The 54,922-nt window shown below is 64.5% G+C and carries 58 protein-coding genes (1 of these 58 only partly in view); 25 read left to right on the top strand and 33 right to left on the bottom strand.

Translation table 11 applies throughout. From position 1 onward, the window contains the following. The 4 genes in view from PVU19_RS03515 to PVU19_RS03500 are tightly spaced (at most 6 nt apart) and all read left to right on the top strand, a layout consistent with a single transcriptional unit that may run on beyond the window. Window positions 1-833, top strand: the 3' portion of a protein-coding gene (locus PVU19_RS03515) for an HpcH/HpaI aldolase/citrate lyase family protein (protein ID WP_050663150.1). The gene continues 28 nt to the left of window position 1, outside the view; only the last 833 of its 861 coding nucleotides appear in the window; its start codon lies beyond the left edge, outside the window; its stop codon occupies window positions 831-833. Window positions 834-839: 6 nt separating this feature from the next. After that, a complete protein-coding gene (locus PVU19_RS03510) occupies window positions 840-1,385 on the top strand; it encodes an NnrU family protein (RefSeq protein WP_050663149.1) in 546 nt (181 codons plus the stop codon). Between the two features lie 4 nt (window positions 1,386-1,389). Further along, on the top strand, window positions 1,390-1,593 hold the full coding sequence (locus PVU19_RS03505; protein WP_050663148.1) for a DUF1737 domain-containing protein: 204 nt from the start codon (window positions 1,390-1,392) through the stop codon (window positions 1,591-1,593). Between the two features lie 2 nt (window positions 1,594-1,595). After that, window positions 1,596-2,624 (top strand): MaoC family dehydratase, encoded by a 1,029-nt coding sequence (locus PVU19_RS03500; protein ID WP_050663147.1) that lies wholly within the window; start codon window positions 1,596-1,598, stop codon window positions 2,622-2,624. Window positions 2,625-2,691: 67 nt separating this feature from the next. On the opposite strand, the gene PVU19_RS03495 is transcribed toward PVU19_RS03500, so the two are convergent. From PVU19_RS03495 to PVU19_RS03485, 3 genes are read right to left on the bottom strand one after another with little or no spacing between them, the layout of a single operon-like run. Then, window positions 2,692-3,432 carry a lysophospholipid acyltransferase family protein gene (locus PVU19_RS03495; RefSeq protein ID WP_152911648.1) on the bottom strand — a complete coding sequence of 247 codons (741 nt, stop codon included), beginning with the start codon at window positions 3,430-3,432 and terminating at the stop codon, window positions 2,692-2,694. Continuing rightward, entirely contained in the window at window positions 3,429-4,334 is a 906-nt protein-coding gene (locus tag PVU19_RS03490) for a cell division protein FtsX (RefSeq protein ID WP_050663145.1), read from the bottom strand. The genes PVU19_RS03495 and PVU19_RS03490 overlap by 4 nt, the downstream gene beginning before the upstream one ends. Next, entirely contained in the window at window positions 4,331-5,008 is a 678-nt protein-coding gene (locus PVU19_RS03485) for a cell division ATP-binding protein FtsE (protein WP_050663184.1), read from the bottom strand. The genes PVU19_RS03490 and PVU19_RS03485 overlap by 4 nt, the downstream gene beginning before the upstream one ends. A 172-nt stretch (window positions 5,009-5,180) precedes the next feature. On the opposite strand from PVU19_RS03485, the gene PVU19_RS03480 reads away from it, so the two are divergent. Together PVU19_RS03480 and PVU19_RS03475 are read left to right on the top strand one after the other, a co-directional pair. After that, window positions 5,181-6,119 (top strand): zinc-ribbon domain-containing protein, encoded by a 939-nt coding sequence (locus PVU19_RS03480; RefSeq protein WP_082237686.1) that lies wholly within the window; start codon window positions 5,181-5,183, stop codon window positions 6,117-6,119. Window positions 6,120-6,586: 467 nt separating this feature from the next. After that, the gene (locus tag PVU19_RS03475; RefSeq protein WP_160316367.1) at window positions 6,587-7,525 is read left to right on the top strand and encodes an ABC transporter substrate-binding protein; all 939 of its coding nucleotides are present in this window, start codon (window positions 6,587-6,589) and stop codon (window positions 7,523-7,525) included. A 346-nt stretch (window positions 7,526-7,871) separates the two neighbouring features. Here PVU19_RS03475 and PVU19_RS03470 read toward each other — a convergent pair whose 3' ends face one another. From PVU19_RS03470 to argH, 5 genes are read right to left on the bottom strand one after another with little or no spacing between them, the layout of a single operon-like run. After that, a complete protein-coding gene (locus PVU19_RS03470) occupies window positions 7,872-10,490 on the bottom strand; it encodes a TIGR02302 family protein (RefSeq protein ID WP_050663685.1) in 2,619 nt (872 codons plus the stop codon). 37 nt (window positions 10,491-10,527) lie between these two features. Further along, entirely contained in the window at window positions 10,528-11,793 is a 1,266-nt protein-coding gene (lysA, locus tag PVU19_RS03465) for a diaminopimelate decarboxylase (RefSeq protein WP_050663686.1), read from the bottom strand. 49 nt (window positions 11,794-11,842) lie between these two features. Further along, complete coding sequence (locus tag PVU19_RS03460; protein ID WP_050663687.1) at window positions 11,843-12,151, bottom strand: DUF2834 domain-containing protein; 309 nt, start codon at window positions 12,149-12,151, stop codon at window positions 11,843-11,845. Further along, entirely contained in the window at window positions 12,148-12,330 is a 183-nt protein-coding gene (locus PVU19_RS03455; RefSeq protein WP_050663688.1) for a hypothetical protein, read from the bottom strand. The genes PVU19_RS03460 and PVU19_RS03455 overlap by 4 nt, the downstream gene beginning before the upstream one ends. Next, complete coding sequence (gene argH, locus PVU19_RS03450; RefSeq protein WP_050663689.1) at window positions 12,327-13,718, bottom strand: argininosuccinate lyase; 1,392 nt, start codon at window positions 13,716-13,718, stop codon at window positions 12,327-12,329. Before argH ends, PVU19_RS03455 begins: the two co-directional genes overlap by 4 nt. Window positions 13,719-13,742: 24 nt before the next feature. Between argH and PVU19_RS03445 the strand changes: the two genes are divergently transcribed. Further along, entirely contained in the window at window positions 13,743-14,309 is a 567-nt protein-coding gene (locus PVU19_RS03445) for a TlpA family protein disulfide reductase (protein WP_050663690.1), read from the top strand. Window positions 14,310-14,619: 310 nt separating this feature from the next. Here the strand turns inward: PVU19_RS03445 and PVU19_RS03440 are convergent, their stop codons facing one another. Then, window positions 14,620-15,381, bottom strand: a complete 762-nt coding sequence (locus PVU19_RS03440) for a hypothetical protein (RefSeq protein WP_200901873.1) — start codon at window positions 15,379-15,381, stop codon at window positions 14,620-14,622. Then, window positions 15,378-15,962, bottom strand: a complete 585-nt coding sequence (locus PVU19_RS03435) for a hypothetical protein (protein ID WP_050663691.1) — start codon at window positions 15,960-15,962, stop codon at window positions 15,378-15,380. Before PVU19_RS03435 ends, PVU19_RS03440 begins: the two co-directional genes overlap by 4 nt. 204 nt (window positions 15,963-16,166) lie before the next feature. Between PVU19_RS03435 and ttcA the strand changes: the two genes are divergently transcribed. From ttcA to yihA, 5 genes are all read left to right on the top strand, one after another. Then, the gene (gene ttcA, locus PVU19_RS03430) at window positions 16,167-17,036 is read left to right on the top strand and encodes a tRNA 2-thiocytidine(32) synthetase TtcA (protein ID WP_050663692.1); all 870 of its coding nucleotides are present in this window, start codon (window positions 16,167-16,169) and stop codon (window positions 17,034-17,036) included. Window positions 17,037-17,073: 37 nt separating this feature from the next. Continuing rightward, window positions 17,074-17,706: a nucleotidyl cyclase domain-containing protein gene (locus PVU19_RS03425; protein WP_050663693.1), complete on the top strand. Its 633-nt coding sequence runs from the start codon at window positions 17,074-17,076 to the stop codon at window positions 17,704-17,706. Window positions 17,707-17,844: 138 nt separating this feature from the next. Continuing rightward, window positions 17,845-19,677 carry a membrane protein insertase YidC gene (gene yidC, locus PVU19_RS03420; protein ID WP_050663694.1) on the top strand — a complete coding sequence of 611 codons (1,833 nt, stop codon included), beginning with the start codon at window positions 17,845-17,847 and terminating at the stop codon, window positions 19,675-19,677. Continuing rightward, on the top strand, window positions 19,677-20,420 hold the full coding sequence (locus PVU19_RS03415; protein WP_050663695.1) for an MOSC domain-containing protein: 744 nt from the start codon (window positions 19,677-19,679) through the stop codon (window positions 20,418-20,420). The genes yidC and PVU19_RS03415 overlap by 1 nt, the downstream gene beginning before the upstream one ends. Beyond that, the gene (gene yihA, locus PVU19_RS03410; protein ID WP_050663696.1) at window positions 20,420-21,070 is read left to right on the top strand and encodes a ribosome biogenesis GTP-binding protein YihA/YsxC; all 651 of its coding nucleotides are present in this window, start codon (window positions 20,420-20,422) and stop codon (window positions 21,068-21,070) included. The genes PVU19_RS03415 and yihA overlap by 1 nt, the downstream gene beginning before the upstream one ends. 24 nt (window positions 21,071-21,094) lie before the next feature. On the opposite strand, the gene PVU19_RS03405 is transcribed toward yihA, so the two are convergent. Continuing rightward, window positions 21,095-21,826, bottom strand: a complete 732-nt coding sequence (locus PVU19_RS03405) for an SDR family NAD(P)-dependent oxidoreductase (RefSeq protein WP_050663697.1) — start codon at window positions 21,824-21,826, stop codon at window positions 21,095-21,097. Between the two features lie 120 nt (window positions 21,827-21,946). Between PVU19_RS03405 and argB the strand changes: the two genes are divergently transcribed. From argB to PVU19_RS03385, 4 genes are read left to right on the top strand one after another with little or no spacing between them, the layout of a single operon-like run. Beyond that, a complete protein-coding gene (gene argB, locus PVU19_RS03400; RefSeq protein WP_050663698.1) occupies window positions 21,947-22,810 on the top strand; it encodes an acetylglutamate kinase in 864 nt (287 codons plus the stop codon). A 54-nt stretch (window positions 22,811-22,864) separates the two neighbouring features. Further along, entirely contained in the window at window positions 22,865-23,503 is a 639-nt protein-coding gene (locus tag PVU19_RS03395; protein WP_050663699.1) for a hypothetical protein, read from the top strand. Then, on the top strand, window positions 23,500-23,988 hold the full coding sequence (locus PVU19_RS03390) for a SixA phosphatase family protein (protein ID WP_050663700.1): 489 nt from the start codon (window positions 23,500-23,502) through the stop codon (window positions 23,986-23,988). The genes PVU19_RS03395 and PVU19_RS03390 overlap by 4 nt, the downstream gene beginning before the upstream one ends. 5 nt (window positions 23,989-23,993) lie before the next feature. Beyond that, entirely contained in the window at window positions 23,994-25,109 is a 1,116-nt protein-coding gene (locus PVU19_RS03385; RefSeq protein ID WP_050663701.1) for an acetoin utilization protein AcuC, read from the top strand. Window positions 25,110-25,208: 99 nt separating this feature from the next. Here PVU19_RS03385 and PVU19_RS03380 read toward each other — a convergent pair whose 3' ends face one another. From PVU19_RS03380 to PVU19_RS03315, 14 genes are all read right to left on the bottom strand, one after another. Then, window positions 25,209-25,976: an amino acid ABC transporter ATP-binding protein gene (locus PVU19_RS03380; RefSeq protein ID WP_050663702.1), complete on the bottom strand. Its 768-nt coding sequence runs from the start codon at window positions 25,974-25,976 to the stop codon at window positions 25,209-25,211. Between the two features lie 14 nt (window positions 25,977-25,990). After that, the gene (locus tag PVU19_RS03375; RefSeq protein WP_050663703.1) at window positions 25,991-27,280 is read right to left on the bottom strand and encodes an amino acid ABC transporter permease; all 1,290 of its coding nucleotides are present in this window, start codon (window positions 27,278-27,280) and stop codon (window positions 25,991-25,993) included. Between the two features lie 3 nt (window positions 27,281-27,283). Beyond that, the gene (locus PVU19_RS03370; RefSeq protein WP_050663704.1) at window positions 27,284-28,498 is read right to left on the bottom strand and encodes an amino acid ABC transporter permease; all 1,215 of its coding nucleotides are present in this window, start codon (window positions 28,496-28,498) and stop codon (window positions 27,284-27,286) included. A gap of 119 nt (window positions 28,499-28,617) precedes the next feature. After that, window positions 28,618-29,637 (bottom strand): amino acid ABC transporter substrate-binding protein, encoded by a 1,020-nt coding sequence (locus PVU19_RS03365; protein ID WP_050663705.1) that lies wholly within the window; start codon window positions 29,635-29,637, stop codon window positions 28,618-28,620. Window positions 29,638-29,844: 207 nt separating this feature from the next. Then, window positions 29,845-30,555, bottom strand: coding sequence for an ATP12 family chaperone protein (locus PVU19_RS03360; RefSeq protein WP_050663706.1), 711 nt, complete (start codon window positions 30,553-30,555; stop codon window positions 29,845-29,847). Then, window positions 30,552-31,235, bottom strand: coding sequence for an HAD-IA family hydrolase (locus tag PVU19_RS03355; protein ID WP_050663707.1), 684 nt, complete (start codon window positions 31,233-31,235; stop codon window positions 30,552-30,554). Before PVU19_RS03355 ends, PVU19_RS03360 begins: the two co-directional genes overlap by 4 nt. Continuing rightward, window positions 31,232-32,275 carry an RluA family pseudouridine synthase gene (locus PVU19_RS03350; RefSeq protein WP_050663708.1) on the bottom strand — a complete coding sequence of 348 codons (1,044 nt, stop codon included), beginning with the start codon at window positions 32,273-32,275 and terminating at the stop codon, window positions 31,232-31,234. The genes PVU19_RS03355 and PVU19_RS03350 overlap by 4 nt, the downstream gene beginning before the upstream one ends. After that, the gene (crcB, locus tag PVU19_RS03345) at window positions 32,272-32,649 is read right to left on the bottom strand and encodes a fluoride efflux transporter CrcB (RefSeq protein WP_050663709.1); all 378 of its coding nucleotides are present in this window, start codon (window positions 32,647-32,649) and stop codon (window positions 32,272-32,274) included. The genes PVU19_RS03350 and crcB overlap by 4 nt, the downstream gene beginning before the upstream one ends. 58 nt (window positions 32,650-32,707) lie before the next feature. Then, a complete protein-coding gene (locus PVU19_RS03340) occupies window positions 32,708-32,905 on the bottom strand; it encodes a DUF2065 family protein (protein WP_050663710.1) in 198 nt (65 codons plus the stop codon). After that, window positions 32,902-33,780, bottom strand: a complete 879-nt coding sequence (gene hflC / locus PVU19_RS03335; RefSeq protein WP_050663711.1) for a protease modulator HflC — start codon at window positions 33,778-33,780, stop codon at window positions 32,902-32,904. The genes PVU19_RS03340 and hflC overlap by 4 nt, the downstream gene beginning before the upstream one ends. 4 nt (window positions 33,781-33,784) lie before the next feature. After that, complete coding sequence (gene hflK / locus PVU19_RS03330) at window positions 33,785-34,939, bottom strand: FtsH protease activity modulator HflK (protein ID WP_050663712.1); 1,155 nt, start codon at window positions 34,937-34,939, stop codon at window positions 33,785-33,787. A gap of 78 nt (window positions 34,940-35,017) precedes the next feature. Continuing rightward, complete coding sequence (gene gor, locus PVU19_RS03325; protein ID WP_274789885.1) at window positions 35,018-36,364, bottom strand: glutathione-disulfide reductase; 1,347 nt, start codon at window positions 36,362-36,364, stop codon at window positions 35,018-35,020. Between the two features lie 13 nt (window positions 36,365-36,377). Beyond that, window positions 36,378-37,166: a ribose-5-phosphate isomerase RpiA gene (rpiA, locus tag PVU19_RS03320; protein WP_274789884.1), complete on the bottom strand. Its 789-nt coding sequence runs from the start codon at window positions 37,164-37,166 to the stop codon at window positions 36,378-36,380. 85 nt (window positions 37,167-37,251) lie between these two features. Continuing rightward, on the bottom strand, window positions 37,252-37,677 hold the full coding sequence (locus PVU19_RS03315) for a tellurite resistance TerB family protein (RefSeq protein WP_274789883.1): 426 nt from the start codon (window positions 37,675-37,677) through the stop codon (window positions 37,252-37,254). A 118-nt stretch (window positions 37,678-37,795) separates the two neighbouring features. On the opposite strand from PVU19_RS03315, the gene PVU19_RS03310 reads away from it, so the two are divergent. Continuing rightward, a complete protein-coding gene (locus PVU19_RS03310) occupies window positions 37,796-39,370 on the top strand; it encodes a lysine--tRNA ligase (protein WP_274789882.1) in 1,575 nt (524 codons plus the stop codon). Between the two features lie 63 nt (window positions 39,371-39,433). Next, window positions 39,434-39,832: a c-type cytochrome gene (locus PVU19_RS03305; RefSeq protein WP_050662331.1), complete on the top strand. Its 399-nt coding sequence runs from the start codon at window positions 39,434-39,436 to the stop codon at window positions 39,830-39,832. A 12-nt stretch (window positions 39,833-39,844) separates the two neighbouring features. Here PVU19_RS03305 and PVU19_RS03300 read toward each other — a convergent pair whose 3' ends face one another. The 6 genes from PVU19_RS03300 to PVU19_RS03275 all read right to left on the bottom strand — a co-directional run bounded on the left by PVU19_RS03300 (window position 39,845) and on the right by PVU19_RS03275 (window position 44,822). Continuing rightward, window positions 39,845-40,171, bottom strand: a complete 327-nt coding sequence (locus PVU19_RS03300; protein WP_050662332.1) for a DUF3775 domain-containing protein — start codon at window positions 40,169-40,171, stop codon at window positions 39,845-39,847. Between the two features lie 66 nt (window positions 40,172-40,237). Further along, window positions 40,238-40,972: an SDR family NAD(P)-dependent oxidoreductase gene (locus PVU19_RS03295; protein ID WP_050662333.1), complete on the bottom strand. Its 735-nt coding sequence runs from the start codon at window positions 40,970-40,972 to the stop codon at window positions 40,238-40,240. Further along, entirely contained in the window at window positions 40,969-41,529 is a 561-nt protein-coding gene (locus PVU19_RS03290) for a DUF3833 domain-containing protein (RefSeq protein ID WP_050662334.1), read from the bottom strand. Before PVU19_RS03290 ends, PVU19_RS03295 begins: the two co-directional genes overlap by 4 nt. 4 nt (window positions 41,530-41,533) lie before the next feature. Further along, on the bottom strand, window positions 41,534-42,775 hold the full coding sequence (locus PVU19_RS03285) for an MFS transporter (RefSeq protein WP_235575760.1): 1,242 nt from the start codon (window positions 42,773-42,775) through the stop codon (window positions 41,534-41,536). Continuing rightward, window positions 42,772-43,527, bottom strand: coding sequence for a DUF1365 domain-containing protein (locus tag PVU19_RS03280; protein ID WP_050662335.1), 756 nt, complete (start codon window positions 43,525-43,527; stop codon window positions 42,772-42,774). Before PVU19_RS03280 ends, PVU19_RS03285 begins: the two co-directional genes overlap by 4 nt. Next, the gene (locus tag PVU19_RS03275) at window positions 43,524-44,822 is read right to left on the bottom strand and encodes an NAD(P)/FAD-dependent oxidoreductase (RefSeq protein ID WP_050662336.1); all 1,299 of its coding nucleotides are present in this window, start codon (window positions 44,820-44,822) and stop codon (window positions 43,524-43,526) included. The genes PVU19_RS03280 and PVU19_RS03275 overlap by 4 nt, the downstream gene beginning before the upstream one ends. A 119-nt stretch (window positions 44,823-44,941) precedes the next feature. Here PVU19_RS03275 and PVU19_RS03270 point away from each other — a divergent pair, with 119 nt between their 5' ends. Both PVU19_RS03270 and PVU19_RS03265 read left to right on the top strand, forming a co-directional pair. After that, window positions 44,942-45,610: a sigma-70 family RNA polymerase sigma factor gene (locus PVU19_RS03270; RefSeq protein WP_082237518.1), complete on the top strand. Its 669-nt coding sequence runs from the start codon at window positions 44,942-44,944 to the stop codon at window positions 45,608-45,610. Between the two features lie 10 nt (window positions 45,611-45,620). Then, the gene (locus tag PVU19_RS03265) at window positions 45,621-46,274 is read left to right on the top strand and encodes a ChrR family anti-sigma-E factor (RefSeq protein ID WP_050662337.1); all 654 of its coding nucleotides are present in this window, start codon (window positions 45,621-45,623) and stop codon (window positions 46,272-46,274) included. Window positions 46,275-46,459: 185 nt separating this feature from the next. Here PVU19_RS03265 and PVU19_RS03260 read toward each other — a convergent pair whose 3' ends face one another. Then, window positions 46,460-48,616, bottom strand: coding sequence for a hypothetical protein (locus PVU19_RS03260; protein WP_235575762.1), 2,157 nt, complete (start codon window positions 48,614-48,616; stop codon window positions 46,460-46,462). Window positions 48,617-48,765: 149 nt separating this feature from the next. Here PVU19_RS03260 and PVU19_RS03255 point away from each other — a divergent pair, with 149 nt between their 5' ends. Both PVU19_RS03255 and PVU19_RS03250 read left to right on the top strand, forming a co-directional pair. Further along, entirely contained in the window at window positions 48,766-49,452 is a 687-nt protein-coding gene (locus tag PVU19_RS03255; protein WP_050662338.1) for a thiamine diphosphokinase, read from the top strand. Continuing rightward, the gene (locus tag PVU19_RS03250) at window positions 49,449-51,083 is read left to right on the top strand and encodes an MFS transporter (protein ID WP_050662339.1); all 1,635 of its coding nucleotides are present in this window, start codon (window positions 49,449-49,451) and stop codon (window positions 51,081-51,083) included. Before PVU19_RS03255 ends, PVU19_RS03250 begins: the two co-directional genes overlap by 4 nt. 8 nt (window positions 51,084-51,091) lie before the next feature. Here the strand turns inward: PVU19_RS03250 and PVU19_RS03245 are convergent, their stop codons facing one another. Beyond that, window positions 51,092-53,044 (bottom strand): lytic transglycosylase domain-containing protein, encoded by a 1,953-nt coding sequence (locus tag PVU19_RS03245; RefSeq protein WP_050662340.1) that lies wholly within the window; start codon window positions 53,042-53,044, stop codon window positions 51,092-51,094. A gap of 152 nt (window positions 53,045-53,196) precedes the next feature. Here PVU19_RS03245 and dapA point away from each other — a divergent pair, with 152 nt between their 5' ends. The 3 genes from dapA (at window position 53,197) to PVU19_RS03230 (ending at window position 54,873) form a co-directional block, all read left to right on the top strand. Continuing rightward, complete coding sequence (gene dapA, locus PVU19_RS03240; RefSeq protein WP_050662341.1) at window positions 53,197-54,072, top strand: 4-hydroxy-tetrahydrodipicolinate synthase; 876 nt, start codon at window positions 53,197-53,199, stop codon at window positions 54,070-54,072. Between the two features lie 157 nt (window positions 54,073-54,229). Next, window positions 54,230-54,652, top strand: coding sequence for a large conductance mechanosensitive channel protein MscL (gene mscL, locus PVU19_RS03235; RefSeq protein WP_050662342.1), 423 nt, complete (start codon window positions 54,230-54,232; stop codon window positions 54,650-54,652). 83 nt (window positions 54,653-54,735) lie between these two features. Continuing rightward, on the top strand, window positions 54,736-54,873 hold the full coding sequence (locus tag PVU19_RS03230) for a hypothetical protein (protein WP_160316357.1): 138 nt from the start codon (window positions 54,736-54,738) through the stop codon (window positions 54,871-54,873). The last annotated feature ends 49 nt before the right edge of the window (window positions 54,874-54,922 follow it).

The raw sequence follows: 54,922 nt of genomic DNA, 5'->3' as shown, positions 1-54,922 counted from the left end.
CGGTGCTCTATATCCCCGGCTCCAAGGAGCGGGCGCTGGAGAAGGCGCGCGAGTTGCCGACCGACGCGATCATCTTTGATCTGGAGGATGCCGTCGCCCCCGATGCCAAGGCGGAGGCGCGCGCCACGCTGGTCGAGGCGTTGCGGCAGGGCGGCTATGGCAAGCGGGCCAAGATCGTGCGGATCAACGCGCTGACCACGGAATGGGGGCTGGAGGATGCCCGCGCGCTGCGCGATGCGGGCGCCGATGCGATCCTGCTGCCCAAGGTCAACAACCCCTCGGATATCGACAACCTTTCCGAGGTGATCGGTGCCAATCTGCCGGTCTGGACGATGATGGAAACGCCCGCCTGCGTGTTCAACGCGCGCGATATCGCCGCGCATCGTCAGGTGACCGGGCTGGTCGCGGGCACCAATGACCTGACCAAGGATCTGGGCTGTCGGGTGCGGGCCGACCGCCTGCCGCTGATGACGGCGCTGCAACGCATCGTGATGGCGGCGCGCGCGGCGCGGATCGTGGCGGTGGATGGCGTCTACAACCGGTTCCGCGATGGTGACGGGCTCAAGGCGGAATGCGAACAGGGGCGTGATCTGGGATTTGACGGCAAGACGCTGATTCACCCCGCGCAAATCGAGATCGCCAACACCGCATTCGCCCCCAACAATTCCGAGTTAGAGCTAGCCGAACGCCAGATAGCCGCCTATGAAGAAAGCCGGGCCTCGGGGCAGGGCATCGCGGTGGTCGACGGGCAGATCGTGGAGAATCTGCATGTCGTCGCGGCACAGCGCATCCTTGCCCGCGCGCAGGCGATACGAGACATGGCAGCGGAGTAGCAACCAATGACGTACCTCATCCTCGGTCTGATCCTCTGGGTCGCGGCGCATCTCTTCAAACGGGTGGCCCCCGACCTGCGCGCCCGGATGGGCAATGCTGGCAAGGGGCTGGCGGCGGTGGGCATTCTGGCCGGTCTGGTGCTGATGATCTATGGCTACCGGCAGGCGGAGGTCTTCAATGTCTGGTTCCCGCCCGCATGGACAGTGCATCTCAACAACCTGATGATGCTGGCCGCCGTGTTCGTTTACGGCATGAGTGCCACCAAGGGGCGGCTGCGCGGCGCGATGCGGCATCCGCAGCTGACCGCCGTCAAGATCTGGGCGGTGGCGCATTTGCTGGTCAATGGCGATCTGGCGTCATTGGTGCTGTTCGGCGGGCTGCTGGCCTGGGCGGTGCTGGAAGTGGTGGTGATCAACCTCTCGGAGGAATGGGACCGCCCGCAGCCGGGCGAGGCCAAGAAGGACGTGATCCTCGTTGTCATCACGGTGGTGATGTTCCTTGTCATCACCCTCATCCACAACTGGCTGGGTGTCTGGCCGTTCCCGGGGTAAACCTATGAAACTTTATCGTTTTCTCTCTGCCGACGACACGTCGGAGTTTTGCCACAAGGTGACGGCGGCGCTGAACGCGGGCTGGGAGCTATATGGCGATCCGACCTATGCCTTTGACGGGGCCAATGGCGTGATGCGCTGCGGGCAGGCCGTGGTGAAGGAGAAGGCGGGCGACTATGCGCCCGGGATGAAGCTGGGAGAGCAGTGACGATGAAGACCAATCCGGGGCGGTTTTTCGAGGATTACGAGGTCGGGCAGGTGATCCGCCACGCGGTGCCGCGCAGCGTGTCGGGGGGTGAACGCGCGCTTTATCATGCGCTTTATCCGGCGCGGCACGCGCTCTATTCCTCGAACGAGTTCGCCCGCGCGAGCGGGTTGCCCGACAGCCCGATCGACGACATGGCGGCGTTTCACATCGTGTTCGGCAAGTCGGTGCCGGATATCTCGCTCAATGCCGTGGCCAATCTGGGTTATGCCGAGGCGCGCTGGCTGCGCCCGGTCTATCCCGGCGACACGCTGCGCAGCGAATCCGAGGTGATCGGGCTCAAGCAGAACTCGTCCGGCAAGACCGGGGTGGTCTATGTGCGCACCACGGGGTTCAACCAGCATGACCTGCCGGTGATGGAATTCGTGCGCTGGATGATGGTGCGCAAGAACAATCTCGATGCGCCCGCACCCGAGGCGGTGGTGCCGCAGACGGCGGCGGTGGTGGACCCGAGCGATCTGGTCATCCCCGCAGGGCTCGATTTCAGCCATTACGATTTCGGACTGGCCGGCGAGCCGCACCGGGTGGGCGATTACGAGGTGGGCGAGCGGATCGACCATGTCGACGGCGTGACCATCGAGGAAGCCGAGCACATGATGGCGACGCGGCTGTGGCAGAACACCTCGAAGACGCATTTCGACGCGACGCCGCGCGCCGATGGCAAGCGGCTGATCTATGGCGGGCACGTGATCTCGATGGCGCGGGCGCTGTCGTTCAACGGACTGGCCAATGCGCAGATGATTGGGGCGATCAATGCCGGGTCTCACGCTAACCCCTGTTTCGCGGGCGACACCGTGCGCGCATGGTCAGAGGTGTTGGACCGCGCCGAGGTGGATGCGCCGGGCGTCGGCGCGCTGCGCCTGCGACTGGTGGCGACCAAGGGCGGCGAGGCGTTCACGCTCAAGGGCGAGGACGGCAAGTATCTGCCGCATGTGCTGCTCGATCTGGATTACTGGGTGCTGATGCCGGTGTGAGGCGGGTTTCGGCCTGGAGCGGGCATTGATTGAAGCACCTGCGCGGAACAAGGCCGAAGGCCGCCGCTCAGGCCGCCTTTTCCGGGTCGAACCCGGCCTCGCGCATGAGCCGGTTGGAGGCGGTCTCGATCTCGTCTTCGAGCCGTTCCATGAACGCCTCCTTGCCCAGACCGGCTTCGATGCGCGGCAGGAATTCCACCACCGCGAGGCCCGGCTTGCGCAAGATGCCCTTGCGCGGCCAGAACACGCCGACATTGGTGGCCACCGGCACGCAATCCTGACCCAATTCGTGATAGAGCACGCCCGAGCCCACCTTGTAGGGGGCCTTGACCCCCGGCGCGATGCGGGTGCCCTGCGGGTAGATGATCAACTGCCCGGGCTCCAGCCGCCCCTTGCCGACATCGGCGACCATCTGCTTGATGGCGGCGCTGCGCTTGCCCCGGTCCACCGGCACGCAGCCGATGCGCAGCGCGTATTGCCCGATCACCGGGGCATACATCAATTCGCGCTTCATGATGAACTTGCCCGCCGGGACCGACCCGTAGATCAGGATGATGTCGAGGAAACTCTGGTGTTTGGCGACGATCAGCACCTCGTCCTCGGGCGGCGTGCCGCGCACCTCGGTGCGCAGGCCTACCATCCAGCGCGCCGCCCAGCGCACCACGCGGCACCAGGCATGGCAGGCGGCCAGCGCGCCCTTGCGGCTGAGCAGCGCCCAGGGCAGGTAGAGCAGCCCCAGAACCGGCATCATCGCGTAGATGAACACCACGAAAACCAGCGACCGCAGCCATTGAACCGCCTGCATCACGGCATCTCCTCCAGCGTCTTGCGCGCCGCAGCACGGGTCGCGAAGAACGCGACCAGAGCGGCCAGAACCGGCACCAACGGCGGCCAGAGCCAGTGCCAGCCCTGAAATCCGAGCCCGGTCAGAAAGCCGCCCGCCGCATCGGCGCTTGGCAGGGCGAGAATGGCGAGACAGCCCAGCGCCATGCCGATGGCCGCCCCACCGAGGGCCCGGAGCGTGAAGCGCCGCACGAAAGCCCGCGCGATATAGCTGTCACGCGCGCCCACAAGGCGCAGCACCTGTATGACCTGCGCATTGGCGGCAAGGGCGGCGTTGGCCGCCAGCGTGATCATCGCCGCCGTCGCGCCGCCGATCAGCAGCAGCGACAGCCAGCCCAGAAGGCGCAGACGGTCAGCGGCGCGCACCAGCGGCGCGCGCCAGCGGGTGTGATCGTCGAGCACCGCGCCCGGCACCTCGGCCTGCAGGCGCAGGCGCAGGCCCTCGGCATCGACCCCGTCGGCGGTCTCGATCACCTCGATCAGGCGGGGCACTGGCAGTTGGTCGATCGGCAGGTCCGGGCCGAACCACGGCTCCAGCAGGGCGGCCTGCTCGGCATCATCGAGCGCGCGGGCACGGGCCACGCCGGTCGTCGTCTCAAGCACGCGCAGCGCGGCGGCGGTCTGCGCCGCCATCTGTGCCTCGGGGGCGGAAATGCGCACCGTCGCGGTGCGCGCCAGCTCGTCCCCCCAGCGTTCGGCCAGACGCCCCGTCGCCAGCGACAACGCCAGCGCAAACACCGCGAGGAACGCCATCGCCCCCGCACTGAACAGCGTGAGCCATGCGGTGAACCCGGTGGGCGGCACCACCCGGTCCGCCTGCGCATCCCCGATCAGCAGGTCGCCAAGGGCCTTGATATCCAGCTTCACAGATCCGCCCCCGCCAGTTGCAGCCGCCGCGCCGCGATGCGCAGGACCCGCGCCTGCACATGGGCCTTGGCGGCCCGGATCAGGGCCAGATCATGGGTCGCGATGAGGATCGTCTTGCCCATGAGGTTAAGCTCGATCAGCAGGCGCAGCAGGCGTTGCGACATCTCCCAGTCGACATTGCCGGTGGGCTCATCGGCGAGGATCACGTCGGGCGACATGATCACCGCGCGCGCCAGCGCCGCGCGCTGCCGCTCGCCGCCCGACAGTTCCGGCGGCCGCGCCTTGGCGCGCTCGCGCAGGCCGACCCAGCCGATCAGTTCCTTGAGATTGGCCCCCTCGGCCAGCAGGTCACGCCCCGACACGCTGAGCGGCAGGGCGATGTTGTCCTCGACGCTGAGGTGATCGAGAAACTGGCAATCCTGATGCACCACGCCGACGCGCCGCCGCACCGTGGCGATATCGTCGCGCCCCATCTCGCGCCGGTTCTGGCCAAACAGGCGCAACTGCCCCGACGTGGGCACCAGCGCGCCGTAACACAGCTTCAGGAGCGTGGTCTTGCCCGCCCCCGACGGCCCGGTCAGGAAATGGAACGACCCGGGGCTGAGCGACAGCGACACCTCGCTGAGCAACTCGCCCCCGCCATAGTTGTAGGCCACATCTTCCAGCTCGATCACGGGCTGCCCCTCAATACGCATATCTTCTCTAAATGCCCCAGAGGCCACACATGTGCAATGATCGAGCGCGTGATTCGCTTTGCTCTTTTCCCAAGGCAAAGAACCGCTTATGCTTTTGATTGAGGACAGGGGGCCGGAGAACGGCGACACGGAACAGGCGACAGGTGGCACCATGAGGCTGACTTGCCCGAATTGCGGGGCGCAATACGAGGTGCCGGAGGCGGTAATCCCGACCTCGGGGCGTGATGTGCAATGCTCCAATTGCGGCGATACCTGGTTCCAGCATCACCCCGACCATGCCCCCGCCGAGGCCGAGGAGCAGCCGGACGAGTACGCCGTCCCGCCTGAGACCGCCACCCCCGAGGCAGACCCGGACCCTGCGCCAGAACCGGTGGCGGAGCCAATGCTCGAACCGGTGCCCGAACCGGTGGCTGACCGGGTGCCCGAACCGGTGGCGGAGCCAATGCCCGAACCCGTGGCGGAGCCTGCAGCCGAGGCCGCGCCCGAAGAACCGCCCGCGCAGCGCAGGCTCGATCCGAACGTGTCGGACATCCTGCGCGAAGAGGCCGAGCGCGAGCGTGCCGCCCGTGCCGCCGAGGGGGCGGGCGGGCTTGAGACCCAGCCCGATCTGGGTCTTTCCGATCCCGGCATATCCGAAGATGAGCGCAGCCGTCAGGCCCGCGCCCGGATGGAACGTCTGCGCGGCGGCGGCGAGACGCCCCCGCCCGCGCCCTCCGAACAGCAGGTCAACGAAAGCCCCGACGACGATATCGACCCGTCCTCGCGGCGCAATCTGCTGCCCGATATCGAAGAGATCAACTCGTCGCTGACCTCGAGCGGGGAGCGCGGCGACACGGTGGCAGCGGCGGCGCTGCCCGAAGAGGTGCCGATGTCCAGCCGGCGCAGCGGCTTTCGGTCGGGCTTCCGGCTGGCGGTGATCACCTTCGTGCTGGCCACCATCGTCTACCTGACGGCATCCAGCATTGCGCAGATGATCCCCGCTGCCGAGGCCCCGCTGGCGCAATATGTCGAGGCGGTGAACGCGGCGCGCACGCAGCTCAACGATCTCGTGTCGCGCGTCATCGCGCAGATCGGTGGCCCGGCGAACTGACCCGCGCAGCCGATGTCAGATGTCGTGCATGGGGCGGGCGGATGGCGGGTATTTTGGGCTGTTGTTTCCGTTGGATCAAAGCACCCGCGCGATACGCGGCCGTCAGGCCGCCGCGCATCGACGGGCCGCCCCGACGGCACGGCGGTTTGGTTGCAACCTGCGCATCACATGTATGTTTTCCTGGCTTGGCAGAGATAAAGGTCTGCCGAACAGGCGTTGGATCGCCCCACCGCGGCCCGTCGATGCGCGGCTCGCTCCAATGTCCGCCTCAGGCCAAAACCACCCCCCTGCCTGAATTCGCCCTCCCTTTACGAAAACAGGTGCACTGTCTGACGCGCATGCTATCGTGCGCCCGACTCGGAAAGTGCCTTCACATTACTCGCAAACGCTTTTTAGCACCCTGCTTTCCGGTCCGACCGTTTGACCCATGCGGGCCACGCGCCCGAAAATTGTACCAGGAGCTTGAAATGCAATCCAAAATCCGCGCCATGGCCTTGATCGGCCTGACTCTGCCCGCCGCGACCCATGCCGCCGATCTCGGCGATACCGACACGGCGATCCGACTGGCGCTTCTGCCCGAAACCGGCGCACAGATTTCCGCACATGTGGCCGGTGAGGTGCTCGGCGCCATGGGATACACGGTCGAGTATGTCGAGGCCGATCAGATGCGTGTCTTCAGCGACATGCGGCAGGGCCGCATCGACGTCAATGTCGAGGTCTGGGAGGCCCGCGCACCGGGCAATTACCGCGACATGATCCTCGACGGCGACTTGCAGGAGATGGGCGAGTTGGGTGTGACCCTGTCGGAGGGCCTCGCCTATCCCGCGCATATGGACGCGACCTGCCCCGGCCTGCCCGCGTGGGAGGCACTGCGCGATTGCGCCGCCCTGTCGGGTCTCGCGGTGGTGGATTATCCCGAAGAGTGGGAAGGCCCTGCCGCCGGGATCATCGAGGCCATGGGCCTGCCCTTCGAGGTGCGCCCCGCCGCGTCCGAGGCTGACCTGTCGCAGACCCTGACCGAGGCCAGCGCATCGGGCGATCCGGCGCTGGTGATGTTCTGGCGTCCGCATTGGGCGGTGGCAGCGCAGGATCTGCGCTTTGTCACCCTGCCCACGGCAGAGGCCGCCTGTTACGAGACCCCAAGCTGGGGCCCGAACCCGGACCTGCCCGGCGATTGCGGCATTCCCTCGCTCGAGGCAGTGAAGACGGTGATCAAGGGGACAAAGATCAAATGGCCCGCCGCGTGGTACATGCTGGAGGATTTCCAGATCGACACCGCGACGCAGGAGGCGCTGATGGTCGCCGTCGAGCAGGAGGGCCGCCCGGTGGCCGAGGTTGCCGCCGAGTGGCGCGCCGCCAATGAGGAGACATGGCAGCCGGTGGTGGATGCGGCGCTGGCGCAGTAGGGTCGCTGGTGGTCTGACGGGGTGGTTTTGGCCTGGAGCGGACCTTGGCGGTTTCAGAGATGAGCCGCGCGGGGCCCGACCGCCGGGTGGGCGCAGCAACCTCGGTGGACCGCACTTTATGCCAGCCAAACACTCCCGCGTTTTCAATGGCTTGATACGTTGCAAAAGCGCCCGCCCGAGGGGGCGGTCGGGCGCTGCGCGGCGGTGCCTGCGGCACCTTGATTCCGCGCATTGGGCTTCACCTGAAGGGCAGCCCAAGACCAACAAACCAAGCGCCCCTCTCTGACCACTTCAAAGCACCATCAGCCACGGGCGAAGGCCTTTTGCAAAGGCCTTCCCACCCGAATCAGAACCGGTCCAGCAAGCGTTCGAGGTAGTCGAGTTCCACGTCGGGCCGGTCGCCCTCGCCCGAGCGCCGCCGGATTTCATCGAGCAGATCGCGGGCCCGGCGATAGACATCCTCGCCCTGCAACAGGTTGTCCTGTGTGCCCGCGCGCCGCCCTTGACCGGCCTCGCGGCCCAGCGGGTCGGCCTGCGCCTGTCCCGGCGGGCCGTCCTGTTGGCCCTGCCCGCCCGGATTCTGCTGTTCCGCCATCGCCTCGCCCATGTTGCGCATGCCCTCGCGCAGCGCCTCCATGGCGTCGGCCTGATCGTCGATGGCCCCGGCCAGATCGTCGTTGCGCAGGGCTTCTTCGGCCCGTTGCATCGAGCGTTCGGCCTGTTCCAGCGCCTCGCGCGCGGCCTCTCCGGCCTCGCCACCCAAGCCCGGCAGGCCCTGCCGTTGGCGCTCCAGTTCGCGGCGCAGCGCCTCTTGCCGGTCGGCCAATTCGCCTTCGGCCCCCTGCCCGCCCTGACCGTCCTCGGCGCGCTCCTGACCTTCGCCGCCCTGGCCCTGCTGCTGGCCGCCCTGACCGCCTTGGCCCGGCTGCCCGTCATGGCTCTGGCCCCGGCCCTCGCCGCCGCTCTGGCCCTCGTTGCCCTGCGACTGGCCGGATTGCGCGCCGGGGTTGAACTGTTCCTGCAGGTCGCGGAACGCCTGATCCGACAGGCCCTGCTGTTCGCGCAGCGTCTCGGCCAGCCCCTCCATCGCCTGTTGCCCCGGCGACTGGCCCTGCTGGCCCTGGCCTTGGGTGACCTGCATGTTCTCCATCATCTGCTGAAATTCTTCCAGCGCCTGCTGCGCCTCGGCAAAGCGGCCCTGTTCCATCAGTTCCTGAATACGGTCCATCATGTCCTGCAGATCCTGCTGGTTCATCTGCATCATGTTCTCGGCGCTCTGCTGATCGCCGCTGTTCTCGGGGTCCTCGCGCTGCGCCTGCTGCATCTTCTGGCGCAGGTAATCCTGCGTGGCGTCGCGCAATTCCTGCATCAGCCGGGCGATCTCCTCTTCGCTGGCATCGTTCTTCATCGCCTCGCTCAGCCGTTCCTGCGCGGCGCGCATCCGCTCCAATGCGTCGCCCACATCGCCATCTTCCAAGAGCACGCCCAGATCCCACAGCGCCTGCGCGATCTCGTCGCGCTCATTGCCGTTAAGCCCGTCGCTGTCGATCCCCGCCTCCAATTGCCGCAGGATCACCCGCAGCCGTAGATAGGCCTTTTCCGACCGGAACAGCCCCTCGCGCGGCTGGTAGGAGACCGCGCGCAGCACTTGCGCCACGCGGGCTGCATTGTCGCGCGACCACAAAAGATCACGCCGCTGTTCGATCACCGCCGCCGCCATCGGGTTGAAAAACCGGCGCGCGGGCAGCTTCATCTCGACGGGCTCCGAGAGCCCCTCCTGCCCCGCCGCATCCTCGACCCGCAGCCGCAGCGTCACCGGCAAATGCGCCCAAGGGTGTTCTGACAGGTTCTCGATCAGCGTCTCGGTGAATTCGCTGCGATCCCCCGCCAGTGGCATCGGCAGATCGAGCCGGATCGCCTCGCGCGGCTCCGGCTCGGCGCTCAGACCATAACGCCGGTCGATGCGGTCCATGTCCAACTCAAAGACAGCGCCCCCGGCCACGACGCCGTAATCGTCGCGTGCCTCAAACGGCTGGCTCATCTGCCCGTCAAAGGCGGTCTTGGCCTCGCTCTCCAGCACGGCCACGCGCGGCGCTGTGTCGGCGATCGCCTCGACCTGCCAGCTGCGGCCACCGGGGCCGTCGATGCGCATCTCGCCATCCTGCGCGATGCTGAATTCCTGTTCCGTCCCGGTCGCAGGCGGCACGTCACCGGCGCGGCCCGATACCGTTTCGCTCAGGCTGAGCGCGCCGACCTCGCCATAAAATCGCAGGGTAATTTCACTGCCCTCGGGCACCTCGATCACACCTGACTGATCGGCCAGATATAGGCTCGGCAAGCCGGTATAGGCGGGCGGTTCGATCCAGCCCTCCCATGTCGGGCCAGAGGCGAGCGCGGCGCCGCGACCGGCACCCGGCACCATCTCGGCCACCGAGCCCGCACGCCAGACAGAGCCGAAGAGCAGCGCCACCACCAGGCCCAGAAGCGCCACGTAGCGCAGCCCGAACGGATCCTGCCGCGACAGGCGCAGATCAGGCTCGACCGCCTTCGCCTGCGCCGCGCGGGCCGCCATCCGATCCTGATGCGCGCGCCAGAGCGCCTGTGACCCGACGTCCTGCGCGCCCACGGCCTGCGTATCGGCCAATGCCGCCAAGGGTCGCCCCGGCAATGTCGCATCGAGGCGGGCCAGCGCCTCGGACCGGGTCGGGAAGCGGAAGCGCGACGCACCGCGTAGCGCGAAGACCACCAGCGCAAGGCCGCCCAGCATCAGCCCGGTCCACACCGCCTCGACGCTCACCATGTCCTGAACGCCCAGCATGACCAGCGCCGCAGCCCCCGCCAACAGGCTCCAGACCGGCCAGAAGGCGCGCACCAGCCGCTCGGCGATCAGCCCGGCCCAGGTCAGCAGCAAGGGCCGCCGCAGTCGCGCCGTCACGTCGTTCAGGGGGTTTCGCGTCTTCGCCATGGGCCGCGCCTCTCCTCGGCCCGACGCGCGCATCGCGTCATAGCCATTCAGGGATGGTATCGCGATTTATCATTTCGTCAAAGGTCGGGCGCGCCCGGATCACGGCAAATTCACGCCCATTGACCAGAACCTCGGGGATCAGGGGGCGGGTATTGTATTCGCTCGACATCACCGCACCATAGGCCCCGGCACTGCGGAACGCCACCAACTCGCCCTCGGCCAAGGGCGGCAGCATGCGGCCGCGCGCAAAGGTGTCGCCCGATTCGCAGACCGGGCCGACCACGTCATAGGGGGTTTGCTCGACGCCCGGGGCCGGTTCCACCACGGGAACGATATCGTGATGGGCGTCATACATGGCCGGGCGGATCAGATCGTTCATCGCCGCATCGAGGATCAGGAAATCGCGGCCCTCACCCTCTTTCACATAGATCACCTCGCTGACCAGAATTCCGGCATTCCCGGCCACCAGCCGCCCCGGCTCGATCTCGATCTCGCAGCCCAGATGACCCAATGTCTCGCGAATCAGCGCACCATACTCAGTGGGCAGCGGCGGCGCCTCGTTCGAGCGGGTGTAGGGAATGCCCAAACCGCCCCCGAGATCGAGACGGCGAATGTCATGCCCCTCGGCGCGCAACTCCTCGGTCAGATCGGCCACCTTCTGATAGGCTTGACGAAACGGCTCCAACTCGGTCAGTTGGCTGCCGATATGTACGTCGATGCCGATCACCTCCAGCCCCGGGAGGGCGGCGGCCTCGGCATAAACCGCACTCGCGCGCGAAATCGGGATGCCGAACTTGTTCTCGCTCTTGCCGGTGGCGATCTTGGCGTGGGTTTTCGCGTCCACATCCGGATTGACCCGCACGGTGATCGGGGCCACGACACCGAGGCTTGCCGCCACCTCGCTCAGCGCGCGCATCTCGGGCTCGCTCTCGACGTTGAACTGACGGATGCCGCCTTCAAGCGCCAGACGCATCTCGTCCCGGGTCTTGCCGACGCCGGAAAAGACGATCCGCTCACCCGGCACGCCCGCCGCACGGGCGCGCATATATTCGCCGCCCGAGACCACATCCATCCCCGCGCCAAGCCCCGCCAGGGTGCGCAGGATCGCCTGATTGCTCGCTGCCTTCATGGCATAGCACACCAGATGCTCCATCCCGTCGAGCGCCTCGTCGAACAGCCGGAAATGCCGCGTCAGGGTCGCGGTGGAATAGCAATAGAACGGCGTGCCCACCGCGCGGGCGATCTCCGCCAGCGGCACATCCTCGGCATGCAGTACGCCGTCACGATAGAGAAAATGATCCACGCGCTGTCCCGCCCCGCTTCATCTTGCCCAAAATACTCAAATCCGGCCCTTACACCTCTCGCGACATGCGCAGGAATAGGTAAAGCGGCAAGCCGCAGCTTACCCCGATGCAGAAGGTCGCAGGAATCGCAATAAGTCCGGCCCAGTGGCGGTGCCGCACCGCCTCGACCAGCACCCAGACGGTGAGCGCCACGGCGGCGATGGTCAGGTCCCACGTCAGCCCGGTCGTACTGTCATTGACATACCAAGCGTCGATCAGCGCCGCGAGACTCCAGTCGTTCGCAGCCATGTAGGACATGAACCAGTACATCGGATGCACCGCGCCCCAGAGCGCCAGTGCGGCAAAGACCCATCTCATAGGCCGACACCGACGCCGACATTCACGCCGCCCACGCGCACCCCGGTGCTGACGCTGGTATGCACACCACCGGTGCCCGCGCTCACCGTGGTGTTGACCGAGGGGCGCACCGGATCGCCATCCGCGCCGCAGCCTGCAAGCGCGATCAGCGCCAGCCCTGTCAGAACCGCTCTTGTCATCCCAGACGCTCCTTCCACCGTGCCACCTGCGCGCGCACCTGTTCGGGGGCGGTGCCGCCATAGCTCGTCCTTGAGGCCACCGAATTATGCACGCCCAGCACATCATAGACCGACGCGTCGATTTCGCCATGCACTTGCTGCATCTCGTCAAGGCTGAGGTCCGGCAGGTCACAGCCCTTCGCCTCGGCGCGGGCCACGAGGCTGCCGGTAACATGATGCGCCTCGCGGAACGGCATGTCGAGCACCCGGACCAGCCAATCGGCCAAGTCCGTCGCGGTCGAGAAGCCCGACCCGGCGGCGGCCTCCAGATTGGCCTTTTGGGCGGCCATATCGCGCACCATGCCTTCCATCGCCGCGAGCGCCAGCATCAGGTTGTCGGCGGCATCGAAGACCTGTTCCTTGTCCTCCTGCATGTCCTTGGAATAGGCCAGCGGCAGGCCCTTCATCACCATCATCAGCGCCACGTTGGCCCCGAAAATCCGCCCCACCTTGGCGCGGATAAGCTCCGCCGCATCGGGGTTCTTCTTCTGCGGCATGATGCTCGACCCGGTGGAAAACCGGTCCGACAGAGCGACAAAGCGGAACTGTGCGGAGGACCAGATCACCAGTTCCTCGGCAAAGCGGCTGAGATGCATGGCGCAGATGCTGGCCGTGCCGAGAAACTCCAGCGCGAAATCGCGGTCGCTGACGGCATCGAGGGAATTGGCGCAGGGGCGGTCAAAGCCCAACGCCTGCGCCGTCATCTCGCGGTCAATCGGAAAGGACGTTCCGGCCAGCGCCGCCGCGCCCAGAGGGCATTCGTTCATCCGCGCGCGGGCATCGCGCACCCGGCTCAGGTCGCGCCCGAACATCTCGACATAGGCCATCATGTGATGACCCCAGGTGACCGGCTGCGCGGTCTGAAGGTGGGTGAAACCGGGCATCACCCAATCCGCCCCGGCCTCGGCCTGCGCGACCAGCGCGCGCATCAGCGCCACCAGCGCGCCATCGGCGGCGTCCAGTTGATCGCGCACCCAGAGGCGGAAATCGGTGGCCACCTGATCGTTGCGCGAGCGGCCCGTGTGCAGCCGTCCGGCAGCGGGGCCCACGATCTCCTTCAACCGCGCCTCGACATTCATGTGAATGTCTTCGAGGGCAGCGGAAAAGGTGAAATCCCCGCCCTCGATCTCTGACAAGACCGTGATCAGCCCTTCCCTCATGGCCTCGGCATCACTATCACTGACGATACCCGTGGCGGCCAGCATGGCGGCATGGGCACGCGACCCGGCGATATCCTGCGCCGCCATCCGCTTGTCGAAGGTGATCGAGGCATTAATTGCCTCCATGATCGCATCCGGCCCGGCGGCAAAGCGGCCGCCCCACATCTGGTTCGAGGTCGTGTCAGTCATGTCTTTTGCCCTTCGGAGGGATTTATGAAAACCATTCGTCAGATCGTCCTTTATATGGCCCTCGCCCTCGGTGCAAACGCCGCAGTGGCCGATACCACGGCACTCGAGGCGCTGCGCGAGGGGGACATGAAGAAGCTCATGTTCCATTCCACGCCCAAACCGGCCCCGCAGGTGGAATTCGAGCGTGAAGACGGCTCCACCGCCACGCTCGCCGACTACCGCGGCAAGCATATCGTGCTCAATTTCTGGGCCACATGGTGCGCGCCCTGCAGGAAAGAGATGCCGATGCTGTCGAACCTGCAAGAGCAGATGGGCGGCGAGGCGTTCGCCGTCGTCACCATCGCCACGGGCCGCAACCCGCCCCCGGCGATGAAGGCGTTCTTTGACGAGATCGGGGTGGACAACCTGCCGCTCCACCGCGACCCCAAAAGCGCGCTCGCGCGTCAGATGGGCGTCTTCGGCCTGCCCATCACGGTGATCCTCGACCCGGAAGGCGATGAGATCGCCCGCCTGCAAGGGGATGCCCATTGGGACAGTGAGAGCGCGATGGCGATTATCGCGGCTTTGGTTGATGGGGGTGGGGGGAGTTGAAGATGGTCGAGTTTAGTCGCACCGCTATCCCAAACCTGACTGCCGGTCATTTCTCCAATGCCATGACCGATTTCGATCGGTAGAGGAAATGATGACCCGGAGCGTGAAGCAGTACGCTCTCATACGCCGCCATAAAAATTGATTTTGTGCCAATTGATTGAGTCGCACATACAGATGGGCGAAACTTGATGATAGACAATTATTTGTTTGTCATTCATCGGTATTCTGCACCACTATTAGACGCAAACCCTTCTTGACTATAGACCTAAACTCGTAGGCCTTATACGCTCTCAACCAGCTTGGCTGGCGTTCAAATCGTGAATTTAAGCACCACATTCTCAACCAAGTCCTCAACGAAATCGATAGCCTTTGTGCGGTTAATCCGAACACCGGACGGATGCGCGCATGAGTTCCTAGTACCAAGCTTTTGGTCCAAGATTTTACGCACATCATTTGAGACGATCTTAGCACTCCGGCATAACTCTATGAACTTGACTTCGGGGATATCGCTGAAATCATCGCGCTGCATGATGATTTTGACCTTCACGCGCTTATCAGTGTTCTTGGCGAGCTCCGCATTGAACTCGGCAAGTTTGTTTGTAAAGATGTAGTCGCAAAGATGGTTTATGGCCAATATCCAAGCCATCACGATCGTTGCCCGGTTCGCACTGACCTCGAAACAATCAAGTGTCTCCGACAAAAACTCTCTTGCTCTCCCTGGAGGCATCTTGTGCTCTAATGAGCGCAACGTGGCGCTAGTCTGCGAGGTCATCGTTTCGCCGCCAAGCTGCTTGGATAACGCTTCGCGCATATGGCGCTGCAGCTTGTACCCGTTATCCAATTTAACAAACTTCTGTGGCTTAGTCTTTAAGCCCTCAGATAGCCGGGAAGCTGTCGCCTTTGGCGGCGTCAAATCGCAATCTGTGAAACACTGATCAACTTCTTTTGCGGTAGCTGAATCCTGACCGATCTCGACTGTCAGGAAATAGACGAACAGTTCGATAAGTGATCCCTGCGATTGGCCACTCGCGTTCTCAATCGAGTTATAGAAGCGATTGACCGTGTCCGTCATTCAGCGCCTTTCCTCTTCAAGTCAAACTTGAAATAGTTGTCACCGACCGTCGTAATCGGAACGTCCGTCGGCGAGTTGTAATCGATGTATCCAAACTTGCGACCGCTCGCATCGCGAAACGCTTGTGAGAACACCTTGGGGATTCTTTCGTTTACAGCCTGATAGCAAGTGTAAACTTGGTCGGTGTTAGGATTTTCAATCCCCAACTCTTCAATCAAGAATTTTAAGAAGATCAGCACTCGCTCAGGATGATTTCCAACTTTGTATTCACCAAAATAAGCGCCCAGCTTAGATGTGTCTAAGCTCTTATCAAGCTTTGGAGCATCGGGATTAATGATGCTTTCCTCGTTGTCGTTCAACTTCGCCTTTTTTCGCTTGCGGGCAGGTCTCTTTGACTTTGGCGCGGCACCATTCCCAGCGTCTGCTGCAGGTGTGGCGGGGCTCTCTGCTGGCGGAGGTGGCGGCGCAGCATGCCCAACCATGCGGTCCTTGAAGTCTTCATAGACAGCTTTAACAAGCTCAACATCACCTTCTACGTCGATGATCCCTTGCGTCAAGTTGATATGCAGTTTGGTTTGCATGGCACTTACTCAATATAGTTGTCTGGCATCAGGTGTCCGCAATTTATAGTGGCGCGTGCTTGCTTGCAAGCTACTGAACAAGAAAACTTGCGCGCGCGCACCGTGCATCCGACCCGTTAGCGCACGCCCAACCCTTACCCAGCCACCCTCTTACCCCCGCCCCAAACCCTTGCCTGCCTCCCGCAAAACCCCTAAAGCCAGCCCATGCTTGACGAGACTGACGATATCCATCCGCTCTTTCACGGTGCCCCCGCCAGCACCGAGTTCAAGAAGCTGCGCAAGCGCATCGTGCGGCAGACGCGCGAGGCGGTGGAGCAGTACGGCATGGTGGAGCCGGGGGGCAAATGGCTGGTCTGTCTGTCGGGCGGCAAGGACAGTTACACGCTGCTCGCCGTGCTGCATGAGCTGCAATGGCGCGGCCTGTTGCCGGTGGAGTTGCTGGCCTGCAATCTCGATCAGGGTCAGCCGGGGTTTCCCGCCACGGTGCTGCCCGAGTTCCTGAAAGAGCGCGGCGTGCCGCACCGGATCGAGTATCAGGACACCTATTCCATCGTCATGGACAAGGTGCCGCAGGGCCGCACCTATTGCGCGCTCTGTTCCCGTTTGCGGCGCGGAAATCTCTACCGTATCGCGCGCGAGGAGGGCTGCACGGCGGTCGTGCTCGGCCATCACCGCGACGATATTCTCGAGACCTTCTTCATGAACCTCTTTCACGGCGGGCGGCTGGCGACGATGCCGCCCAAGCTGGTGAACGAGGAGGGCGATCTGTTTCTCTACCGCCCCCTCGCCCATGTCGCCGAGACCGATTGCGAGCGGTTTGCGCGGGCGATGAATTATCCGATCATTCCCTGCGATCTGTGCGGAAGCCAAGACGGGTTGCAGCGCCAGCAGGTGAAGGCGATCCTCGACGGGTGGGAGGCCAATTCGCCGGGTCGCCGTCAGGTGATGTTCCGCGCGCTGATGAACGCGCGGCCCTCGCATCTGCTCGACCCGAAGCTGTTCGATTTCGCGGGACTGAGCACGGAGCCGCTAAAATCCGACGGAAATCCCGAAGGCTTGCCCAAGCTTCGTTAACCTTTGGATGCCATGCTGCGCCCCAACGAGGGGAAAGATGGCGCAACTGTTTGGTAAATATGGGATGATCCGGGCGTATCTGCCTGCGGCCTGCGTCTTTCTGCTGGCCGTGGCGCTGGCCCTGTCGTGGTTCGGGGTGCAGGCGCTGGTCTTTGCTGTACCCTTTGCGTTTCTCGCCTGTATCCCGCTCTGGCAGGATCGGCGGGACACCGGCGATGCCGCCACGGAGTTGCGCGGCGCGCTGGACCGGGACCTGGAGACGTCCCGGAAAACAGGCCAGGGTTTCGCCTGCCTCCTGCTGCGGATCGCGCCTGCGCAGGTGACCGCGCTGACCCTGACCCGCCTGCGCCAGTCGTTGCGCCCCGAAGACCGGATTTTCGATCTGCACACCGGCGAGATCGCCGTCCTGCTCGCCGCGGTGCCGGGGCTTGACGATCCGGCGCTTGTCAGGCTTGGTCGGCGGCTTCAAGCCATTGTCGAAGAACAGATTTTTACCGGTGATGCCCCGCTGCATCCGACCGCGTCACTGGCCCTTTGCCTTGCCCCGGCAGGATGCGCCCGATCCGGCACGGCGCTGCTCGACGGCCTCATGGTGACGCTGGACGAGGCAGTGCGTCGCGGCCCCTCTGCCCTGCTTCTGCATGACCCCGGACCATCCCCCCGGCGCTAGGTTGGCGACGCAAACGGCCCCGGCGCGCTGAGGCGACGAATCCCCGCGCCCGCCTGCAAAACAACGGAATCCGCTTGACCTTTGGGGCCGCACTCTGTTGAACGCCCCTGACAGTTAACAGACGGACGGCCCCCCGATATGGATGATCAGAACAAGAACCTCATACTCGCGACGGCGCTCAGCTTTCTCGTGATCCTTGTCTGGTTCGTGCTGTTCCCGCCACCGGAAACCGCGCCCACCGATCCGAACGCGCCGATCACCGCGACCGAAGGGCAACCGACCGCGTCCACACCGTCGGCGGATGCTCCGGCCAGCACCGCAGGTGCGGCGGCCACCGGCACCGAGACCGCCGAAACCCCCGATGCGCCGCGGCTCGATATCGAGACTCCGAGCCTGACCGGCACGGTCTCGCTTCAGGGCGGGCGGATCGACGAATTGCTGCTCAAGAACTACCGCGAGACCATCGACCCGGCCTCGGACATCGTGCGTCTGCTGTCGCCTGTGGGCGGCGAAACGCCTTATTATGCGCTTTATGGCTGGGCCCCCGGTGCGGGGCTGACCATCGACGATGTCCCCGGTGCCAACACGCTCTGGCAGGTCGAGAGCGGCGAGACCCTGACGCCCGATAGCCCCGTCACGCTGGTCTGGGACAATGGCGCGGGCCTGATCTTTCGCCGGGAGTTGAGCGTCGACGAGGACTTCATGTTCTCGGTGCGTCAGAGCGTTGAGAACACCGGCGAGGCCACGGTGAGCCTTGCGCCTTACGGCATTCTCGCGCGGCACGGGCGGCCGGATGATCTGAAGAATTTCTTCATCCTGCACGAGGGCCTCATCGGCATGGCCGACGGGACGCTGTCGGAAATCGACTATGACGATGTCGAGGAATACGAATTCAACCCGCGCGAGGGCGCGCCCGCCGAGGTCACGCAGGTCAATGACAACGGTTGGATCGGGTTCACCGATCACTACTGGATGACCACGCTCATCCCCGAACAGGGCAACCCGTTCAAGGCGGTCAGCAAATACGATCCGCAGCGCGGCATTTTTCAGACCGAGACCGTGCAGGCCACCCGCAGCCTTGCCCCCGGTGAGACCTCGGTCGCCGAAACCCGGCTGTTTGCCGGGGCCAAGGAATGGGCCACCATCCGCAACTACGAGAACGAGGAAGGCGTCCAGGGTTTCCTCGACTCGATCGACTGGGGCTGGTTCTTTTTCCTGACCAAGCCGATCTTTGCGGTGCTGCATTGGCTCAACGCGCTGATTGGCAATATGGGCTGGGCGATCATTGGCCTGACGCTGCTGATCAAGGTGGTCTTGCTGCCGCTGGCCTATAAATCCTACGTCTCGATGGCGAAGATGAAAGAGCTTCAGCCGGAGATGGAGAAGATCAAGGAGAGCGCCGGGGATGACCGTCAGAAACTCCAGCAGGAGATGATGGCGCTCTACAAGAAGGAAAAGGTCAACCCGGCCTCGGGCTGTCTGCCGATCCTGTTGCAGATCCCGATCTTCTTTTCGCTCTACAAGGTGATCTTCGTCACGCTGGAATTGCGGCATGCACCGTGGATAGGTTGGATCAACGACCTGTCGGCGCCTGACCCGTCCTCGCTCTACAATCTCTGGGGGGTCTTCCCCTGGCCCGCGCCGGAGCCGGGCTCGATCCTCGCGCTGATCTTCATCGGTATCCTGCCGCTCTGCCTCGGCGTGTCGATGTGGCTGCAGCAAAAACTGAACCCGTCGCCGACCGATCCGACGCAGAAGATGATCTTTGCCTGGATGCCCTGGGTCTTCATGTTCATGCTGGGCAGCTTTGCCAGCGGCCTTGTGGTCTACTGGATCGCGAACAACGTGATCACCTTTACGCAGCAATACCTGATCATGCGCAGCCAGGGCTACAAGCCGGACGTGTTCGGCAACATCATGTCGGGATTCAAGCGCGACAAGGCGGCCCCGGACACGGGCAAGAAGAAGTGATGACACAGGTCAGCGCCCTCTGGCGGCACCCTATCAAGGGGCACGGGCGCGAGGCGCTGACCGATGTGACCCTCGCCCAAGGGCAGGCAATGCCCTGGGACAGGCGTTGGGCCGTGGCGCATGAGCTGGCGCGGCTGACCGAGGGCGAATGGGCCCCCTGCACCAATTTCTCGATCGGGGCCAAGGCCCCGGCGCTGATGGCGATCAACGCGCGGGTGGATGAGGCGGCGGGGCTGGTGACGCTGAGCCATCCCGACCGGCCCGACCTGACCTTTGACCCCGACCGCGAGACACAGGCGTTTCTGGATTGGGTGCGACCGCTGATGCCTGCAAACCGTGCGCAATCGGTGCGGCTCTTTCGGCTGGATGGGCGCGGCGTGACGGATACGGATTACCCGTCCGTGAGCCTTCTGAACCTCGCCTCAAACGCCGATCTGGCGGCGCGCATGGGGGCGGAGGTGTCGCCGCTGCGCTGGCGCTGCAACATCCATCTGGGCGGGCTGGAGCCCTGGGCGGAATTCGATCTGGTCGGGCGGACCCTGCGCATCGGTGACGCGGAATTGCAGGTGCGCGAGCCGATCCGGCGCTGCATGGCGACCACCGCCAACCCGGCCACAGGCGCGCGCGATCTGGATACGTTGGGCGCGCTCAACGCCAATTGGAACCATCAGGATTTCGGCATCTATGCCGAGGTCACCCGGACCGGCGCCATCGCCGTCGGCGCCCCGGTAGAGGTGCTGTGATGCAGATGCGTTTTCCCGAAGCCGAGGCCCCCGATCAGGCCAGCGCGGAACTGGGGCGCAAGCTCTTTGCCGGGCCGGTCGAGTTCGTCAAAGGCGTGGTCGCCATGTCCGGCCTGCCCCCCGCCGACCGGCTGGAGGTCTGTTTCGCCGGCCGCTCGAATGTGGGCAAATCGACGCTGATCAATGCGCTGACCGGGCGCAAGGCGCTGGCGCGGGCCTCGAACACGCCGGGGCGGACGCAGGAAATCAACTATTTCACCCTTGGCGAGAGCCGCTATCTGGTCGACCTGCCCGGCTATGGCTATGCCAATGCGCCGGTGGCGGTGGTGCAGAAATGGCAGGCGCTGCTCAAGCAATACCTCTCGGGCCGTCAGACCCTGCGCCGTGCCTTCGTGCTGGTCGATGCCCGCCATGGGATCAAGCCGGTGGACGAGGAGATCATGGCGCTGCTCGACAGTTCTGCGGTGACCTTTCAATGCGTGCTGACCAAGACCGACAAGATCAGCGCCGCCGCGCGGGACAAGGTGCTGGAGCAGGTGCGTCAGAAACTGGCTGCGCACCCGGCGGCCTTTCCCGAACTGATCGTGACATCCAGCGAAAAGGGCGAAGGCATCGCCACCCTGCGCGCCGTGATCGCGACGCTGGAATAGCCGACACCCACGCGCAACCCCGCCTCAGACGTGCTGTGCGCCGTTGATCTCGATCTCGGTGCCGGAGATGTAGGACGAGCCTTCGGTGCAGAGGAAATAGACCGTATCGGCCACCTCCTGCGGCTCGCCGAGACGGCGCATCGGCAGGCGGTCGGCCAGATCCTCGGTGCCCGGTGACAGGATCGCGGTGCGGATCTCTCCTGGTGCGATGGCGTTGACGCGCACGCCCAGAGGGCCGAAATCGAAGGCCATCTCGCGGGTCAGCGCGGCCAGCGCCGCCTTGGACGTGGCATAGGCGGCGCCCGCGAAGGGATGCACCCGCGCGCCCGCAATGGAGGTCACGTTGACCACCGCGCCCTTGGCCGCCGCCAACTCGTTTTTCAGGCTGCGCGCCAGCACCACGGGAGCGAAGAAATTGACGTGGAACACATGCCCCCATGTGCGCAGGTCGGTGCTGATCGTGTCGAGCCGCTCGCCCTCGGGCCCTTTGGGTGAAATGCCCGCATTGTTGACCAGCGCATCGAGCCGTCCGCCGAGGCGCGCGCGGATCGCCTCGACCTTCTCGATCACGTCCTTGGGATCGGCCAGGTCAATCTGGATATGGTTGTCTTCGCCACCGCCCCAGGGGCATTCGGCGGGAAAGGGATGGCGCGAGCAGGTGATCACCCGCCAGCCCGCCGCGTTGAACCGCTGCACCGTGGCGTGACCGATCCCCCGGCTCGCCCCCGTTAGAAGCAATGTCCGCTGTTCCGTCATGCCCGTGTCCTTTCCTGATGCCTCGCGCTGACCCTAGCGCAGCGGGTCGCACTTGCAACGGCCCTTGGCAGGGCAATGCACAAAGGCTAACAAGGCGCGCATGCCATACCGGAGACAAGGATGAAGGCCAGAGACATGAATCGCGACTGGATCGCCACCGCCCGCACCCTCTCCGAGGCGCTGCCCTACCTGCAACGCTATACCGGCGCGATCGTAGTGATCAAGCTGGGCGGCCATGCCATGGGCAGCGACGAGGCGATGGAAACCTTCGCCCGCGACGTGGTGCTGATGAGCCAGGTCGGCGTCAATCCGGTGATCGTGCATGGCGGCGGGCCGATGATCAACGAGATGCTGGAGAAACTGGCGATCAAGTCCGACTTCGTGAACGGCAAGCGGGTCACCGATGCCGCCACGATGGAGGTGGTCGAGATGGTCCTCTCGGGCCGCGTCAACAAGCGCATCGTGCAGGCGATCAACGGTCAGGGCGGGCGCGCCGTGGGCCTGTCGGGCAAGGATGCGGGGATGATCACCTGCACGCCGTCGAGCCCCGATCTGGGCCTTGTGGGCGAGCCCGACGAGATCAACCCCGCGATCCTGCACACCATGTTTGAGGCCAATATCATCCCGGTGATCGCGCCGCTTGGGGCGGGGCGTACTGGCGAGACGTTCAATATAAACGGCGACACCGCCGCCGGTGCCGTGGCCGCTGCGCTCAAGGCCGACCGGTTGCTCTTGCTGACGGATATCGACGGGGTGCGCGATGCATCGGGTCAGGTGGTCACCGAACTCAGCGCCGACCAGATCCGGCAGATGACCCGCGACGGCATAATCGCGGGCGGCATGATCCCCAAGACCGAGACCGCGCTTGCCGCGATCGAGGGCGGGGTGCGCGCGGTGGTCATCCTCGACGGGCGCGCGCCCAATGCCACGCTGCTGGAGCTTTATACCGAGCACGGGGCGGGGTCGCTGATCCGGGCCACGTGACCTTGTGAAAGCGGCGGCGCGCGTTAGGTTCAGGATCATTGCAAGGATGCCGACATGAGCCTGACCCAGATCACCCGCCACGCCGCCCCACATCACCTCGCGGTGATGGGCGCGCTGCATCTCGAGGCGGGCGAGGTGCCGGGGCATGCGACATTGGTCCTTCTGGGGCCGTCCGAGCCGGGGTTCTGGACGGCCTTCACGCAAACGCCCGAGTATTGCGACGGCACGCCTGATCCGATGGATCGCTGGTCGACCCGCGTCATCACCGCGCTGGCCGAGGGTCTTGGGGCGCGGGCGATTTTCCCCTTCGGCGGCCCGCCCTGGCAGCCCTTCACCGATTGGGCGCGGCGCAGCGGGCGGGCCTGGCCGTCGCCGGTGGGGCTATTGGTGCATGACGTGGCGGGGCTGATGGTGTCCTATCGCGGCGCACTGGCTCTCCCGCAGCGGCTCGACCTGCCGGAACCGGGCCTGCGCCCCTGCGAGACCTGCGCGACGCAGCCCTGCCTGACCGCCTGCCCGGTGGGTGCGCTGCGCCCCGGAGCCTATGACGTGCCTGCCTGCAAGGTCGATCTGGACCGCGCGGGCAATGACTGCCGGGCCCGCGGCTGCGCGGTGCGCCGCGCCTGTCCGGTCAGCCAATCCCACGGGCGGGCGCCTGCGCAATCCGCCTTTCACATGGGGTATTTCGGATGAAAAACCTGATCCTGATGCGACATGCGAAATCCGACTGGGGCAGTCCGCTACTGCATGATCACACGCGGCCCCTGAACGAGCGCGGGCGGCGCTCGGCCATGGCCTTGGGGGACTGGCTGCGCGCGCAAGACCTGATCCCCGATCAGATCCTCTGCTCGTCCTCTGCGCGCACACAGGAAACCTGCGCGCGCCTCAAGCTGCCTTTGGCCCCGGACCTGCACGATGTGCTCTATCTGGCCGAAGTTCCCGACATGCTGCGCGTCTTGCGCGGGGCCACCGGCGCGCGGGTGCTGATGCTGGGCCACAACCCCGGCATCGCCGAGTTTGCCGCGAGCCTTGTCACAGCGCCCCCCGCGCATGAGCGGTTTGACGACTACCCCACAGGGGCAACGCTGGTAGTGCGGTTCGAGATCGACCACTGGGCGGACCTGAGGCCCGGCACCGGTGCGGCGCAGCAGTTCGTCATCCCGCGCGAGATGATCTGAGCGCGATGCAGGCCCCGCGCTTCATCGGATCGGAGATCTATCGCGGCTCGAGCTATGGCGCGCGCCACCCGCTGTCGATTCCGCGTGTGCCCACGGTGATCGACCTGTGCCGCGCCATGGGCTGGCTGCCCGCCTCGCACTATATCAACAGCCCGCGTGCGCGACCGCAGGCGCTGACGACGTGGCACACGCCTGCCTATATCGCCGCCCTGCAGCGCGCCGAGACCGAGGGGATGGTCAGCCCCGAGACACGCGTGCGGCATCATCTGGGCACGTTGTCGAACCCGGTTTTTCCAGAGATGTTCCGCCGACCTGCGACCGCCGCCGGTGGCTCGCTTCTGGCCGCAGACCTGATCGCCGGGGGCGGCGTTGTCTACAACCCCGGCGGCGGCACGCATCACGGCATGGCCGATCACGCGGGCGGGTTCTGCTATCTCAACGATCCGGTTCTGGCGCTCAAGGCGCTGCTGGCGCAGGGGCTCAGCCGCATCGCCTATGTCGATATCGACGCGCATCACTGCGACGGGGTGGCGGCGGCGTTTCACGGCGAGACGCGCGTGCTGATGATCTCTACCCACGAGGCGCGGCGCTGGCCCTTCACCGGCGCGCTCGACGACCGGGCGGGCGGGTCTGCCATCAACCTGCCGCTGCCGAGGGGCACGAATGACAGCGGTTTCGCCATGGCGCTGCACGAGGTCATTCTGCCATGCGTGCAGGCGATGCGGCCCGAGGCCATCGTGTTACAATGCGGGGCCGATGCGGTGACCGAAGACCCGCTCTCGCGTCTCGCGCTGTCGAACAACGCGCATTGGCAGGCGGTGGCGCTGCTGCGGTCGCTCAGCACCCGCCTGCTTGTTCTCGGTGGTGGTGGGTACAACCCGTGGACGGTGGGACGGCTCTGGTCGGGGGTCTGGGCCACGCTGAACGGGTATGAGATCCCCAACCGCCTGCCCGAGCGCGCCCGCAGCGTCCTCGCCGCGCTGACATGGACGCGCCGCCCTGCGTTCCCGCCCGATGCGCTGATTGACACGCTGCGCGATGCCCCGCGCGAAGGGGGCGTCCCAGACCAGTTGCGCGCTTCAATCCACACCCTGCGCGACCGGCAGGCGGCTTGGGTCTGACGGCAAAAGGGCGGCCCGCCGGACCGCCCCTTCATCTTGCCCCAAATATTCCGGGGGAGTCGCGCATCGCGCGACGGGGGCAGCGCCCCCATTCCGCAGTCAGTGCCCCAGGATCTGGCTCAGGAACAGTTTGGTCCGCTCGCTCTGCGGGTTGTTGAAGAACTCCTCGGGCTCGTTCTGCTCGACGATCTGGCCCTGGTCCATGAAGATCACCCGGTTCGCGACCTTGCGGGCAAAGCCCATCTCGTGGGTCACGCAGAGCATGGTCATGCCCTCTTCGGCGAGTTCGATCATCGTGTCGAGCACCTCGGAGATCATTTCCGGATCGAGCGCCGATGTCGGCTCGTCAAAGAGCATGATGCGCGGCCGCATGCAGAGCGACCGCGCGATTGCCACGCGCTGCTGCTGCCCACCCGAAAGCTGGCCGGGGTATTTGTCGGCCTGTTCGGGGATCTTGACCTTTTCGAGGAAATGCATCGCGATGTCCTCGGCCTCTTTCTTGGGCGTCTTGCGCACCCAAATCGGGGCCAGCGTGCAGTTCTCGAGAATCGTCAGATGTGGAAAGAGGTTGAAATGCTGGAACACCATCCCGACCTCGGACCGGATCCGGTCGATGTTCTTGATGTCGTTGGACAGCACCGTGCCATCCACCGAGATTGAGCCTTTCTGATGCTCTTCCAACGCGTTGATGCAGCGAATGAGCGTCGACTTGCCCGAGCCCGAGGGCCCCGCGATGACGATCCGTTCGCCCTGATAGACGGTCAGGTCGATATCGCGCAGCACGTGGAACGCGCCGAACCACTTGTTCATCTTGTTGATCTCCACAGCGACCTGATCGGAGACCTTCATTTGTGTTTCTGCGGCCATGATGATGACCCTCCTTACCGGTGATCGGTCTGAAGCTGACGCTCCAGCCACTGTGAATATTGCGAAATGCCGTAGCAGGTGACGAAGAACAGGACGCTGGCAAAGCCGAACAGCTCCCAGTAGACGCCATTCCATTCCGCCGAGGCGAGGATCGGGCCACGGATCATGCCGACGATGTCGAACATCGAGATCACCGAAACCAGCGTGGTATCCTTGAAGAGGCCGACCGCGACGTTGACGATGCCCGGTATCGAGATCTTGAGCGCCTGCGGCAGGATGATCAGCTGCATCGCCTGCGCGTAGTCGAGACCGAGACTGTCCGCCGCTTCATACTGGCCGCGCGGCAGGGCCGCGAGGCCGCCCCGGATCACCTCGGCGATATAGGCCGATGAGAACATCGTGATCATGATGATCACCCGCAGGATCAGGTCGAATGTCGTGCCCGGCGGCAGGAAATAGGCCAGCACCACGTTTGCCACGAACAGCAGCGTGATCAGCGGCACGCCGCGAATGAACTCGATGAAGACCACGCAGATCCACTTGATGATCGGCATGCTCGATTGCCGCCCGAGCGCCAGCATGATGCCGAACGGCACCGAGAGCGACACGCAGACCACGCCAAGCATCAGGTTGATCATGAAGCCGCCCATGTCGCGCGAGGGCACCGGCTCGATGGCCAGCACACTCGCCATGGGCGCGGTGATGAAACCCGACAGGATCCAGAAGATCAGCGCCGCCACAAAGCCCGCGATCACCGCCATGCCTGCGCTGGCACCGACCGTGCGCTTGTAGACAACGGCACCGAGCAGAACACCCAGCAGGGCAAAGACCGGCACGAGCAGCGACCCGCCCCAGATCAGCCAATAGGCGATGAACGGGTAGAGCCCGGTGAAGATCAGCATCTTGCTCGGGAAAAGCTTGAAAAACAGCAGAGGGGCGCCCGCGACAAACAGCAGGATGAAGGCCAGCCCCGGCCGCCAGTAGAGTTCCGACGGGTATTTGAACCCGAAGAGAAGCTGGTTCCACCGCTCGGAGAGCACCGCGAAACAGCCCCCCACCTTGCCGTCGAGAATGTCGCGGCAGGCGGACAGGCTGGGGCTGTCCCAGACGCCATTGAGGAACCATGGCGCTGCCGAGATCACGATCTCGATCACCACGTAGAGCGACACGATCGTCAGCAGCGAATTGGCCGGCGAAGAGAACAGGTTTTCACGCAGCCATTTGACCACACCGGTTGCCGCGATCGGAGGCGGCGCTTCGGGGAGCATGTGGGTGCGCACGAAGGAAATCTGATTGTCCGACATGGCTCAACGCTCCTTCAGCGCAATGGCGTTGTTGTAGACGTTCATCACCGCCGAGATGGCGAGGCTGATCGTGAGATAGAACAACATCAGCATCAGGACGCATTCGATGGCGCGCCCGGTCTGGTTGAGGGTGATCCCCCCGAGGGTGCCGGTCACATCCATGTAGCCCACGGCGATGGCCAGCGACGAGTTCTTGGTGAGGTTGAGGTATTGCGAGATCAGCGGCGGGATGATCACACGCAGCGCCTGCGGCAGGATCACCAGGTTCATGATCCGGCGTGGCCGCATCCCGAGCGAGGCCGCGGCCTCGGTCTGGCCTTTGCTGACCGCCTGAATGCCCGCGCGGACGTTCTCGGCGATGAAGGCGCCGGTATAGATCGCGAGCGCGAACCATAGCGCGATCAGCGAGCCGCGAATGTGGATGCCGCCCTGAAAGTTGAAACCGGCGAGCGCGGGGTAATCAAGGCCGATCGGACGGCCGAGGATGAAATAGATCAGGATGGTCGGCACGAAGAGGATGACCAGCGACGGCCAGCCCGTCGGGATGAGCTTGCCGGTGTCATAGAGCAGCTTGGTCGCGTAGCGGCGATAGTAGAACACGCCGAAGATCGAGGCGAGAAAGGTCAGCACCACGACGACCGAGCCCGGCCCCCAGACCGGCGCGGGCGTGTAGACGCCGCGATTGGTGAAGGCAAACGACCCGAAGAGCATGCTCGAATCCGGGTCGTCGCCCCGGAACGCGCTTGGCGCGGGCAGCACCGCCGTCATGATGGTGAAGATGATCAGGATCCAGATCAGCACCGGCACGTTGCGGAACGCCTCGACATAGACGGCCATCAGCTTGCGCACCAACCAGTTCGGAGACAGGCGCAGGATACCGGCCGTCACCCCGAAGAGGGTCGCGGTGATGCAGCCCAGAAAGGCCACGATCAGCGTATTGAGAACGCCCACGATCGAGGCGCGCATGTGGCTCGACTGGCTGTCATATTCGATCGGTCGCTGGTTGATGTCATAGCCCGACGGCTCTGCCAGAAAGCCGAAGGCGATGTTCTGGCCTTGCTCGGCAAGGTTACGCACGAGATTCGCGCCAAGATAGGCCATCAGCGCGACCAGAAGCATCAAGGCGATGAACTGGAATGTATAGGAGCGATACCGCGTGTCGTAGATCAGCTGCGACAGTTGGAACGACGCCTTGGGAGGGTCGGATACCGTTGTCATCTGGGTTTCCCTGTGTTTCGACCCGGTTTTTTATCGGCTTTTGCGCCGTGGGCCGATTTTTTGAGAGCTGTCAGGTGAAAAGGGCGCGGAGTGATCCGCGCCCTTTGTCAGTTCTGGTCTTAGCGGAAGGGCGGCGAGTAGAGGATGCCGCCATCAGTCCACTGCGCGTTCAGGCCGCGCGCCAGACCAATCGGGGTATTCTCGCCGATGTTCCTCTCGAACACCTCGCCATAGTTGCCACCAACCGCGATTGCGCGCTTGGCCCAGTCAGCTTCGAGGCCGATCATCTCGCCAAGGTTACCCTCGGTGCCGAGCAGGCGGTTGATCTCGGGGCTGTTGGTCGGCGAAGATGCCATCTCTTCGACATTGGCACTGGTGACACCCAGCTCCTCAGCCGAGATCAGGGCGTTGAGCGTCCAGCGCACGATATCACCCCACTCGTTGTCGCCGTGGCGCACAAGCGGGCCAAGCGGCTCTTTCGAGATGATTTCGGGCAGGATCACGTGCTCCGTCGGGTTCTCGAACGCGGCACGGGTCGCGGCAAGGCCGGAGGCGTCGGTGGTGTAGGTGTCGCAGGCACCGGCAAGGTACTGCTGCTGGCCTTCGGCGTTGGTTTCGATCGGCACCGGCTCGTAGTTGATGTTGTTCTTGCGGAAGAAATCCGCGAGGTTCAACTCGGTGGTGGTGCCGGTCTGGATGCACACGGTCGCGCCGTCCAGCTCTTTTGCGGAGCTCACGCCAAGTGCCTTGGGCACCATGAAGCCCTGACCGTCATAGTAGTTGACGCCCACGAATTCGAACTTGAGGTCGGTATCACGCGAGAAGGTCCAGGTGGTGTTGCGCGCCAGCATGTCGATCTCGCCAGAGGCGAGCGCGGTGAAGCGTGTCTTACCGGTCGTCGGTACGAATTCGACCGCAGTCGGATCGCCCAAAACAGCGGCAGCAACGGCGCGGCACACAGCAACGTCAAAGCCTTCCCAGACGCCGTTCGCGTCGGGTGCAGCAAAACCGACGAGACCGGTGGTCACGCCACAGTTCAGCTTACCGCGGGCCTTGACGTCATCGAGCGTAGCAGCCGCGGATGCCCCGGCAGCAACGCCAGCGACGGTCAGCGCGCCCAAAAATACGGTTTTTTTCATGTTTACCTCTTCCTGATTGTCCGCTCTTTCGAGAACGGTTCGTTCGGCCCGCGCGGGGCCGCTGTTACACTGTTTGAGGGATAAAAACCCCTGTCAGTGTTCGCAAGTTTGTGTGGATTCATCACAAAACGTCAAGTCTTTGTTCAAGAAAACCAATAGCCGGCACTGTCTTGACCCAAGGTCAAAGACCTGAAAAGGGCATCGGCTTCACCCGCGCGAAAGATCGTAGAAGTATTTCGCGTTCAGAAAGTCGGTTTCTTTCCTCAGCGCGACCGCTTCGGCCTCTTCGTCGTTACCCCATTGCTCCTGTTGCCAGGTTTCGTCGATCCGGGACAGGTGCCAGAGGGTTTTTGCAGGGTGAAGATCGTGGATCGTGGCGAAGCCGACGATCAGCGAGCCGCTGAGGCTGACGAGATCGTGAAAGGCGGTTAATGCCCAATTATCCAGCATTTCCACCTGTGCGTGCAGGCGCGCAAGCGGCTCAACCTTTTGCGGTTGGTGCATGACGCCCGTGCGCGGGTGCAGCCGTGCGGAAAGGACCGATTCGGCCCAGTCGAGCAGCGGATCCCAGGCCTCGGCCTGCCGCGCGGCCAGTTCCGCCGGGCTATCGGCGCGGTAGCACAGAAGGTCGCTGTCGCCGTAATCGGCGATCATGCGCGCCACCTCGGAATGTTGATGCGCGACCTTGTCGATGGCGGCATTTGCAGCGCGGGTCACGGGCATGGTGTCTGGGACGATCCCGGCCTCCTGCGCGTCCCATTCCGTGGCGATGGCGCTGGCCATGGCGCGGGTCGGCACGATCAGTTCCGCCTTGGCGGGCGTGCGCACGCGGCGTCCGTCCAGATGCACGCCAAAGCCTTGGTCGGTCTCACTGACCCCGGCCTCGCTCCAAAACCGTTTCGCGGCCCACTCGCTCATGCCGGTGCCCTCCAGATGTCGTCGATCAACCCCGCGAGATCGCGGAAATCATGCGCGATCGCGGTCGCTGCGCCCAATGCCTCGGGTCTGTGATAGCCCCAGCTGACGCCGATGCCGGGGATGCCCGCCGCGCGGGCCATTTCCATGTCAAAGCTGGTGTCGCCCACCATCACCGCGTTTTCCGGTGCGACGCCGGTCTCAGAGAGCGCCGCGCGCAGCATCGAGGGGTGCGGTTTGGACGGATGGTGGTCGGCCACCTGCCGGGTCACGAAGAAGGACCGCAGATCGTGGCCGTCCAGCAGCTTGTCGAGCCCGCGCGCGGATTTGCCCGTCGCCACGCCAAGAAGGGTTTCGGGCACCGCGTGCAGCGTGCGCAGGGTGTCGAGCGCATACGGATAAAGCGGCGAGGATTGCGCCACGCCCGTTTGCGCGCGCAGGCCCATATAGGCCTCCTTGTACCAGCCGACGATGCGGGTGTGCAGATCGGCGGGCAGATGCGGTGCCAGCCGCGGCACCGCCACATCGAGCGACAGCCCGACGATGCCAAGCACCGCCTCACGCTCCGGCGCGGGGTGATCCGCGCGCTCGAACGCCGCCGTCATCGCCGCCAGAATGTCGCCCTGGCTGTCCACCAGCGTGCCATCCACATCGAAGATCACCAGACGCAGCGGGCGGCTCATGCCATATCCTCGAGCGGGTCCTCCGGTGCCTCGGATGGCTGCCATTGAAAGAGATCCCAGGTGCGTTGCATATGCTCGGGCAGCGGTGCGGTCAGATGCAGGATCGCGCGGCTCACCGGATGCTCGATCTTGAGCGAGCGGGCGTGCAGGTGCAGCTTGCGGCTGACATCGCCGCCCAGTTGCGCGCCCCAGCCGTCACCGAGATTTTCCTGCCCCGAGCCGCCATATTTGCCGTCGCCGACGATAGGATGCCCGATCTCGGCCATGTGCGCGCGCAGCTGGTGCGTGCGCCCGGTCACCGGAATGAGCGCCATCCACGCGGTGCGCCCGCCCGCATTCTCGATCATCGCGTAGTCGGTGGTGGCGGGTTTGGCACCGGGGGTATTCTCCACCTCGCGCGGATGCAGGCAGAGCATCTTTTCGCCCTCGCCCTTGGCGCCGTGCCCGGGCGCCTTGACGAGGCCGAAGCGGATCGTGCCCATGCGCGGCACCGGCGATCCGGCGACGGCGGCCCAGTAGATCTTGCGCGTGTTGCGGTGGCGGAACGCGGCCGTCAGACCCTTGGCTGCCTCGCGGGTGCGGGCGAGGATCAGCACGCCGGAGGTGTCCTTGTCGAGCCGGTGCACGAGGCGGGGCTTTTCATCAAAGCCAAAGCGCAGCGCCTCGGCCAACCCGTCGACATGCCGCGCCTGCTTGCTGCCGCCCTGCACCGGCAGACCCGGCGGCTTGTTCAGCGCGATGATGTGATCGTCGCGGTAGATCACGCAGGACTGGATCATCTTGGCATCCGCCGGGCTGATCCGGGCGGCATCGGGCGCGGGTTTCGTGTCGGCATCGGGCAGCGGCGGGATGCGCACGCTTTGCCCCTCTTCCAACCGGGTGGCGGATTTCACGCGGCCACCCTCGACCCGCACTTCGCCCTTGCGGCACATCTTTTCGATCTGGCCCTGGGTCAGATGCGGAAACTGCCGCCGCAGCCAGCGGTCGAGGCGCTGATCGCCATCGCCGGGTTTCACCACCCGTGTCTGAACCGTGCTCATGCCGTCATCCCCCGTGCCAGCCACACGCCAAGCGCCAGTGCCGCGAGCGAAAGCACGACCGACAGGCCGACATAGGCCGCCGCTGCCACGATCTGCCCGCGTTCATAAAGCGTGAAGGCCTCGAGCGAGAAGGCCGAGAATGTGGTGAAGCCACCCAGCACACCGGTCATCAGGAACGGGTTGAGATGATCGAACCCGCGTTGAAAGGACAGCACCATGATCACCCCCATCAGGAAAGAGCCCAGGACATTGACCGTCAGCACGCCGAGCGGAAAGCCCGGCCCCGCGACGCGCAGCATGGCAAGACCCACGCCAAAGCGCAGGCAGGCCCCGATCGCACCGCCAAGAGCCACCTGAAGAAAGGTCATCATCATGGCGGCGTCTGTCGCGCGGGCGGGGTGCGTTGTCAAGCGGCGTGGCGTTGCGCGCCGCTTATGCCCCGAGGGTCTTGGCGGCCCAGACCAGCGCCAGACCGATCACCAGCGCGAGCAATCCCAGCAGCCGCCGCGCTTCGGGCGGCAGCGCCGCGAGGGCGACAAGCATCTGGTCGATAAGCGAAGGGGCCAGTGCATAGACCAGCCCCTCCACGATCAGAACCAGCCCGAGGGCCAGAAGCGCGGTTTCGATCATTGGTCCGGTGTGGCCGAACGCAGGTAATCGAAGAATTCGCTGTCCGGTGTCATGACCATCGACGAATTGCTGCCCTGAAGCGCCTTTTCATAGGCTTCGAGCGAGCGATAGAACGCGAAGAACTCCTCGTCAGCGCCAAAGGCGTCGGCAAAGATCGCGTTGCGCTCGGCATCGGCCTCGCCTCGGATCACCTGCGCTTCGCGCTCGGCATCCGACAGGGTCTCGGTCACGGTCCGGTCGGCAAGCGCGCGCACGCGCTGTGCGGCCTCGTTACCACGGGCGATCTCGTCTGCGGCTTCGCGTTCACGCTCGGCGCGCATCCGGGCAAAGGTCGCGTCGAGGTTCTGCTCCGGCAGGTTGGTCTGCTTGAGGCGCACGTCGACCACGTCGAGGCCAAGGCCCTGCGCGCTGATCTGTGCCTGACGCTGGATGCGGCGCATCAATTCGCGGCGATCCTCGGAGAGGATGGTGTCGGAGGTCACCTGATCGGCACCCAGCACTTCGCGGATCTGCGCGTTGAGAACCGAGGAAAGCCGGTCTTCGGCGACCCTCAGCCCGCCGACGCCAACGGCTTGGCGGAACTGCACCACGTCCTTGATCCGGTAGCGCGCGAAGGCGTCGACGACAAGGCGGCGATCATCCGATGGCGTGACTTCGATCGTGTCGGTATCGAGCGAAAGGATGCGGTCGTCATAGCGCACGACTTCCTGGATGAAGGGGATCTTGAACGACAGCCCCGGCTCTTCCTTGACGTCCTTGATCTGGCCGAATTGCAGCACCAGCGCCTTTTCGCGCTCGTCCACGACGAAGATCGACGACAGGCCGAGGAAGATGACCACGACGAGGAACGGAATGAAAAATTTCGTCTTGCCCATGATCTCAGTTCCCCTGATTGGTGGTGCTGTTGCGGCGCAGTTCGTTCAGCGGCAGGTACGGCACGACGCCGCTGCCTTCGCCGGTGCCGACGATGGACTGATCGAGGATCGTCTTGTCGATCGAGCCAAGAACCTGCTCCATGCGCTCAAGGTAAAGACGCTTGCGCGTGACTTCGGGCGCTTTCTCGTATTCCTCCAGAACCGAGGTGAAGCGGCTGGCGTCACCGCGGGCCTCGTTGACCACGCGGGCGCGGTAGCCTTCGGCCTCTTCCAGCGTCTGTGCGGCTTCACCCCGGGCCTCGGCCAGCACGCGGTTTGCGTAGGCGTCGGCCTGGCGTTGCAGGCGGTCGCGTTCCTGTTCGGCAGCCTGCACCTCGCGGAAGGCGTCGATCACCTCGCGCGGGGGGTCGGCCTTGTCGAGGTTGACGCGGACGATGCGAATGCCGCTTTTGTATTCGTCCATCGTCGCCTGGATGTTCTGCATCGCGGTATCGGCGATGATACCACGATCCCGGTTGAGAATCGGCGCGAGGTTCGAGGCCGCGATGATTTCGCGCATCACGGATTCGGACACCGCTTGCACGGTCAACTGCGGATCGCGGATGTTGAACAAGAGCAGGGACGGGTCGGAAATGTTCCAGACCACCTGAAAGTTGATGTCCACGATATTGGCATCGGTGGTCAGCATCAGCCCTTCGTTGCCGCGCGTCTGGCGCTGGCCGATATCCTCGGTCCGCTCCGATGTCACGTTGACGATCTCATAACTCACGACCGGCCAGGGCGCGAAGTTCAGACCAGGATTGCCGGTCTTGTAATATTCGCCCAGGAAAAGTTCGACGGATTGTTCTTCGGGCTTGACGGTATAGACGCTGGCAAACACCCATAGCGCCACTGCGCCGAGCGCAGCCAGACCGATGGTGCCCTTGCCGAAACTCGGGCCTTCGCCACCACCGCCGCCGGTGCCGTTCGAGCCGCCGCCGCGACCGCCCATCAGCACGCGAAGCTGGTCCTGACCCTTGCGCACCAGATCGTCGATCTCGGGCATTTGCGAGCCTCCTTCGGGAGGGCGCCGGCCGCCACCCTTGTTCGGGCCACGATCCTCGCCGCCACCTCCAGAATTGCCGCCGCCGCCCCATGGGCCGCCAGAATTTCCAGCCATACGTCTCTCTTCCCTTGTTGTCCCGCCAGTCACGGTCTTGGTTTGTACCTGTGCAGCACAGGCAAAAAATCAAGCGGCTCAGACAGGTGTTTTCATTGTTACCAGCTCTTCCGACATGGTCGGATGCACCGCCACGGTGCGATCGAAATCCTCTTTGGTCGCGCCCATCTTGACGGCGATGCCTGCCAGTTGGATCATTTCGCCCGCGCCGGGTGCTACGATATGACACCCCAGAACCTTGCGGGTTTTCCGGCTGACGACGAGTTTCATCAACACCCGGTCGGGGCGTCCGGCAAAGGCGGTCTGCATCGGTCTGAACGAATTGCAGTAGACATCGACCGGCTCCTGATCACGCGCCGCTTCCTCGCTCAGGCCGACGGTGCCCATCTCGGGCTGGGTGAAGATCGCGGTCGGGATCAGGTCGTGATCCACGGGGGTCGGGTTGCCGTTGAACACCGTCTCGACAAAGGCCATGCCCTCGCGGATCGCCACGGGTGTGAGGTTCGCCCGGTCGGTCACGTCGCCGATGGCATAGACCGACGGCACGCCGGTCTGGCTATACTCATCGACCACGATCTCGCCCTTGCGGCCGGTGGCGACGCCTGCGGCCTCCAGACCCAGGTCCTCGGTGTTGGGGGCGCGTCCGGTGGCAAACATAACCTGTTGATATGTGGCCTCGGTGCCATTGCTGGCCTTGACGCGATAGCCATCCTCGACGGGCTCCATCGACAGGATGTTGGTGCCAAGATGCAGGTCGATGCCCGATTGGATCATCTCGTCCGAGACCAGCCCGCGCGCCTCGCCGTCAAAGCCGCGCAGGATCTGCGCGCCACGATAGAACTGCGTCACCTGCACGCCAAGGCCGTTGAGAATGCAGGCAAACTCGCAGGCGATATAGCCGCCGCCGATGATCAGGACCGACTTGGGCAGTTTCTCAAGATGAAAGATATCGTTCGAGGTGATGGCGTGCTCGGCCCCCGGCAGATCGGGTTTCACCGGCCGTCCACCGGTGGCGATCAGAATATGCCGCGCGCTCTTGCGGCTTCCGTCGGCCAGTTCCACGGTATGCGGATCGACCAGTCGTGCGCGGGCGTCAAAGCTCTCGACATCGTTGTTACGCAGGATGCCGCGATAGACCCCTTCGAGCCGGTCCAGTTCGGTATGCAGTTTCGTCTTGAACGCGTCCCAGTCGAAACCGCCCGCATGCACCGTCCAGCCGTAGGATTGCGCGTCGGCCATGGCACCGCGATATTCCGAGGCGAAGACCATCAGCTTTTTCGGCACGCAGCCGCGAATGACGCAGGTGCCGCCGTAGCGGTCTTCCTCGGCAAGCGCGACCTTTGCCCCGCCTTGCGCTGCCACCCGCGCCGCGCGCACCCCGCCGGAGCCGCCGCCAATCACGAAAAGATCGTAGTCGAATGCCATGCGCCCCCCCGTATCAGTCGTTCAAATCGGTGAAAAGATTGTCGTTCTCGACGAAATCAAGCCGGTCTTCCTCGACCGTGCCCTCGTTGATGTCGCGCGTCTCGACCCGGCCATCGCCGTAACCGAGGATCACCACGTCGCAGATATCGAGAAAGAGGCCATTCTCGACCACCCCCGGCATCTGGTTGAGCGCCATCGACAGTTGATGCGCGTTGCCGATGCGGCCCAGATGCAGGTCGATGATGTAGTTGCCCTCATCGGTGATGAAGGGCCGCTCGCCGTTCATCCGCAGGGTCGCGTCGCGGCCCAGCACATCCATGTTGATCAGCAGTTCCTCGACCAACGACTTGGTGGTCTGCCAGCCGAACGGGATCACCTCGACCGGCAGGGGGAAGGCACCGAGCGCCTCGACCTCCTTGCCGATATCGGCGATCACCACCATCTGATCGCTCGCCGTCGCCACGATCTTTTCCTGCAAGAGCGCGCCGCCGCCGCCCTTGATCAGGTTGAGATTGGAGTCGAATTCATCTGCGCCGTCGATCGTCACGTCGAGCCACTTGGCCTCATCGAGGCTGATCACCTCGATGCCCACCTCGCGGGCCAGTTCGGCGGTGCGGGTGGAGGTCGGAACGCCCCTGATCCGCAGCCCGTCCTCGCGCACCATCTCGCCCAGACAGCGCACCATCCAGGCCGCCGTGCTGCCGGTGCCGAGCCCCACGCGCATCCCGTCCTCGACGAAATCCACCGAGCGTTTGGCCGCCACGAACTTGGCCTTGTCGATGGGCGATAATTCTCCGGTCATGGCAGCGACTCCCCGTGTGTTCCGCCCGGGTTATAGGAGAGTTGGGGCCGGGGCGCGAGGGGCAATTGCGCGGCGCGTCCCCGGTTCAGATGGTCAAGTGCCGGGCTCGCGCGCCCCGTTCGATGGCCGCCGCATGCAGCCGGTCGATATTCAGCTCGTAGCGGATTTCCTCCAACAGGCGCAATTCGCGGTCGTTGAGCATACCGTCGGCGGCAGCCACATCGCAGGCGAGCGCATAGGCGGTCTCGAACAGTTGCTCGGGCAGGTTGTCGCGTATGAGACCGAACAGCGCGTCGAGCCCGTCCTCAACGCTGAAGAGATCGAACACGGTCTGCGACATCAACCGCAGCCGGTCGAGATCGTAGGCGGCAAAGACCGGCAGGTTGTTCACCGTGCTCTCGATCTTGACGAGTTCCGCGGTGCGCATGTCCTCGTCCGAGGCGGCGACGGCGATCATGACCGCGACAAGACAGTCCTGCGGGGTCAGCGGGTGGGGAATCTGATCGGTCATTCTGGGCCTTTCACGCCGGGCATTGTTGCAGTGCAGAATATTGACTGTTCCGCCCCCCCGCAATAGGAACCGGCCCAGCCCTGCCGGTGGCCTGACCGGCGCGAGAGGAGACGATCCGATGTCAGAGATGCGCGAAGCCGCGATGAATTCGAAAGCCTGGCCTTTTGAAGAGGCGCGCCGCGTGCTCAAACGGTATGAGAAAAACCCGCCTGAAAAGGGTCATGTGCTGTTCGAGACGGGCTATGGCCCCTCTGGCCTGCCGCATATCGGCACCTTTGGCGAGGTGTTGCGCACCACGATGATCCGCCGCGCCTTCGAGATGATCAGCGATATCCCCACCCGGCTGATCTGTTTCTCGGATGATCTCGACGGGATGCGCAAGGTGCCCGGCAATGTGCCCAATCGCGAGATGTTGGCCGAGCATCTGCAAAAGCCGCTGACCTCGGTGCCGGACCCGTTCTGCACCCATGACAGCTTTGGTGCGCATAACAACGCCATGCTGCGCCGGTTCCTCGATACGTTCGGGTTTGACTACGAGTTCATTTCGGCGACCGAATTCTATGCCTCTGGGCAGTTCGACGAGGTGCTGCTGCGCGCCGCCGAGCGCTATGACGACATCATGAAGATCATGCTGAAATCCCTGCGCGAGGAACGTCAGCAGACCTATTCGATCTTCCTGCCGCTCCATCCCGAGACGGGCCGTGTGCTTTATGTGCCGATGAAGGAGGTCAATGCCAAGGACGGCACCGTGACCTTTGACGACGAGACCGGCCGCGAGTGGACGCTGCCGGTGACGGGCGGCAATGTGAAGCTGCAATGGAAGCCCGATTTCGGCGCCCGTTGGGCGGCGCTTGGCGTCGATTTCGAGATGTATGGCAAGGACCATTCCACCAACACGCCGATCTATGACGGCATCTGCCGGGCGCTTGGCATGCGCGCGCCGGAGCATTTCACCTATGAGCTGTTTCTGGATGAGAACGGCCAGAAGATCTCCAAGTCAAGTGGCAACGGAATCTCGATCGACGAATGGCTGAGCTATGCCTCGACGGAGTCGCTGAGCTATTTCATGTATCAAAAGCCCAAGACCGCCAAGCGCATGCATTTCGACGTGATCCCCAAGGCGGTGGACGAATATCACCAGCAATTGCGCGCCTATGCCGGGCAGGACATCACGCAGCGTCTCAACAACCCGGTGCATCACATCCACAATGGCGATGTGCCCGAGAGCCGGATGGTGGTGCCGTTCTCGATGCTGCTGAACCTCGCGTCGGTTTCGGCCGCGCAGGACAAGGAGACGCTCTGGGGCTTCATCCGCCGCTATGCGCCCGAGGCGAGCGCCGAGACCCATCCCGACATGGACTCCGCCGCCGGTTACGCGGTGCGCTATTACGAGGATTTCGTCGCCCCCGCCAAGACCTATCGCGCGCCCACCGATTTGGAGCGCGAGGCGCTGATTGATCTGCGCGACCAACTGGCGGCCTATGACGGCCCGGTAGAGGACGAGGCGCTGCAATCCATCGTCTATGCCGTGGGCCGTGACCGGTTCGATCCGCTACGCGACTGGTTCAAGGCGCTTTACGAGGTGCTTCTGGGGGCCTCGCAGGGGCCGCGCTTTGGCGGGTTCATCGCACTTTACGGCGTGCAGGAAACCGTGGCGCTGATCGACAAGGGGCTGGCGGGCGAACTGGCCTGATCTGGATCATTGCGCCGCTTTGGCCTGCTTGCTACCGTTCGGGAAAACAGCGAGGGACGAGCGATGCGGACCATAGCCATTCTGACAGCCGCGGCACTGGCGGCCTGTGCGCAGACGGTGTCCATGCCGGATGCGCGCGAGGGGGCCGTGCTCTATGCCGAGAATTGTGCGCAATGCCACGGGGCATCGGGCACCGGCGACGGGCCATGGGCCGCTGGCATGACGCCGCCGCCTGCGGATCTCACGCAACTGACGATGGACAGCACATTCCCGCGCGCGCATGTGCTGTCAGTCATCGACGGCTATGACCGCACCGATCTGCCCGGCAAGGAGATGCCGGAATTCGGCCTGCTGCTGGAAGGCGATACGGTGCCGGTCGATGTGGGCGACGGGGTGCTGACACCCACGCCCCGCCCGCTTGCGGCGCTGATGGCCTATCTGGAGAGCATTCAGGAGGGGTGACGCCGGCGGGGGTCACCCGCCGCGCATCAATTCGTCCTCGTCATCCGAAGCCGACAGGCCGAGCGCGTCGAGGCCGTTTTCCAGATGATCCGACAGATGCGGCGTGCCGAGCAGGTAATCGGCGCAGGGGGTGGTCGCCTCTTGATAGGCGGTGCGCTTGGCCTCTTTGAGATCCTCGGCCTCGAAGCTGCCGCGTCCGATCCACATGACGGCGACGAGGCTCGCCTGCTCCTCCTCGGTCAATCGGTCGATGAAGGCGCGCAGTTCACCCTCGGCCCGGTCCAGTTCCCGGGACATGAGAATGATCTGCGCGATCTTGTGAACGGTGATGTCGATCATGGCATAGTCTCCTGTTGCGCTAGTCTAGCACAGGAATGCCGACAGGGCTCGCCCCCGTCCTTGATCTTACGCAAATAGCCGATAATAGGCCCAGTCCGGCAGGAACCGCGACAGGCGAAACAGATAGCTGAAGAGGCGCGGGAAATGGCGCTGAAAGGCGCTGTCATCGCACATCAGTTCGAACATCTCCTGCGCTGCATCTTCGGGCGACATGATGAACGGCATCTTGAAATCGTTCTTGTCGGTCAGCCGCGTCTTGATGAAGCCGGGATTGGCCAGTTGCACGCGCACACCGGTGCGCCACAGATCGGCGCGCATCGATTCGGCGAGGTTCATCACGCCTGCCTTGGAGGCGGTGTAACCGATCGCCCCCGGCAAGCCGCGAAAGCCCGAGAGCGAGCCCGTGAGCACCACATGGCCCGCATCGCGCGCTACCATGCCGGGGATCACCGCGCCCAGGGTCCGCACAGCGCCGGTGAAGTTCACATCGGCCATGGCGGTGACCTCTTCGGCCTGCCACTCGGTCGATGGCATCGGCCAGTAGACGCCCGCGAGATAGACCAGACCGTCGATCTCGCCTACCGCCTTGGCCGCCTCGGTCACGCTGGCGTCGTCGCAGACATCCATCGCCACGGCGCGTGCGCGCCCCGGTAGGCTCTGCACCAGTTCCTCCAGCCGGTCGGCATTGCGGGCCGAGACGATCACCTCGGCGCCTGCCGCGTTGATCTTGTGGGCCAGGGCCGCACCCAGCCCCTCGCTCGCGCCCACCAGCCAATAGCGTTTGCCCTGCCAGTCGGTCATGCGTCCACCCGGCGCATCGTCGCCACGAGTTCCGCCACCTTGATCCCGAATTTGCGGAACTGGCTGCGATTGACCACCACGCCCCCCGGCGTGAGATACATCCAGTCGGTGACGCTCAGGACATGGCCGCCCGCCTCCTTGGGCAGGCGGATGCGATAGGAGAGCCGCGTGGCGGCACCCATCTGCTGGCCGCTCCCGGGGCCCACGAGATCATCCGCCTCGGCGCGGATGGAGCCGTCATTGCCCAGTTCCAGCCGCCATTCGCGATCCTGACTGTTGCCGCTGTCATAGTCGAAATGCTCGCGCATGATGCCGCGATTGCCCTGCCAGTGCGCCTCGAAATCGCCGGTGAAGCGCGAGGCGACGCGGCCAAGCGGGCCATAGATCACGCCCTCGCATTTGATCGGGCCGTTGAGATGTTCGCGCAGGTCGAAATGCGGCTCCAGCGTTGCGTAATCCTGCGGGGTTTGCGCGGAAAAGCCTGTGAGCCGCTCCTTGAGCAGCATGAGCGCCAGCATGATCGCGGCCCCCAGCAGTATGAAACCAAAAGCGTCCATCGGGTCAGCTCCTTTCCTCAATCGCTGTTCGGGCCAAGAGCGCAATGGCCATGAGTTTGAGCGCGCAGGGCAGGCCGCCATAGAGCAGGCTGAGCAGGCGCAGGGCAGCCTCGTCGTTGTCCTGTCCGGCGGCAAAACCGCCCGCCTGCAACAGCGGCAAGAGGCTGACGGCGGCAAGCGCGAGGGTGAATTTCGAGACAAACGACCAAAGGCCGAACCCTTCGGCAGCACCGGGCGAGATATCCGATAGGCGGCGCGCGAAAAGCGCGGGCAGCAGCGTCATGTCCGCGCCCACGGCTGCGCCGGAGACGACGCAGATGATGCCAAAGGCCCAGAGATCGCCCGCACCCAGCATGATGGCCCAGGCAAAGGCCGCGATGGCCAGCACCATGGCACCGAGGAGCACGCGCTTGGCCCCGTAGACCTCGGCCAGCTTGCTCCACGCCGGGGCGGCGAGTGCAGCGGACAGAAAGAATATGAGAAGGAACGGCCCCTCCCACCCCGGCGCTTGCAAGCGGCTTTCGACGAAGAACAGAAAGAGCGTGGAACTGACCGCGACGGGGGCCGCGTTGAACAGCGCCACGATCAGCAGCCGCCGCGCGGTTTGATCGCGCAGGACCGGGCCAAAACCGGTGCCGTCGGGCACGTCGGTGGCGCCCCATTGCCCGGTCATGGCGAGGGCGGCGACGAGGGCGAGGGCGGCAAACGCCACCGCGAAACCCGCATAGCCACCAAGGGCCAGCGGGGCCACGGCGGCGGCACAGATACCCAGAAGCGCGCCAGTTTCGCGCCAGCGGGCCAGGCGCAGATGGCCTTGGCCCGGCAGATAGGCGGCGCTTGCGACCCCTTGGGCATAAAAGCAGATGGTGAGGTAGCTGAAGGCGGAAAAGACCACGGTGAGCATGCCAGCGAACCACCAGAGCGGCGCAATCGGCGGGGTCACCGCGAAGAGGCCCAGCATTGCCGCCGCCATCGCCGCAACAGCCACGGCGACGCTTATCGCACGGTGCCTGCGCAGCCGCGCGCTCAGCCGTCCAAGCAGCGGGTCCTGCACCACATCGAGCAGGCGCAGCACGAAGAGCACAGAGCCGAGAGCGGCCAGCGACACGCCGTATTCATCCACATAAAACTTGGGTGCATGGATATAGAGCGGCAGCCCCGCCGCCGCCAGAAGGGCGGCAAAGACGGCAAAGCCGGGCAGTCGCGGGGCAAGGCCCGGAGCGGATATGGTGGCCGTGTGGCTCACCGGCTGATTTCCTCGGAGGGTGGTGGCGGCGGCGAGCGGAAGCGCGCGCCCTTCCACCACAGCTTGAGCGCCTGCCAGTGAATGAGCCCCAGCACCCGGCGCGATCCGAAGGGTCGGCGCAGCGCGGCAATCATCAGACCCCCGGTCGTGAGCGGCTTGCGCGGGCCGACAAGCGTGGCGATCACGCCGCCATTGCCGCCGGTGAAATCGATCCAGATGCCGATCCGGTCGGGCCGCAGATCAAAGCGGAACTCATAGCCACCCTCGATGCGGAGGAAGGGAGAGACGTAGAAGATCTTGTTGGCATGCAGGCGGTCCTGCGCCGTGATCGGCGCAAGGTCGTCACGGTGGCACAGGTAGGAGTGCCGTTCGCCATAGGTGTTGGACACCTCGGCGATAATCACCCGCACGTCATCCTGCGCGTCGCGGCAGATCCAGAACGAGACCGGGTTGAAGACATGGCCCAACACGCGCGGCTGTGTCAAAAGCTCGATCCGGTTGGGGGCGGGCAGGCCGCGCTCGGCCAAAGTCTCGCGCACCCAGGCGGCACCGCGCCCCGCCTTGGGCGCGCCGCCATGATCGCGGTCCCAGACCGAGGCCAGCCCGGTCCGGTTGCGGCCAAAGAGGCGTGGCGCCTCTAGCGGGGCTTCGGCATCCAGAAGCACATAATCAATTCCGTAGCGAAACGCGTTCTCGACCGCGCCCTTGCGTCCGTGCCAGGTGTGGCCGGCAATATGATCGACCGCACTCATTCCGCCGCCACCGACAGCGAATCGCGGGCACAGATCGCCTCGGCCACTTCCAACCCGCTCGACAGCCCGTCCTCGTGAAAGCCGTGTCGCATCCAAGCCCCGCAGAACCACGTGTTGCGCCGCCCGTTCATCGCGCGCACCCGGCCCTGTGCGGCCAGCGTGGCCAGATCATAGACCGGGTGGTGCAAGGTGACCTGATCATAGATCAGTTCCTCGCGAATGGGGCGGGTGGTGTTGAGGGTCACGAAATGCGGATCGTCCTGCGGAATGGGTTGCAGGCTGTTCATCCAGTAGGTGAGGTCGATCTGGCCGCTGCGTTTGACCTTCGCCTCGGTATAGTTCCAGGACGACCAGACTGCGCGCCGCTTGGGCATGACCGTTGCATCGGCATGCAGGGTGATGTCGTTGGGCTGATAGGTGATCGCCCCAAGATCGGCGCGCTCGGTTTCGTCGGCATCCGACAAAAGGCGCAGCGCATCGTCGCCATGGGCTGCGATCACCACCTCGTCGAAGAGTTCCCAGTCGCCGCCCGTCGCACGGACCTTGACGCCGTCATCAAGGCGCACCACCCCGGCCACCGGCGCGCCGAGACGGATATCGACGCCCTTGGCGCGCATCGCCTGCTCCAGCCGGTCCACATAAGAGATCGAGCCACCCTCGACCGTGAACCACTGATGCTGCTCGTCATAACCCAGAAGGCCATGGTTCTTGAAGAATTGCACCATCGCATGGGCCGGGAAATCCAGGATTTTCTCCACCGGAGTGGACCAGATCGCGCCGGAGAAGGGCCGCAGATAGTAGTCGCGGAAATAGCGGCCAAGGCGCATCTTCTCGATCAGCCCGCCGATGGTCAGCCCCGGCTCCGCCGAGGCGGCAAGCGCGCCCGCGTTGAAGCGGAAGATGTCGCGCAGCATGGTCAGAAATCGCGGATTGAAGGCATTGCGCTTTTGCGCGAAGAACGCCGCCGCACTATCGAGCCCGTATTCGAACGCGCCACCCCGGATCGAGGCGCCAAAGCTCATGTTGCTCTTGACCACGGGCACATCGAGCCGGTCAAAGAGCGCGGTGAGATGCGGATATGTGGCATAGTTGAACACGATGAAGCCGGTATCGACCGGGCGCTCGCCATGCTTGCCCGCAATGATCGTGCGGGCGTGCCCGCCAAGGCGCGGCGCGGCTTCGAAGAGCACTACGTTGTGAGAGGCCGAAAGACGCTCTGCCGCGCCCATTCCCGAGATTCCCGCGCCGATGACGGCAACCCTCTTGCGCGCAACCGCGCCGGTTTCGAATGGCATGAGTGACGTTACCTGCGTTTTGAGTATTGCAAAGACTTACGTGACGGGCGCGCAACCGGATTAGAAAGAAATTTGGCCGGTCCGGTGATCCGATCCTTGCCAAGCCGCGTATCAAGCTCATGTACACCGAAGCCACACTCATTGACGCGCCTGCGCCCTCGCCCGTACCGGCGACGCATGATAGGAGGCGGTCAAGAGCGGGCAAGGTGGCAGGAACGGCAATCGTGACATCGAAGAGCGGAACGACACGACAGATTGAGAACGAGGACTGGGTGGCCTGTATCGCCCGTATTCGTGACGCGCAGGACGAGGCAGCCTTTGCCCGGCTGTTCGGGCATTTCGCGCCCCGGGTGAAGGCATTTCTGATGCGGTCCGGTGCGGATTCGACCCTGGCCGAGGAATGCACGCAAGAGGTGATGGCGGCCCTTTGGCAGAAGGCGCATATGTTCGACCCCGCGCGCGCCTCTGCTGCGACCTGGATCTTTACCATCGCGCGCAATCGCAAGATCGACGCGCTGCGCAAACAAAGACGACCCGAACCCGAGGAACTGCCCTGGGGGCAGGACCCGGAACCGGATCAGGCCGATGTGCTGGCCCTGCAACAGGAAAGTGACCAACTGGGCGACGCTATCGCCGCCCTGCCCGAGAAACAGAGGGTGCTGATCGAAAAGGCGTATTTCGGCGATCTGAGCCATTCCGAGATCGCCGAACAGACCGGGCTGCCGCTCGGCACGATCAAATCCCGTATCAGATTGGCGCTGGACCGTTTGCGCCACGCAATGAAATGAAGTGAATGCCATGACACAACCCGCGATCAAACATCATCTGACCGACGCCCTGCTGATGGCCTATTCGGCAGGAGCTTTGCCCGAAGCCTTCAGCCTGACGGTGGCGACGCATATCTCGATGTGCGACGAGTGCCGCGCGCGACTGGCCTCTTTCGACACGGTGGGCGGCACGCTGCTGGATCGCAGCGAAGCCGTCGAGATGGGGGCCGACAGCCTCGCGGCGACGATGGCGCTGATAAGGGCTGGCGCGCCTGTCGAGAAACCCGCGCCGCGCAAGGCATCGCATAACCTGCCCGCTCCGCTGCGCGACTATGTCGGGGGCGATCTGCAGGGCGTGCGCTGGCGGTCTGTCGGCATGGGGGTCAAACAGGCAATCCTGCCGACGTCGCGCGATGCCACGGCGCGGCTGCTGTATATTCCCGCCGGGGCCTCGGTGCCCGATCACGGTCATCGCGGCACCGAACTGACACTGGTACTGCAGGGCGCGTTCGTTGACGAGGTGGATCATTTCGGCCCCGGTGACATCGAGGTGGCGAACGAAGATCTGAGCCATACCCCGGTCGCAGATATCGGCGCGGATTGCATCTGCCTTGCCGCGACCGATGCGCCGTTGCGTTTCCGCTCGATCATGCCGCGCCTCGCGCAACCGTTCCTGCGGATCTGAGGGCCTGCGCGCGCCGGGCGGGTCGTCGTTGTCCTCCAGCCTCTGACAATCCGGCCGAAGCGTGATTCATCCCCTCGAACGAACACTACTGACGGGACACCCCAAATGAAAACAGCACCGCGTGGGCGGTGCTGTTTTCTTCTATGCAGTGCCGGTCAGGCGTGGCGCGGTGCCGGGCCTGGGGGTCAGCCCGCCTGCCGTTTGTCTTGGGCCCGGAACTCGGTCTCTTCGGTGACGGCAAAGCGACCGCCGGACAGCTTTTGCAGCTTGCCTTCGCGCAGCAGCCTGCCAAAGGATCGCAAGCCATCCTCGCGCGAGAAATTGTCTTTCTCGATCTCCTTGAGCTTGCCCATCAGCATCGGGCGCGAGAATTGCGGGCGGCCTTCGACGTCGGCGAGATAGGCCGCCGCCGCCTCCAGCAGATCAGGCAGGGCGGAGGCGCCCATTTCATCGGCATAGGCGACGAAACCGCCATCCGTGTCGGTGTCGATCTTGGCGTGGACATCGGCTGCCGAGATGCGGCGCGGGCGCACCGGATCACGCGGGGTGTCGACGCGTTGCTCGGCCACCAGCTTGAGCGGCGCGGGGCGGCTCTCGGTCGGGCGCGAGCTGCGGGCCTCGGACGTCACCGCCTGCGGACGGCGCGGACGCACCACATCGGCAAGGTCGGTGCGATAGGGCGTATCATCCACATCGCGCTTGAGTTCCGATCCGGCCTGTTTCTCGGCGCGGGTCGCGGCGAGCGCGGCGCGCAGGTGCTGGATGGTGTTTCGCCGCTGGCTGGACGCCGGGGCCTCGAGTTGGGTGTCGGTCTCGTCAAAGATGCGCGACAGGTCGTTCCCGGCCTCGGCGCGGGCGAGTTTGCGACGTCCGGCCCCGGTCTCCTTCGCGGGATCTTCGATCTCGGGGTCTGCCTCGGGGGCTACGGCCTCGGCGGCCGGGGTCGGCTCGTCTTCTGCAATATCCTCTGCGTTGTCCGGCACATCCTCTGCCGTCGCATCCGGTGTCATTTCCGCCTCGACCTCGGCCAGCTCACGCTGGAGTTCAGCCTCATCCTCGGGGCTGAGCGCGGCCTCCGTCTCATCAAAGAGATTGTCGGTGTTGTCGGCTTCGGCCTCGTCGTCATCCTCTTCGAACAGACCCTGGTCGATCGCCTCTTCAAGCTCTGCGCGCTTGACTTTCATCACGCTGGCGACCGGGGCTTGGGCGGCGGGGGCCGTCTCTTCCATGGGCTCGGCGGTGGCCTCGAGTGCATCCTCCGCTTCCTGCGCCGCCAGCGGCGTGTCGTCCTCGGCAAGAGGTTCCGGCGCGGCTTCGGCGATCTCTTCGGGCAGATCCTCGGCAGTCTCGTCTTGCAAAACCTCCGCCGTGACCGGCGCTTGGGGTTCCGCAGGCGCATCCGACATCAGTGCGGCCAGCGTATCCTCGAAACTGTCGCGTTCCGCCGGTTCGGGTGCGGCATCCTCGACAAGATCGTCGAGTTCCGGGCTCACTTCCGCCGTAGCGTCCTCCTCGTAGGTATCGGGCCAGAAGGCGGTATCGTCGGTCTCTGGCTGCACGAAATCCTGGGCGTGTTCGTCCTCGCTGTACTGATCATCTGCAGACGGCGCGTCGCCGCTTACGACAGAGCGGATCATGTGCAGCTTGGCGGCGAAACTGTCGGGATCGGCGGCGAGCGGCGTGCGCAGCTCCTCGGCGACGTGCGCGGGCGTCTCAGGGTCCGAAGATGCTTCGATCTCGGGCTCTGCAACGGCCTCGGGCTCCATCTCGGCGGCTGCCTCGGGCTCGAGCTCCGGTTCGGCTATAGCCTCGGGCTCATGCTCCGGTTCGACCACGGCCTCGGGTTCAGGCGTGGCAACCGCAGGGGTGCTTTGCTCGGTCGGGGCCTCGGGTGCAGTGTCGGCGGCCATGTCTTCGGCCAGCGGGGTCTCTGCGCGGGGCGGCTCCGCAACCGGGTCTGCCAGCGGTGCCGCAAGGGCGGTGCGCGCGGCGGTCTCTTGCCTCGGTGCGTCTTCGGCAGTCGCTTGCTGTGTCGCCTCGGCGGCGGGCTGCTGCGGTTCGGTGGCGGGCTGGCTTGTGGCCTGCCTCTCGTTGGCGCGCAGCACGATGCGGCCCTGATGTTCATGCGCCTCGACCCGGCGCGAGATTTCGCGCTCGGCGATCCGGGCCAGCATCTCGGCATCCGGCGTCGGCGGCTCTGCCCCGAAATAGCGGTCATCGGAGGCCAGATCGCGGAAATATTCCGCAATCGCCTTCATCGTGTCGAATGAATCGTCGAAACCTTCCAACGTGCACGAGAACGTGCCGTAGGAGACTGTGAGAATCTTGCTTGAACCAACCATATTTAAAAGCTCGCTTTGCTTGCCTGCAAAGACAGTGTTTACCATGACCGCCAAGACCAAAGCGGCACGATTCTTCGATCTTTACCGTATCATTTCGTGGTCAGAATGTGTCATCAGACGAGTTAACGCAACGATAAGGGCTTCGATAAATGATTGTTCACGAAAGCGATCCAATCACGCTTGTCGGCGGAGCGGGCCTTTCTGACCAGTTGTTCGATCAGGCGCTCGAGGTCGCGCCTCTGGTCGTCGCAGCCGATAGCGGGGCGGACCGCGCGCTTGCCCACGGCATCACGCCACGCGCGGTGATCGGCGACTTCGACAGCATCTCGGAAGCCGCAAGACGCGCCCTGCCAGAGGCCGTTCTGCACCAGATGCGGGATCAGGACAGCACCGATTTCGACAAATGCCTGCGCAGCGTCACGGCACCTCTGATTCTGGGCGTCGGGTTCTGCGGTGACCGGCTCGATCATCAGATGGCGGCCTGCAACGCACTGGTGCGATATCCGGCGCAACGCTGTGTCCTGCTGGGTGAGACCGATCTGATGTTCCTCTGCCCGCCTGCGATCCACCTACCACTGACTGCGGGCTGTCGCGTTTCGCTGTTTCCGATGGGCGCGGTCGAGGGCCTGTCCGACGGGCTGCAATGGCCGATTCGCGGATTGAATTTCTCGCCTGATGGGCAGATCGGCACGTCGAACGCGGCCACGGGGCCGGTGCATCTGACCTTCACCGCGCCCAAGATGCTGGTGATGCTGCCGTTGGACAGGCTGGGCAGCGTGGTAGCCGCCCTTGCCGAGAGTGCAGCCCGCTGGCCTGACGGGACCAACCCGAGATGAGTGCGGCAGGCCGGATCGCAAGCTGGGTCGACGCGGTCGTCTTCGATCTCGGGCGGCAGATGCGCTGGACGTTCCTGCCGCCGCTGATGGTCTATTTCGCCGCCGGTTTTTCGGGTTTGACGATGATCGTGGGCACCTTCTTCGTGAAGGAGTATCTTGATCTCTCCGCGGCCTATCTGGCGGGGCTTGCCTTCTGGGCTGGGCTGCCCTGGGCGCTGAAAATGCCATTGGGGCATCTGGTCGATATCATCTGGCGCTGGAAATGGCTGCTGGTCTATCTCGGCGCGGGGCTGATCGGGCTGTCGGTCTTCATCATGTACCTGCTGCTGACGCAGACCGAGATGATGACCGCGATCATGCCGATGGCTGCGTGGTACATCACCTCTTACCTGCTGGCCCCCTGCGGTCTGGTGATCCAAGACGCGGTGGCCGACGCGATGTCGGTCGAAGCGGTGCCGCGCGTCGATGCCGAGGGCCGCGAGATCGGGCTGGAGCAATCGCGCGCCATGCACACCACGATGCAGACGCTTGGCCGGTTCGCGCTGATCCTGGGGACGGTGGCCGTGGCGACGCTCAATATCTCGATGTTTTCGGGCATTGAGGCGATGGACGACGACGCCAAGCGGCAGATCTACGCCACCATCTATCTGACTGCGCTGCTCATTCCGGTGGTGTCGGTCTCGGGCGTGGTGCTGGCGGGTATCCAGAAAATCCGTGCGCGGCGGGGGTTCATCCGGCGTGGCCTCGACCCGGCCGAGGCCGATGCGCTCTTTGAGCGGCCCGACGAGGACACCAAGCCCAACCCGTGGTATTTCATCGGCGGTGCGGGGTTTGTGGCGATCTCTCTGACGGTGGGGCTGAGTGATATCACCTATGGGCAGGAGATCATCTTTGTCGGCTCCATGACGATCGTGCTGCTCCTGATGCGCCAGTTGATCGCGGTGCTGACACAGGCGCAGGCGCGGGCGCTGATCGGCACGGCGGTGGTCATCTTCATCTTCCGCGCAGTGCCGCGCCCAGGCGACGGCTATACGTGGTTTTCGATCGACGTGCTGGGCTTTGATCAACAGTTCCTGTCGATCCTGTCGCTGATCACCTCGGTGCTGACACTGGTGGGCATGGTGATCCTGCGCCCGCTGATGGCCAGCAAACCGATTGTCTACATCGTGGTGCTGCTGACGCTGGCGGGGGGCATTCTGTCGCTGCCCAATATCGGGCTCTACTACGGCATTCAGGATATAACCGCGCCGCTGACCGGGGGCATCGTCGACGCCCGCTTTATCGCCATTCTGGATACGGCGGTGGAATCGCCCCTGGGGCAAGTGGCGATGATCCCGATGCTGGCCTGGATCGCACGCAACGCGCCGAATGACCTCAAGGCGACGTTCTTTGCCGTCATGGCCTCGTTCACCAACCTTGCGCTGTCGGCGAGTTCGCTGCTGACGAAATACCTCAACAACGTGTTCGTCATCACCCGCGAGGTGACGGATCGCGAGACCGGGCAAGTCACGACCCCCGCCGATTATTCCGATCTCGGCATCCTGCTGATTCTGGTGAGCCTGGTGACCGTGGGACTGCCATTGCTTGCAGTGGCCATGGTGCAGAATTCACGGCTGCGCACGCAGGACTGAACAGGCCGTCACTCGCCCAAAGGGCACAGGCTGCGACCTGCCAGTTCGCGGGTGAACGGCATGGGCAGCGGCGCTTTGCCAAGGCGGGCGCGGTAGGCGGGCAGGCTCTCGGCGACGCGCATCACGTAGTTACGGGTCTCGCGAAAGGGGATGTGCTCGATCCAGTCGACGATCTCATGCGCGCCCTGCCCGCGCGGGTCGCCATAGGCGTCGATCCATTGCGCGGCCCGCCCCGGACCTGCGTTATATCCTACCGACATCAGCACGATATTGCCGTCAAAGCGCGCGCCAAGCTGCGCCAGATAGCCCGAACCCAGCCGCGCATTATACACAGGCTCGGTCAAAAGGTCTGACCGGTCATAGGCCACCCCCAGATCGCGCGCCATGTCGCGCGCCGTGCCGGGCATGAGTTGCATGAGACCGCGCGCCCCTGCCCCGCTCACCACGACCGGATTGAATTCGCTCTCGCGCCGGGCGATGGCAAGCGCCAGTTCCATCGGCACCGGCAGATCCATGCCCGTCATCGGGTGGAGCGCATAATATGGGGCCTCGATCACGATGCCACGCTCCGCCGCCGCCTTGCCCAGCATCACCTGAAGATGCGGCTGCTCCAGTTCGGCCAGCATCTGCCCCATCTGGCCCAGACCGGTCCGGTCCTGACTGTCCGCCAGATGAATGAAAAACCGCCGCGCCAGACCCAGATCTCCCATCCGAAGCGCCAGCGTCCCGATCTCGTGCAGGTCGCCTCGGGCAAACTCTGCCGCGCGCCAGGGTGGGAACGCCTCGGTGCCGCCGAGCGCGTCATCCACCGGCAGCCCCGCCTTTTCGGCGGCCAGAAGCCCGTAAAAACTGGTCTGGTATGCCGCGCTTTCGGCATAGGCGAGCTGCGCGGCCTCGGTATCGCCCAGCGCGTCCTGCGCCCGGCCGATCCAGTAGCCCGCGCGCCCCAATGAGATCGGCGTGCCGACCGCGGCGCGGAACCGCTGGAAATGATCCAGCGCGAGGTCCGGCGCATCGAAATAGGTCAGCGCAAGGTAGCCAGAAAGCCATTCGAGATCGGCGTAATTCGCCCCCTCGACCAGTTGATGCACCGACGCGATCTCATAGGCCAGACGAGCCTCGCCGTCGCGCATCTTCTGCCGGGCAAGGGCGCGACGCCAACTGGCCCATCGCTCGGGCTCACCCAAGCCGCCCTCGGCCCGGCTTTGACGCAAGAGCACGGCGATCGCCTCTTCGGGCGCGTTGCTCAGGTGCCGGGTAAACAGTTCGAACGCGATACCCGCGTTGCTCTCCTGTGCCTCGGTCAGGTCCTCCGCCTCGCCGCGCTTCACCTTGCCCCGCAACTCCGCCAAAGTGCGCACCTCGGCACTGACCAGCGGCAGCATGTCCTCGACATCGCGCAGACCACGCCAGAGCGCCATCTCCAGCCGCGCGGCGTGATGCGGGCGCAGGAGAGTGTCGAACTCACGCAGGAAATCGTCATGCTCGGCACTGCTCAGGTCGAGCGTGCGCCAGGCCAGCACCACGCTCGCCTCGGCCTCGCCCTGCCGTCCGCGCGCCAGGAGCGCACGCGCGAGGTTGAGCGCGCCGGTGCCGGTCTGCGGGCGGCCTCCGTCGTAGAACGCCAGCACATCATCGAAATTGGCATGGGTCATCGCCTCCTCGCTCTGGCGGCGCAGGTAATCGAGGCCGGGCCAATGCGCGTTCCGCCCGAGAAACGCGAGGATGTCACGCGGTTCTCCCAGCCCCGCGCGCAGGCGGTGCCATTCGATCAGATCCGCCGCCGCCTGGCCATCGCGCGCCGCAAGCCGCGCCGCGACCTCCCAGCGTCCGGCCTGCATCGCGTCAAGCGCACTGGCCAAAGGGCGCGGCGCGAGACGCGGCAAATCAGCCGCCTGAGCGGCGAAAACCGGGGAAATCAGCCCGAAAACCAGCGTGAGCACGCGCAACATCTCTTGCATTTCCCGCTTTGCCGAAGGATAGACGTCGCCAGCCTAGGCATCCTGCGCGCCCGCGTCCATTCACGATGCGTGACACCATGCGCGATCCGCCGCCGATGGCCAACCCGACCACCGCGGGCCCCGCCCGCAGATTACGACGAGAGGAGCGTGTCATGTTCAAAGGATCTTTTCCTGCCCTGGTCACGCCGTTCAAGAACGGCGAACTGGATCTGGACACGCTCAAGAAACTCGTCGAGTGGCATATCGGCGAGGGCAGCCACGGCCTTGTGCCCGTGGGCACCACCGGCGAAAGCCCGACCCTGACCCATAAAGAGCATGAGACCGTCGTCGAGGAGGTCGTGCGCGCCGCCGCGGGCCGTATCCCGGTGATTGCCGGGGCGGGGTCGAACAACACGCTCGAGGCGATCCGCTTCATGCAGCATGCCCACAAGGTGGGGGCCGATGCCGCCCTCGTGGTGACGCCCTATTACAACAAGCCGACGCAGGGTGGCATGATCGCGCATTTCACCGCGCTGCACGATTGCTGCGACCTGCCGATCGTCATCTACAACATCCCCGGCCGGTCCGCCGTGGACATGATGCCCGACACGATGGGGCAACTGGCCAGGCTGCCGCGTATCGTCGGCGTCAAGGATGCCACCGGCGATCTGGCACGGGTCTGCGCGCAGCGGCTGACCTGCGGTAAGGATTTTGTCCAGATTTCAGGTGAGGACGCCACCGCGCACGGCTTCAACGCGCAGGGCGGCGTCGGGGTGATTTCGGTCACCGCCAATGTCGCGCCGAAACTGGTGGCGCAGGTTCAGGAGGCGACGCTAGCGGGCGACTATGCCACCGCGCTCGAATTGCAGGACCGGCTGATGCCGCTGCATCGCGCGATCTTTACCGAACCGGGGCTGGTCGGCGTGAAATACGCCATGTCACGCTTGGGGCTGTGCAGCGAAGAGGTGCGCACGCCGCTGGTCGGGTTGAGCGATCCGGTCAAGGCACTTGTCGATGACGGGATGCGGCACGCCGGGCTGATCAACTGAACTCACGGTAGCCCTCTCACGCCACGATCCCGGGGAACACGCGGCGCAATTTCCCCGTGCAGCGCGGTTTTTTCAGACTGGCCTCGTGGCATTTCATGGTAAACCGCCAACGTGGCGCGGCCTGAGACCCGCCGGGATCAGTGAGATAGGGACGATCATGGTACAAGAGTTCAAGGATTTCATCGCGAAGGGCAATGTCATGGACATGGCCGTTGGCATCATCATCGGCGCGGCGTTTACCGCGATTGTCGGATCGCTGGTGTCCGACCTCATCAACCCGATCATCAGCCTTTTCATGGGCGGGATCGATTTTTCCGGCCTCTACGTGCTGCTTGGTGCGGGTGACTATGCCTCGATCGCCGCCGCCGAAGAGGCAGGTGCCGCAGTCTTTGCCTATGGCCGTTTCATCATGGCCGTGATCAACTTTCTGATCATCGCGTGGGTCGTGTTCCTGCTGGTCAAGGCGGTGAACCGCGCCAAAGACGCCACGGCCAAGCCCGCCGAGGAGGCCCCGGCAGCCGATCCCGGCCCCACGGAGTTGGAGATCCTGATGGAAATCCGCGATTCCCTGAAGAAATAAGCCAGTCAGATGGCGAAGGGTCCGCTGTCCGGCGGGCCCTTTTTCGTGCCCAACAGCATCACAGCAGTTGAACGGAGATCAGAATGCAGGACTTCATGACTGATCTCGGCAGCTACGGGCCGCTCGTGATAAGCGCCGCCAAGGCGGTGAAAGAGGCCTTCGATGCCGGGGGGATTTCGATTCCCTATCCGCATCAGGTGAACGTCGAAAAGGCGGGGTGAGGGTTGGGGGCGGCCTGGAGCGGACCTTGGCGGTTTCAGAGATGAGCCG

Source organism: Roseovarius tolerans (assembly GCF_028885395.1).
GTDB lineage: Bacteria > Pseudomonadota > Alphaproteobacteria > Rhodobacterales > Rhodobacteraceae > Roseovarius > Roseovarius tolerans.
Note: the sequence above shows the minus strand (reverse complement) of the source record. Positions and strands in the feature narration are given on the sequence as shown.

What these genes read in the sequence shown, in the direction of transcription:
- hflC (WP_050663711.1), bottom strand. Translation starts at nt 33,780, where the DNA reads ATGGGCAAGACGAAATTTTTCATTCCGTTCCTCGTCGTGGTCATCTTC.
- PVU19_RS03510 (WP_050663149.1), top strand. Translation starts at nt 840, where the DNA reads ATGACGTACCTCATCCTCGGTCTGATCCTCTGGGTCGCGGCGCATCTC.
- PVU19_RS03265 (WP_050662337.1), top strand. Translation starts at nt 45,621, where the DNA reads ATGACACAACCCGCGATCAAACATCATCTGACCGACGCCCTGCTGATG.
- hflK (WP_050663712.1), bottom strand. Translation starts at nt 34,939, where the DNA reads ATGGCTGGAAATTCTGGCGGCCCATGGGGCGGCGGCGGCAATTCTGGA.
- yidC (WP_050663694.1), top strand. Translation starts at nt 17,845, where the DNA reads ATGGATGATCAGAACAAGAACCTCATACTCGCGACGGCGCTCAGCTTT.
- PVU19_RS03310 (WP_274789882.1), top strand. Translation starts at nt 37,796, where the DNA reads ATGTCAGAGATGCGCGAAGCCGCGATGAATTCGAAAGCCTGGCCTTTT.
- PVU19_RS03355 (WP_050663707.1), bottom strand. Translation starts at nt 31,235, where the DNA reads ATGAGCCGCCCGCTGCGTCTGGTGATCTTCGATGTGGATGGCACGCTG.
- PVU19_RS03380 (WP_050663702.1), bottom strand. Translation starts at nt 25,976, where the DNA reads ATGGCCGCAGAAACACAAATGAAGGTCTCCGATCAGGTCGCTGTGGAG.
- PVU19_RS03260 (WP_235575762.1), bottom strand. Translation starts at nt 48,616, where the DNA reads ATGGTTGGTTCAAGCAAGATTCTCACAGTCTCCTACGGCACGTTCTCG.
- yihA (WP_050663696.1), top strand. Translation starts at nt 20,420, where the DNA reads ATGCAGATGCGTTTTCCCGAAGCCGAGGCCCCCGATCAGGCCAGCGCG.
- gor (WP_274789885.1), bottom strand. Translation starts at nt 36,364, where the DNA reads ATGGCATTCGACTACGATCTTTTCGTGATTGGCGGCGGCTCCGGCGGG.
- PVU19_RS03300 (WP_050662332.1), bottom strand. Translation starts at nt 40,171, where the DNA reads ATGATCGACATCACCGTTCACAAGATCGCGCAGATCATTCTCATGTCC.
- PVU19_RS03405 (WP_050663697.1), bottom strand. Translation starts at nt 21,826, where the DNA reads ATGACGGAACAGCGGACATTGCTTCTAACGGGGGCGAGCCGGGGGATC.
- PVU19_RS03275 (WP_050662336.1), bottom strand. Translation starts at nt 44,822, where the DNA reads ATGCCATTCGAAACCGGCGCGGTTGCGCGCAAGAGGGTTGCCGTCATC.
- PVU19_RS03505 (WP_050663148.1), top strand. Translation starts at nt 1,390, where the DNA reads ATGAAACTTTATCGTTTTCTCTCTGCCGACGACACGTCGGAGTTTTGC.
- PVU19_RS03350 (WP_050663708.1), bottom strand. Translation starts at nt 32,275, where the DNA reads ATGAGCACGGTTCAGACACGGGTGGTGAAACCCGGCGATGGCGATCAG.
- PVU19_RS03480 (WP_082237686.1), top strand. Translation starts at nt 5,181, where the DNA reads ATGAGGCTGACTTGCCCGAATTGCGGGGCGCAATACGAGGTGCCGGAG.
- dapA (WP_050662341.1), top strand. Translation starts at nt 53,197, where the DNA reads ATGTTCAAAGGATCTTTTCCTGCCCTGGTCACGCCGTTCAAGAACGGC.
- PVU19_RS03390 (WP_050663700.1), top strand. Translation starts at nt 23,500, where the DNA reads ATGAAAAACCTGATCCTGATGCGACATGCGAAATCCGACTGGGGCAGT.
- rpiA (WP_274789884.1), bottom strand. Translation starts at nt 37,166, where the DNA reads ATGACCGGAGAATTATCGCCCATCGACAAGGCCAAGTTCGTGGCGGCC.
- PVU19_RS03305 (WP_050662331.1), top strand. Translation starts at nt 39,434, where the DNA reads ATGCGGACCATAGCCATTCTGACAGCCGCGGCACTGGCGGCCTGTGCG.
- PVU19_RS03455 (WP_050663688.1), bottom strand. Translation starts at nt 12,330, where the DNA reads ATGACAAGAGCGGTTCTGACAGGGCTGGCGCTGATCGCGCTTGCAGGC.
- argH (WP_050663689.1), bottom strand. Translation starts at nt 13,718, where the DNA reads ATGACTGACACGACCTCGAACCAGATGTGGGGCGGCCGCTTTGCCGCC.
- PVU19_RS03245 (WP_050662340.1), bottom strand. Translation starts at nt 53,044, where the DNA reads ATGCAAGAGATGTTGCGCGTGCTCACGCTGGTTTTCGGGCTGATTTCC.
- PVU19_RS03280 (WP_050662335.1), bottom strand. Translation starts at nt 43,527, where the DNA reads ATGAGTGCGGTCGATCATATTGCCGGCCACACCTGGCACGGACGCAAG.
- PVU19_RS03365 (WP_050663705.1), bottom strand. Translation starts at nt 29,637, where the DNA reads ATGAAAAAAACCGTATTTTTGGGCGCGCTGACCGTCGCTGGCGTTGCT.
- PVU19_RS03340 (WP_050663710.1), bottom strand. Translation starts at nt 32,905, where the DNA reads ATGATCGAAACCGCGCTTCTGGCCCTCGGGCTGGTTCTGATCGTGGAG.
- argB (WP_050663698.1), top strand. Translation starts at nt 21,947, where the DNA reads ATGAAGGCCAGAGACATGAATCGCGACTGGATCGCCACCGCCCGCACC.
- PVU19_RS03440 (WP_200901873.1), bottom strand. Translation starts at nt 15,381, where the DNA reads ATGACGGACACGGTCAATCGCTTCTATAACTCGATTGAGAACGCGAGT.
- PVU19_RS03445 (WP_050663690.1), top strand. Translation starts at nt 13,743, where the DNA reads ATGAAAACCATTCGTCAGATCGTCCTTTATATGGCCCTCGCCCTCGGT.
- PVU19_RS03415 (WP_050663695.1), top strand. Translation starts at nt 19,677, where the DNA reads ATGACACAGGTCAGCGCCCTCTGGCGGCACCCTATCAAGGGGCACGGG.
- PVU19_RS03250 (WP_050662339.1), top strand. Translation starts at nt 49,449, where the DNA reads ATGAGTGCGGCAGGCCGGATCGCAAGCTGGGTCGACGCGGTCGTCTTC.
- PVU19_RS03470 (WP_050663685.1), bottom strand. Translation starts at nt 10,490, where the DNA reads ATGGCGAAGACGCGAAACCCCCTGAACGACGTGACGGCGCGACTGCGG.
- PVU19_RS03255 (WP_050662338.1), top strand. Translation starts at nt 48,766, where the DNA reads ATGATTGTTCACGAAAGCGATCCAATCACGCTTGTCGGCGGAGCGGGC.
- PVU19_RS03230 (WP_160316357.1), top strand. Translation starts at nt 54,736, where the DNA reads ATGCAGGACTTCATGACTGATCTCGGCAGCTACGGGCCGCTCGTGATA.
- PVU19_RS03360 (WP_050663706.1), bottom strand. Translation starts at nt 30,555, where the DNA reads ATGAGCGAGTGGGCCGCGAAACGGTTTTGGAGCGAGGCCGGGGTCAGT.
- crcB (WP_050663709.1), bottom strand. Translation starts at nt 32,649, where the DNA reads ATGATGATGACCTTTCTTCAGGTGGCTCTTGGCGGTGCGATCGGGGCC.
- PVU19_RS03370 (WP_050663704.1), bottom strand. Translation starts at nt 28,498, where the DNA reads ATGACAACGGTATCCGACCCTCCCAAGGCGTCGTTCCAACTGTCGCAG.
- PVU19_RS03435 (WP_050663691.1), bottom strand. Translation starts at nt 15,962, where the DNA reads ATGCAAACCAAACTGCATATCAACTTGACGCAAGGGATCATCGACGTA.
- mscL (WP_050662342.1), top strand. Translation starts at nt 54,230, where the DNA reads ATGGTACAAGAGTTCAAGGATTTCATCGCGAAGGGCAATGTCATGGAC.
- PVU19_RS03475 (WP_160316367.1), top strand. Translation starts at nt 6,587, where the DNA reads ATGCAATCCAAAATCCGCGCCATGGCCTTGATCGGCCTGACTCTGCCC.
- PVU19_RS03385 (WP_050663701.1), top strand. Translation starts at nt 23,994, where the DNA reads ATGCAGGCCCCGCGCTTCATCGGATCGGAGATCTATCGCGGCTCGAGC.
- PVU19_RS03270 (WP_082237518.1), top strand. Translation starts at nt 44,942, where the DNA reads ATGTACACCGAAGCCACACTCATTGACGCGCCTGCGCCCTCGCCCGTA.
- PVU19_RS03395 (WP_050663699.1), top strand. Translation starts at nt 22,865, where the DNA reads ATGAGCCTGACCCAGATCACCCGCCACGCCGCCCCACATCACCTCGCG.
- PVU19_RS03500 (WP_050663147.1), top strand. Translation starts at nt 1,596, where the DNA reads ATGAAGACCAATCCGGGGCGGTTTTTCGAGGATTACGAGGTCGGGCAG.
- PVU19_RS03290 (WP_050662334.1), bottom strand. Translation starts at nt 41,529, where the DNA reads ATGGACGCTTTTGGTTTCATACTGCTGGGGGCCGCGATCATGCTGGCG.
- PVU19_RS03460 (WP_050663687.1), bottom strand. Translation starts at nt 12,151, where the DNA reads ATGAGATGGGTCTTTGCCGCACTGGCGCTCTGGGGCGCGGTGCATCCG.
- PVU19_RS03295 (WP_050662333.1), bottom strand. Translation starts at nt 40,972, where the DNA reads ATGACCGACTGGCAGGGCAAACGCTATTGGCTGGTGGGCGCGAGCGAG.
- ttcA (WP_050663692.1), top strand. Translation starts at nt 16,167, where the DNA reads ATGCTTGACGAGACTGACGATATCCATCCGCTCTTTCACGGTGCCCCC.
- PVU19_RS03375 (WP_050663703.1), bottom strand. Translation starts at nt 27,280, where the DNA reads ATGTCGGACAATCAGATTTCCTTCGTGCGCACCCACATGCTCCCCGAA.
- PVU19_RS03315 (WP_274789883.1), bottom strand. Translation starts at nt 37,677, where the DNA reads ATGACCGATCAGATTCCCCACCCGCTGACCCCGCAGGACTGTCTTGTC.
- PVU19_RS03425 (WP_050663693.1), top strand. Translation starts at nt 17,074, where the DNA reads ATGGCGCAACTGTTTGGTAAATATGGGATGATCCGGGCGTATCTGCCT.